At 70.2% G+C, this 54137-nt stretch carries 64 protein-coding genes and 2 other RNA genes (1 of these 66 running past the window's edge); 42 read left to right on the top strand and 24 right to left on the bottom strand.

Going from position 1 to position 54137, the window contains the following annotated elements; translation table 11 throughout:
- The 3 genes in view from ACFE65_RS09820 to ACFE65_RS09810 are tightly spaced (at most 53 nt apart) and all read right to left on the bottom strand, a layout consistent with a single transcriptional unit that may run on beyond the window.
- Positions 1 to 198, bottom strand: the 5' portion of a protein-coding gene (locus ACFE65_RS09820) for a hydrolase 1, exosortase A system-associated (protein ID WP_375382182.1). The gene continues 573 nt to the left of window position 1, outside the view; the window shows 198 of its 771 coding nt (coding positions 1-198); its start codon is at positions 196 to 198; its stop codon lies beyond the left edge, outside the window.
- Positions 183 to 866: a hypothetical protein gene (locus tag ACFE65_RS09815; protein ID WP_375382181.1), complete on the bottom strand. Its 684-nt coding sequence runs from the start codon at positions 864 to 866 to the stop codon at positions 183 to 185. The genes ACFE65_RS09820 and ACFE65_RS09815 overlap by 16 nt, the downstream gene beginning before the upstream one ends.
- Before the next feature lie 53 nt (positions 867 to 919).
- A complete protein-coding gene (locus tag ACFE65_RS09810) occupies positions 920 to 1192 on the bottom strand; it encodes an acyl carrier protein (RefSeq protein WP_375382180.1) in 273 nt (90 codons plus the stop codon).
- A 113-nt stretch (positions 1193 to 1305) separates the two neighbouring features.
- On the opposite strand from ACFE65_RS09810, the gene ACFE65_RS09805 reads away from it, so the two are divergent.
- From ACFE65_RS09805 to ACFE65_RS09750, 12 genes are all read left to right on the top strand, one after another.
- Positions 1306 to 2811 (top strand): AMP-binding protein, encoded by a 1506-nt coding sequence (locus ACFE65_RS09805; RefSeq protein WP_375382179.1) that lies wholly within the window; start codon positions 1306 to 1308, stop codon positions 2809 to 2811.
- 169 nt (positions 2812 to 2980) lie between these two features.
- Complete coding sequence (locus ACFE65_RS09800) at positions 2981 to 4204, top strand: pyridoxal-dependent decarboxylase, exosortase A system-associated (protein WP_375382178.1); 1224 nt, start codon at positions 2981 to 2983, stop codon at positions 4202 to 4204.
- A 135-nt stretch (positions 4205 to 4339) separates the two neighbouring features.
- On the top strand, positions 4340 to 4948 hold the full coding sequence (locus ACFE65_RS09795) for an XrtA/PEP-CTERM system exopolysaccharide export protein (protein WP_375382203.1): 609 nt from the start codon (positions 4340 to 4342) through the stop codon (positions 4946 to 4948).
- Between the two features lie 132 nt (positions 4949 to 5080).
- A complete protein-coding gene (locus tag ACFE65_RS09790; protein WP_375382177.1) occupies positions 5081 to 6604 on the top strand; it encodes an XrtA system polysaccharide chain length determinant in 1524 nt (507 codons plus the stop codon).
- Positions 6601 to 7620, top strand: coding sequence for an AAA family ATPase (locus ACFE65_RS09785; RefSeq protein ID WP_375382176.1), 1020 nt, complete (start codon positions 6601 to 6603; stop codon positions 7618 to 7620). The genes ACFE65_RS09790 and ACFE65_RS09785 overlap by 4 nt, the downstream gene beginning before the upstream one ends.
- 2 nt (positions 7621 to 7622) lie before the next feature.
- Positions 7623 to 9323, top strand: a complete 1701-nt coding sequence (locus tag ACFE65_RS09780) for a hypothetical protein (protein WP_375382175.1) — start codon at positions 7623 to 7625, stop codon at positions 9321 to 9323.
- 14 nt (positions 9324 to 9337) lie between these two features.
- Positions 9338 to 10678: an ExeA family protein gene (locus ACFE65_RS09775; protein ID WP_375382174.1), complete on the top strand. Its 1341-nt coding sequence runs from the start codon at positions 9338 to 9340 to the stop codon at positions 10676 to 10678.
- Positions 10679 to 10686: 8 nt separating this feature from the next.
- Positions 10687 to 11565, top strand: coding sequence for an XrtA system polysaccharide deacetylase (locus ACFE65_RS09770; RefSeq protein ID WP_375382173.1), 879 nt, complete (start codon positions 10687 to 10689; stop codon positions 11563 to 11565).
- Positions 11562 to 12632, top strand: coding sequence for a FemAB family XrtA/PEP-CTERM system-associated protein (locus tag ACFE65_RS09765; RefSeq protein WP_375382172.1), 1071 nt, complete (start codon positions 11562 to 11564; stop codon positions 12630 to 12632). The genes ACFE65_RS09770 and ACFE65_RS09765 overlap by 4 nt, the downstream gene beginning before the upstream one ends.
- Positions 12633 to 12712: 80 nt before the next feature.
- Positions 12713 to 13909 carry a TIGR03087 family PEP-CTERM/XrtA system glycosyltransferase gene (locus ACFE65_RS09760; RefSeq protein WP_375382171.1) on the top strand — a complete coding sequence of 399 codons (1197 nt, stop codon included), beginning with the start codon at positions 12713 to 12715 and terminating at the stop codon, positions 13907 to 13909.
- On the top strand, positions 13906 to 15453 hold the full coding sequence (xrtA, locus tag ACFE65_RS09755) for an exosortase A (RefSeq protein ID WP_375382170.1): 1548 nt from the start codon (positions 13906 to 13908) through the stop codon (positions 15451 to 15453). The genes ACFE65_RS09760 and xrtA overlap by 4 nt, the downstream gene beginning before the upstream one ends.
- Complete coding sequence (locus ACFE65_RS09750) at positions 15453 to 17357, top strand: XrtA/PEP-CTERM system amidotransferase (RefSeq protein WP_375382169.1); 1905 nt, start codon at positions 15453 to 15455, stop codon at positions 17355 to 17357. The genes xrtA and ACFE65_RS09750 overlap by 1 nt, the downstream gene beginning before the upstream one ends.
- Positions 17358 to 17482: 125 nt before the next feature.
- On the opposite strand, the gene ACFE65_RS09745 is transcribed toward ACFE65_RS09750, so the two are convergent.
- From ACFE65_RS09745 to ACFE65_RS09735, 3 genes are all read right to left on the bottom strand, one after another.
- Positions 17483 to 18082, bottom strand: a complete 600-nt coding sequence (locus ACFE65_RS09745; RefSeq protein WP_375382168.1) for a hypothetical protein — start codon at positions 18080 to 18082, stop codon at positions 17483 to 17485.
- 75 nt (positions 18083 to 18157) lie between these two features.
- Positions 18158 to 19240: a deoxyhypusine synthase gene (locus ACFE65_RS09740; RefSeq protein WP_375382167.1), complete on the bottom strand. Its 1083-nt coding sequence runs from the start codon at positions 19238 to 19240 to the stop codon at positions 18158 to 18160.
- Between the two features lie 182 nt (positions 19241 to 19422).
- Positions 19423 to 20673, bottom strand: a complete 1251-nt coding sequence (locus tag ACFE65_RS09735; protein WP_375382166.1) for a type III PLP-dependent enzyme — start codon at positions 20671 to 20673, stop codon at positions 19423 to 19425.
- Positions 20674 to 20811: 138 nt separating this feature from the next.
- Between ACFE65_RS09735 and ACFE65_RS09730 the strand changes: the two genes are divergently transcribed.
- From ACFE65_RS09730 to ACFE65_RS09720, 3 genes are all read left to right on the top strand, one after another.
- A complete protein-coding gene (locus tag ACFE65_RS09730) occupies positions 20812 to 21774 on the top strand; it encodes a threonine/serine dehydratase (RefSeq protein WP_375382165.1) in 963 nt (320 codons plus the stop codon).
- 118 nt (positions 21775 to 21892) lie between these two features.
- Positions 21893 to 22051 carry a hypothetical protein gene (locus ACFE65_RS09725; RefSeq protein WP_375382164.1) on the top strand — a complete coding sequence of 53 codons (159 nt, stop codon included), beginning with the start codon at positions 21893 to 21895 and terminating at the stop codon, positions 22049 to 22051.
- Positions 22048 to 22335, top strand: coding sequence for a hypothetical protein (locus tag ACFE65_RS09720; RefSeq protein WP_375382163.1), 288 nt, complete (start codon positions 22048 to 22050; stop codon positions 22333 to 22335). The genes ACFE65_RS09725 and ACFE65_RS09720 overlap by 4 nt, the downstream gene beginning before the upstream one ends.
- Before the next feature lie 103 nt (positions 22336 to 22438).
- Here ACFE65_RS09720 and ACFE65_RS09715 read toward each other — a convergent pair whose 3' ends face one another.
- Positions 22439 to 23095, bottom strand: coding sequence for an alpha/beta hydrolase (locus tag ACFE65_RS09715; protein ID WP_375382162.1), 657 nt, complete (start codon positions 23093 to 23095; stop codon positions 22439 to 22441).
- 93 nt (positions 23096 to 23188) lie between these two features.
- On the opposite strand from ACFE65_RS09715, the gene ACFE65_RS09710 reads away from it, so the two are divergent.
- The 8 genes from ACFE65_RS09710 (at position 23189) to ACFE65_RS09675 (ending at position 28721) form a co-directional block, all read left to right on the top strand.
- Positions 23189 to 24340, top strand: coding sequence for an aminotransferase class V-fold PLP-dependent enzyme (locus ACFE65_RS09710; protein ID WP_375382161.1), 1152 nt, complete (start codon positions 23189 to 23191; stop codon positions 24338 to 24340).
- The gene (locus tag ACFE65_RS09705) at positions 24337 to 25437 is read left to right on the top strand and encodes a cysteine desulfurase family protein (RefSeq protein WP_375382160.1); all 1101 of its coding nucleotides are present in this window, start codon (positions 24337 to 24339) and stop codon (positions 25435 to 25437) included. Before ACFE65_RS09710 ends, ACFE65_RS09705 begins: the two co-directional genes overlap by 4 nt.
- Positions 25434 to 25736 carry a 2Fe-2S iron-sulfur cluster-binding protein gene (locus ACFE65_RS09700; protein ID WP_375382159.1) on the top strand — a complete coding sequence of 101 codons (303 nt, stop codon included), beginning with the start codon at positions 25434 to 25436 and terminating at the stop codon, positions 25734 to 25736. The genes ACFE65_RS09705 and ACFE65_RS09700 overlap by 4 nt, the downstream gene beginning before the upstream one ends.
- A 105-nt stretch (positions 25737 to 25841) precedes the next feature.
- Positions 25842 to 26135: a hypothetical protein gene (locus tag ACFE65_RS09695; RefSeq protein ID WP_375382158.1), complete on the top strand. Its 294-nt coding sequence runs from the start codon at positions 25842 to 25844 to the stop codon at positions 26133 to 26135.
- A 44-nt stretch (positions 26136 to 26179) separates the two neighbouring features.
- Positions 26180 to 26389 (top strand): hypothetical protein, encoded by a 210-nt coding sequence (locus ACFE65_RS09690; RefSeq protein ID WP_375382157.1) that lies wholly within the window; start codon positions 26180 to 26182, stop codon positions 26387 to 26389.
- 67 nt (positions 26390 to 26456) lie between these two features.
- An RNA gene (gene ffs / locus ACFE65_RS09685) (signal recognition particle sRNA small type) lies at positions 26457 to 26553 on the top strand.
- Between the two features lie 165 nt (positions 26554 to 26718).
- The gene (locus ACFE65_RS09680) at positions 26719 to 28401 is read left to right on the top strand and encodes a DNA polymerase III subunit gamma/tau (protein ID WP_375382156.1); all 1683 of its coding nucleotides are present in this window, start codon (positions 26719 to 26721) and stop codon (positions 28399 to 28401) included.
- Positions 28398 to 28721, top strand: coding sequence for a YbaB/EbfC family nucleoid-associated protein (locus ACFE65_RS09675; RefSeq protein ID WP_375382155.1), 324 nt, complete (start codon positions 28398 to 28400; stop codon positions 28719 to 28721). Before ACFE65_RS09680 ends, ACFE65_RS09675 begins: the two co-directional genes overlap by 4 nt.
- 111 nt (positions 28722 to 28832) lie before the next feature.
- Here ACFE65_RS09675 and mtgA read toward each other — a convergent pair whose 3' ends face one another.
- From mtgA to ACFE65_RS09655, 4 genes are all read right to left on the bottom strand, one after another.
- A complete protein-coding gene (gene mtgA, locus ACFE65_RS09670) occupies positions 28833 to 29510 on the bottom strand; it encodes a monofunctional biosynthetic peptidoglycan transglycosylase (RefSeq protein WP_375382154.1) in 678 nt (225 codons plus the stop codon).
- Between the two features lie 9 nt (positions 29511 to 29519).
- Entirely contained in the window at positions 29520 to 30764 is a 1245-nt protein-coding gene (locus tag ACFE65_RS09665; protein WP_375382153.1) for a flavin monoamine oxidase family protein, read from the bottom strand.
- A 7-nt stretch (positions 30765 to 30771) separates the two neighbouring features.
- On the bottom strand, positions 30772 to 31674 hold the full coding sequence (gene rpoH / locus ACFE65_RS09660; protein WP_375382202.1) for an RNA polymerase sigma factor RpoH: 903 nt from the start codon (positions 31672 to 31674) through the stop codon (positions 30772 to 30774).
- Positions 31675 to 31736: 62 nt separating this feature from the next.
- Positions 31737 to 32684 carry an RluA family pseudouridine synthase gene (locus tag ACFE65_RS09655; RefSeq protein ID WP_375382152.1) on the bottom strand — a complete coding sequence of 316 codons (948 nt, stop codon included), beginning with the start codon at positions 32682 to 32684 and terminating at the stop codon, positions 31737 to 31739.
- A 12-nt stretch (positions 32685 to 32696) separates the two neighbouring features.
- Between ACFE65_RS09655 and ACFE65_RS09650 the strand changes: the two genes are divergently transcribed.
- The 11 genes from ACFE65_RS09650 (at position 32697) to ACFE65_RS09600 (ending at position 41287) form a co-directional block, all read left to right on the top strand.
- Positions 32697 to 33104, top strand: coding sequence for a Mov34/MPN/PAD-1 family protein (locus tag ACFE65_RS09650; RefSeq protein ID WP_375382151.1), 408 nt, complete (start codon positions 32697 to 32699; stop codon positions 33102 to 33104).
- Positions 33105 to 33161: 57 nt separating this feature from the next.
- On the top strand, positions 33162 to 33857 hold the full coding sequence (locus tag ACFE65_RS09645; protein ID WP_375382150.1) for a histidine phosphotransferase family protein: 696 nt from the start codon (positions 33162 to 33164) through the stop codon (positions 33855 to 33857).
- A 36-nt stretch (positions 33858 to 33893) separates the two neighbouring features.
- Positions 33894 to 36239: a chemotaxis protein CheA gene (locus ACFE65_RS09640; protein WP_375382149.1), complete on the top strand. Its 2346-nt coding sequence runs from the start codon at positions 33894 to 33896 to the stop codon at positions 36237 to 36239.
- Positions 36240 to 36677 (top strand): chemotaxis protein CheW, encoded by a 438-nt coding sequence (locus tag ACFE65_RS09635; protein WP_375382148.1) that lies wholly within the window; start codon positions 36240 to 36242, stop codon positions 36675 to 36677.
- An 83-nt stretch (positions 36678 to 36760) separates the two neighbouring features.
- Positions 36761 to 37126 (top strand): response regulator, encoded by a 366-nt coding sequence (locus tag ACFE65_RS09630; RefSeq protein WP_375382147.1) that lies wholly within the window; start codon positions 36761 to 36763, stop codon positions 37124 to 37126.
- A gap of 82 nt (positions 37127 to 37208) precedes the next feature.
- The gene (locus tag ACFE65_RS09625; RefSeq protein ID WP_375382201.1) at positions 37209 to 38234 is read left to right on the top strand and encodes a chemotaxis protein CheB; all 1026 of its coding nucleotides are present in this window, start codon (positions 37209 to 37211) and stop codon (positions 38232 to 38234) included.
- Entirely contained in the window at positions 38231 to 39091 is an 861-nt protein-coding gene (locus ACFE65_RS09620; protein ID WP_375382146.1) for a CheR family methyltransferase, read from the top strand. Before ACFE65_RS09625 ends, ACFE65_RS09620 begins: the two co-directional genes overlap by 4 nt.
- 43 nt (positions 39092 to 39134) lie before the next feature.
- Complete coding sequence (locus tag ACFE65_RS09615) at positions 39135 to 39854, top strand: N-acetylmuramoyl-L-alanine amidase (protein ID WP_375382145.1); 720 nt, start codon at positions 39135 to 39137, stop codon at positions 39852 to 39854.
- An 11-nt stretch (positions 39855 to 39865) separates the two neighbouring features.
- Positions 39866 to 40291: RNase P RNA component class A (gene rnpB, locus ACFE65_RS09610), an RNA gene on the top strand.
- Positions 40292 to 40352: 61 nt separating this feature from the next.
- Complete coding sequence (locus ACFE65_RS09605) at positions 40353 to 40904, top strand: J domain-containing protein (RefSeq protein ID WP_375382144.1); 552 nt, start codon at positions 40353 to 40355, stop codon at positions 40902 to 40904.
- Positions 40901 to 41287, top strand: coding sequence for a hypothetical protein (locus tag ACFE65_RS09600; protein WP_375382143.1), 387 nt, complete (start codon positions 40901 to 40903; stop codon positions 41285 to 41287). Before ACFE65_RS09605 ends, ACFE65_RS09600 begins: the two co-directional genes overlap by 4 nt.
- A 26-nt stretch (positions 41288 to 41313) precedes the next feature.
- On the opposite strand, the gene ACFE65_RS09595 is transcribed toward ACFE65_RS09600, so the two are convergent.
- The 9 genes from ACFE65_RS09595 to ACFE65_RS09555 all read right to left on the bottom strand — a co-directional run bounded on the left by ACFE65_RS09595 (position 41314) and on the right by ACFE65_RS09555 (position 44317).
- Positions 41314 to 41721, bottom strand: coding sequence for a SufE family protein (locus tag ACFE65_RS09595; RefSeq protein WP_375382142.1), 408 nt, complete (start codon positions 41719 to 41721; stop codon positions 41314 to 41316).
- Positions 41722 to 41764: 43 nt separating this feature from the next.
- The gene (locus ACFE65_RS09590; RefSeq protein ID WP_375382141.1) at positions 41765 to 41998 is read right to left on the bottom strand and encodes a hypothetical protein; all 234 of its coding nucleotides are present in this window, start codon (positions 41996 to 41998) and stop codon (positions 41765 to 41767) included.
- A 22-nt stretch (positions 41999 to 42020) separates the two neighbouring features.
- Positions 42021 to 42263: a hypothetical protein gene (locus ACFE65_RS09585; protein ID WP_375382140.1), complete on the bottom strand. Its 243-nt coding sequence runs from the start codon at positions 42261 to 42263 to the stop codon at positions 42021 to 42023.
- Between the two features lie 26 nt (positions 42264 to 42289).
- A complete protein-coding gene (locus ACFE65_RS09580; protein WP_375382139.1) occupies positions 42290 to 42412 on the bottom strand; it encodes a hypothetical protein in 123 nt (40 codons plus the stop codon).
- Positions 42413 to 42448: 36 nt separating this feature from the next.
- Positions 42449 to 42748: a hypothetical protein gene (locus ACFE65_RS09575; RefSeq protein WP_375382138.1), complete on the bottom strand. Its 300-nt coding sequence runs from the start codon at positions 42746 to 42748 to the stop codon at positions 42449 to 42451.
- A gap of 27 nt (positions 42749 to 42775) precedes the next feature.
- Positions 42776 to 43153 (bottom strand): envelope stress response membrane protein PspC, encoded by a 378-nt coding sequence (gene pspC / locus ACFE65_RS09570; protein WP_375382137.1) that lies wholly within the window; start codon positions 43151 to 43153, stop codon positions 42776 to 42778.
- A 1-nt stretch (position 43154) separates the two neighbouring features.
- On the bottom strand, positions 43155 to 43424 hold the full coding sequence (gene pspB / locus ACFE65_RS09565; RefSeq protein ID WP_375382136.1) for an envelope stress response membrane protein PspB: 270 nt from the start codon (positions 43422 to 43424) through the stop codon (positions 43155 to 43157).
- A 3-nt stretch (positions 43425 to 43427) separates the two neighbouring features.
- Positions 43428 to 44093: a phage shock protein PspA gene (pspA, locus tag ACFE65_RS09560; protein WP_375382135.1), complete on the bottom strand. Its 666-nt coding sequence runs from the start codon at positions 44091 to 44093 to the stop codon at positions 43428 to 43430.
- Between the two features lie 68 nt (positions 44094 to 44161).
- Entirely contained in the window at positions 44162 to 44317 is a 156-nt protein-coding gene (locus ACFE65_RS09555) for a hypothetical protein (protein ID WP_375382134.1), read from the bottom strand.
- 185 nt (positions 44318 to 44502) lie between these two features.
- On the opposite strand from ACFE65_RS09555, the gene pspF reads away from it, so the two are divergent.
- Positions 44503 to 45558, top strand: a complete 1056-nt coding sequence (gene pspF / locus ACFE65_RS09550) for a phage shock protein operon transcriptional activator (RefSeq protein WP_375382133.1) — start codon at positions 44503 to 44505, stop codon at positions 45556 to 45558.
- A 218-nt stretch (positions 45559 to 45776) separates the two neighbouring features.
- Positions 45777 to 46388 (top strand): superoxide dismutase, encoded by a 612-nt coding sequence (locus tag ACFE65_RS09545; RefSeq protein ID WP_375382132.1) that lies wholly within the window; start codon positions 45777 to 45779, stop codon positions 46386 to 46388.
- A gap of 74 nt (positions 46389 to 46462) precedes the next feature.
- Here ACFE65_RS09545 and ACFE65_RS09540 read toward each other — a convergent pair whose 3' ends face one another.
- Positions 46463 to 47545 carry an alcohol dehydrogenase catalytic domain-containing protein gene (locus ACFE65_RS09540; RefSeq protein ID WP_375382131.1) on the bottom strand — a complete coding sequence of 361 codons (1083 nt, stop codon included), beginning with the start codon at positions 47543 to 47545 and terminating at the stop codon, positions 46463 to 46465.
- 105 nt (positions 47546 to 47650) lie between these two features.
- On the opposite strand from ACFE65_RS09540, the gene ACFE65_RS09535 reads away from it, so the two are divergent.
- On the top strand, positions 47651 to 47986 hold the full coding sequence (locus tag ACFE65_RS09535) for a winged helix-turn-helix transcriptional regulator (RefSeq protein ID WP_375382130.1): 336 nt from the start codon (positions 47651 to 47653) through the stop codon (positions 47984 to 47986).
- Positions 47987 to 48135: 149 nt separating this feature from the next.
- Here ACFE65_RS09535 and ACFE65_RS09530 read toward each other — a convergent pair whose 3' ends face one another.
- Together ACFE65_RS09530 and ftsY are read right to left on the bottom strand one after the other, a co-directional pair.
- Positions 48136 to 48870: an inner membrane-spanning protein YciB gene (locus ACFE65_RS09530; RefSeq protein ID WP_375382129.1), complete on the bottom strand. Its 735-nt coding sequence runs from the start codon at positions 48868 to 48870 to the stop codon at positions 48136 to 48138.
- Entirely contained in the window at positions 48867 to 49805 is a 939-nt protein-coding gene (ftsY, locus tag ACFE65_RS09525; RefSeq protein ID WP_375382128.1) for a signal recognition particle-docking protein FtsY, read from the bottom strand. The genes ACFE65_RS09530 and ftsY overlap by 4 nt, the downstream gene beginning before the upstream one ends.
- Positions 49806 to 49979: 174 nt before the next feature.
- Here ftsY and ffh point away from each other — a divergent pair, with 174 nt between their 5' ends.
- From ffh to ACFE65_RS09500, 5 genes are all read left to right on the top strand, one after another.
- Positions 49980 to 51482, top strand: a complete 1503-nt coding sequence (gene ffh, locus ACFE65_RS09520) for a signal recognition particle protein (RefSeq protein ID WP_375382127.1) — start codon at positions 49980 to 49982, stop codon at positions 51480 to 51482.
- 124 nt (positions 51483 to 51606) lie between these two features.
- Positions 51607 to 51990, top strand: coding sequence for a 30S ribosomal protein S16 (rpsP, locus tag ACFE65_RS09515; protein WP_375382126.1), 384 nt, complete (start codon positions 51607 to 51609; stop codon positions 51988 to 51990).
- 234 nt (positions 51991 to 52224) lie between these two features.
- Positions 52225 to 52356: a hypothetical protein gene (locus ACFE65_RS09510; protein WP_375382125.1), complete on the top strand. Its 132-nt coding sequence runs from the start codon at positions 52225 to 52227 to the stop codon at positions 52354 to 52356.
- 52 nt (positions 52357 to 52408) lie between these two features.
- Positions 52409 to 52855, top strand: a complete 447-nt coding sequence (rimM, locus tag ACFE65_RS09505) for a ribosome maturation factor RimM (protein ID WP_375382124.1) — start codon at positions 52409 to 52411, stop codon at positions 52853 to 52855.
- Positions 52852 to 53541, top strand: coding sequence for a phytanoyl-CoA dioxygenase family protein (locus tag ACFE65_RS09500; protein ID WP_375382123.1), 690 nt, complete (start codon positions 52852 to 52854; stop codon positions 53539 to 53541). Before rimM ends, ACFE65_RS09500 begins: the two co-directional genes overlap by 4 nt.
- A 220-nt stretch (positions 53542 to 53761) precedes the next feature.
- On the opposite strand, the gene ACFE65_RS09495 is transcribed toward ACFE65_RS09500, so the two are convergent.
- The coding region (locus ACFE65_RS09495; protein ID WP_375382122.1) for an NUDIX domain-containing protein at positions 53762 to 54137 on the bottom strand (376 nt) is incomplete at its 5' end.

The following is a 54137-nucleotide window of genomic DNA, read 5'->3' as shown; positions in this document are numbered from 1 at the left end:
CACGCCGCGCCGGTCGAACCGCAACACCGGCACGCCGTCCCCCGCCAGCCGCGCCGCCAGCAGCGCCATGCCGCGATGCGCTCCGCTACGCACCTCGTTGCCGCCGGAGACGATCAGCAACCCGGTGGTCCCTGACGCCTCGTCAAGCGTGGCGACTAGCGCGTCGCCGTCGCAGGCGACGATCAGCGGGCGGCGCATGTTCGTACCCAGTCGGCGAGATCGGCCGCAAGTATCTGTGCCAGAACGTCATCGTTCCCCGGCTCGGCCCGGCGCCACGGCGGCGTACCGGCGATGTGACGATCGGCCGGGCGCGGGTCGCCATAGAGCCGGAGGATGCGTCGTGGCACGTCGGGCTGATCGAATGGCATGGCGGATGGCAGCTCGTTCAGAAGCTGCGGCGCGATCAAGCTGCCCGCGATCGACACCGGAGACTCGGAAGTCACGTCACCATCCAAGTACCAGCGATCACCCAACCTCCGCTCGCGCCCGATCTCCTGTTGCTTGATCCGGGTCAGCGCGCCCAGCAACTCGGCCCCGTCCTGCGGCGACAGGTGCCAGCGGCCGTGCGCCAGCGCGGATAGGTCAAGCAACGCCCCGCTGCGGATCGCCGCGACATAGGCCGGCCGGCCCTCCGCCCGAACCGCGCCGACCGCCCCCTCGAACGCCTCGCGAATGCCGACGAGCGTGGCGTCTCGCGTCGGCAGCAGGCTCTCCCCCTGGCCCGGCAACTCGGGCAGCGCGCTCGCCATCCCGATGCCGGCCAGCGCGCGCAGCACCGCGACCGCGACGGCTCGCGTCCGGTTGGCTTCCTCGAACAACGGCAGCGCGAGCACCACCACCGGGCCCATGTTGGGCCCGAACCGCATCATCCACTCCTCGCCGCCGCGCCAACCGTAGCGGGCGAAGGCAGGCGTCCGTGTCAGGTGAACGCCTTGCGGCTGGCGAAGTCGACGAGCGCACCGAACGTCGCCATCATGTCGCCGTCGACCTCGTCGTCGTCGATCCTGATGGCGAGGCGATCCTCCAGCTCGGTCAACAGGCCCGCGACCGCCATCGAGTCCAGCTCGGGCACGGTGCCGAACAGCGGCGTGTCGTGGCGGAACGCGGCGACCTGCTGAGGCGGGAGTGCCAGCACGTCCTGCAGCACGCCGCGCACGGTCTTGTCGACGATGGACTGGTCTTCGGGGGTCACGGCACGCTCCGGCAGATGTCGCGCGGCGTTACCGGCTTGCCGGGTGGATGGGAAGACGGCGGATGGGAAGACGGGTGAAACCGGCAACCGTTTCGCGCTAGGACGGGTGCGCCATGCCGCCGCCCGACCCCGCTCCGCGCCCGATCGACACGCTGACGCTGTGCGGCCGGCCGGGCGACGTGGCGCTGATCGAGCGCGGCGCGTCGCTCGACTATGCCGGGCTGGAGCTGGCGGTGGCGCAGCTGGCGGGCTGGGTCGCCGGGTTCGGCTTCGCGAAGGGTGCGCGGGTCGCGAGCTGGCTGCCCAAGACTCGCGCCGCCTGCCTGCTGCCGCTCGCCGCGCCGCGCGCCGGGCTGGTGCATGTGCCGATCAACCCGCTGCTGAAACGCGCGCAGGTGGCGCACATCCTGGCCGACAGCGGGGCGAGCCTGGTGCTGACGCAAACGGCCCGCGCCGCGGCGCTGGCGCCGGGCGACGTGCCCGCCGACTGCCGGGTGGCGGAAGAAGCCGGGGAGGGCGAGCCGCTGCCGCCGTCCTACGCCGCGCCCGACGCGCTGGCGGCGATCCTCTATACCTCGGGCTCGACCGGCCGGCCTAAGGGCGTGATGCTTGCCCATGCGAACCTGTGGCTGGGGGCGGTGTCGGTGGCGCACTATCTGGGTCTCACGGCGGCGGACCGCGTGCTCGGCGTACTACCACTGGCGTTCGATTACGGGCAGAACCAGTTGTTCTCGACCTGGTCGGCCGGAGCGGCGGTGGCGCCGCTGGATTACCTGACCGCGCGCGACGTGGTGAAGGCGGTGGACCGGGTCGGCGCGACGACGCTCGCCGGCGTGCCGCCGTTGTGGGTGCAATTGCTGGAGGCGGACTGGCCGGTGGAGACGGCCGCGCGGCTGACGCGGCTGACGAACTCGGGCGGCGCGCTCGGCACGCGGCTGGTGCGGGCGTTGCGCGAGCGGTTCCCGGGCGCGGACCTCTACCCGATGTATGGCCTCACCGAGGCGTTCCGGTCGACGTACCTCTCGCCGTCGCTGGTCGACGCCAACCCCGAGTCGATCGGCCAGGCGATCCCGTTCGCCGAGGTGATGGTGGTGCGCCCCGACGGCACGCGCGCCGCGCCGGGCGAGGCGGGCGAACTCGTCCACGCCGGGCCGCTGGTCGCGCAAGGCTATTGGCGCGACCCGGCGCGCACCGCCGAGCGCTTCCGCCCGGCGCCCGCCTGGTCCGCCTGCGGCGGCGGCGGCGGCGTCGCGGTGTGGTCGGGCGATACGGTGGTGGAGGGCGCGGACGGCCTGCTGCGCTTCGTCGGGCGGGACGACGCCATGATGAAGGTGTCGGGCAATCGCGTCAGCCCGACCGAAGTCGAGGAAGCGGCGCTGGCGGGCGGCGAGGCGGCGGAGGCGATGGCGTTGGGCGTGCCCGACGATCGGACCGGACAGGCGATCGTGCTGGTCCTGCGCGGCGATCCGGCGGGCGAGGGGGCCTTGCGCGAGCGGCTGCGGCGCGACCTGCCGGGCTTCATGCAGCCGGCGCGGATCGTGTGGCGGGACGATCTGCCCCGTAACGCGAACGGCAAGCTGGACCGGGTGGCGGTGGCGGCGGGGGTGGGGGAGACATGATGACCCGCACCAAACTTCCGTTCACCCTGAGCTTGTCGAAGCCTGTCCTGAGCGACTGCCGCAGGCAGGCAGTCGAAGGGGGCTGTCCTTCTTCCAACGACAAGGGAAGGGCAGTGCTTCGACAAGCTCAGCATGAACGGGGAGAAGATACACGCGGCGGGATGACGTCATGAAGCCGATTGGGCCACTTCCGCCGCCGTTTGATGCGCAGGTCGGCGTACTGACAATCGCGGGACAGCCGTATGCGCACTGGCTGACGAAGGCCGGCGACACGCCGGCCTTCGTCTACGACGTCGACGCCGTCACCGCGCGCATCTCGCGGTTCCGGGCCGCGATGCCGGCGGGCATGGGCCTGCATTATGCGATCAAGGCCAACCCGTTTCCGCCGCTCCTTGCCGCCATGGCGCCGCTGGTCGACGGGCTGGACGTCGCGTCGGGAGGCGAACTCGCGACCGCGCTGCCGCTCGGACGGCCGATCAGCTTCGCCGGACCCGGCAAGCGCGACGACGAACTGGCGGCCGCGATCCGCGCGGGGGTGACGATAAACCTGGAATCGGAAGGCGAGGCGACCCGCGCGCTCGCGATCGGCGATCGGCTCGGGGTGCGGCCGCGCCTCGCCGTGCGGGTCAACCCGGACCTGGAACTGCGCGGGTCAGGCATGAAGATGGGTGGCCGCGCGTCGCCGTTCGGCGTCGATGCCGAGCGCGCGCCGGCGCTGGTGCGGCTGGTGATCGACGGCGGCGCGGACTGGCGCGGGTTGCACATCTTCGCCGGCTCGCAATCGCTGGACACGGCCGCGCTGATCGAGACGCAGGCGGCGACGGTGGCGCTTGCCGCGCGGCTGGCGGACGCCGCGGGCGCGGTGCCGCCGCTCGTCAACCTGGGCGGCGGCTTCGGTATCCCCTATTTCGCGGGCGACCGGCCGGTGGACGTCGAGGCGATCGGCGCGGCGCTGGGCGAGGCGCTCACGGCGCGCGCCGATCTCCTGGCCGACAGCCGCTTCGCGCTCGAACTCGGCCGCTGGCTGGTTGGCGAGGCGGGCGTGTACCTGACGCGCGTCGTCGACCGCAAGGACAGCCGGGGCGAGACGTTCGTGGTGGTCGATGGTGGCCTGCACCACCAGCTCGCCGCGTCGGGCAATTTCGGCACGGTGGTGCGCCGCAACTATCCGGTCGCGGTGGCGGGGCAGATGGGGGAGGCGGCGAACGACCTCGTCAGCGTTGTTGGCTGCCTCTGTACGCCGCTCGACCGGCTGGCGGACCATGGGCTCCTACCACGCGCGGAGGTGGGCGACGTGATCGCCGTGTTCGTCGCCGGCGCCTATGGCCTCACCGCCAGCCCGTCGGCGTTCCTGGGCCATCCCGTTCCGGCGGAGATACTGGCCCGGCGGTGAGCGTACCCGAATCCTAAACGCTATCTTCACCTCTCCCCAGCATAGCCGACGCTGACACGCGCCGCCCGTCTCCGGGTCGCGCCGGTGGAGGCACGCATGCGGATCAGGGCGGGAACTCGGGTGGGGGTCGTCGGCATGGGAACCATGCTGCTCGCCTCCTGCATGGGCGTCGGCGGCGACGGGCGGACGCAGCTGCCCTCGGCGGCGTTCGTCTCGACGCATGACGCGCCGGGCGACGAGTATGTCATCGGCCCGCTCGACCAGCTCTCGATCTTCGTCTGGCGCCAGCCCGAACTGAGCAGCAAGGTGCAGGTGCGCCCCGACGGCCGCATCACCACGCCGCTCGTCAACGACATGACGGCGGTCGGCAAGACGCCGGCGATGCTGGCGGACGACATGAAGCTGGCGCTGGGCGAGTATATCAAGGACCCGATCGTCTCGGTGATCGTGGAGAACTTCTCCGGCACCTATTCGCAGCAGGTGCGGATCGTCGGCGCGACGGCCAAGCCCGCCAGCCTGCCGTACCGCGCCAACATGACGCTGCTCGACGCGATGATCGCGGTCGGCGGCCTGTCCGAATATGCGTCCGGCAACCGCTCGCGCCTCGTCCGCTACGACAAGGCGACCGGCAAGCAGCGCGAATACGATCTCAAGATCGGCAGTCTGCTCAAGAACGGCGACCCGTCCGCCAACGTGCGGCTGCAGCCGGGCGACGTCATCATCATCCCGCAGAGCATGTTTTGATGTTTGCTGATCGGCTGCGCCGAAGCCGCACCGGCCCGCTCCCCCACCCGGCCTCCCAGCTACGGTACTCTGTGGGAGGCCGGGTGGGGGAGCGGGCCGGTGCGGGCCCTCCAGCTTGGCTGGAGCGCTAAAATGTCCGGTGGGATCTATGACGAGGTGCGGATCGCGATCCATGCGATCTGGACGCGGCGCTGGCTCGCGCTCGGCGTCGCGTGGGGCGTGTGCGTGGCCGGCTGGTTCGTCGTGGCGCAGATGCCGAGCCGCTACGAAAGCCGTGCGCGCGTGTTCGTGCAGATGCAGTCGGTGCTGCCCGGCGGCGCGGCGGACGACGCCGGCTCCGCGCGGACGGTCGACTCGATCCGCCAGACGCTGACCAGCGCCGTCGTCCTCCAGAAGGTGGTGCGCGGTACCGATCTTGCGAACTCGGTCGCCAGCGACCGCGACGTGGCGGACCGCGTCGCCGCGCTCCAGTCGGCGATCAAGGTGACGGCGCAGCAGGACAATCTGTTCGAGATCGTCACCACCGGATCGAGCCCCAGGCTCGCCAAGCAGATCACGCAGAAGGTGATCGACATCTTCGTCGAGCAGAACCTGTCTAACGACCGCACCAGCAACACCCAGTCGCTGCGCTTCCTCGATGGCCAGCTCGCCGACCTCCAGAAGAAGCTGGCGGACGCGGAGGCGAAGCGCGCGGACTTCCAGAACCGCTACATGGGGTCGCTGCCCGGCACCGGCACGGTCGCCGACCGGATCGGATCGGCGCGCGAGCAGATGTCGACCGTCGAGGGCGACCTCGCCGCCGCCCAGTCGAGCCTCGCGGCCGTCAACGGCCAGATGGCGGGCACGCAGGCGACCGTGCCGGGCGCGGCCGGGATCGCGGGCGGCATGGGGCCGGCGCGGGCGCGGCTGGCGGCGGTGCAGGGCCAGCTCGCCGATGCGCGCGCGCGCGGCTATACCGACAGCCACCCCGACGTCGTCGCGCTGAAGGCGCAGCTCGCCGCAGCTCAAGGCGCCGCGGCGCACGAGCCGGCCACCGGCGGCAGCGCGGCGGGAACGCAGCCCAACCCGCTGTACCTGTCGCTCAAATCGATGCAGGCGGACAAGGCCTCGCAGGTCGCCGCGCTCCAGATGCGGCGCGCGCAGATCCAGGCGGGGATCGACCAGCTCAACGCCAAGCTCGCCGGCGATCCGCAGGTCGCGGCCGAGCAGGCGTCGATCGATCGCGACTATCAGGTGACGAAGGACCAGTATGACCAGCTGCTTGCCAGCCGCGGCCAGATCGCGCTGAAGGGCCAGGCGCAGACGCAGACCGATGCGGTGAAGTTCTCGATCATCGACCCGCCGACCAGCCCGCGCACGCCGACGGCGCCCAACCGGCCGCTGCTGCTGACGGGCGTGCTGCTCGCCGGCATCGCCGCCGGGATCGGTGCCGCCTTCGCGATGGGCCAGGTGCAGACGACCTTCCCGACCGCGCAGCGGCTGGAGAAGGCCGCCGGCATGACCGTCATCGGCCAGATCGGTGAGATGGTGACGCATATCCAGATGACCGAGCGCCGCCGCAAGCTGCGGCTGTTCGCGGGCGGCGCGGGCGCGCTGGCGGTCGCCTATGTCGCGCTGCTCGGCGTCGAGATGCTCCAGCGCGGGCTTGCCGCATGAGGAACGCCCCCGTGACACCCCACCGCGTACCAGGCGAGTCGCTGATCGAGCGCGCCGCGAAGGTCTATGACTTCGGCGAGCAGTTGCGTGCGCGCCGGCCGATACCCGATCTGCTGCCGGAAGCCGCGCCGGCCGCGCCGCCGCCGCCGGTCGAGGAACGCTATGCCCCTGTGCTGGCGGACGACGCCCCCGCGTTCATGCCGCCGCCGGGGTTTGACCAGGATGCGCCCGTCGCCAGGACCGTTCGCCCCGCCGCCGGTGCGCCCGAGTTCGTCGCGCCGCGTGCCGACGGCAACCGTGTCGAGGCGATCGACCGTGCGCGGCTCGCGCAGATGGGGATGATCGTGCCGGGGGCGCCGATCGGCAGCCTCGCCGAGGAGTTCCGCCTCATCAAGCGGCAGCTGCTGCTCACCGCCGGCAAGATGTCGGGCGTGCGGGCGCGCACCATCCTGGTCGGCTCGGCGCGGCCGGGCGACGGCAAGACGTGGAGCGCGATCAACCTCGCGCTGTCGATCGCGGCCGAGCGCGACACCGAGGTGCTGCTGGTCGACGCCGATTTCGCCAAGCCCGACGTCATGGTGAAGCTCGGGCTGGACGACGGGCCCGGCCTGCTCGACGCGCTTGCGGATCCGGACCTCGATCCCGAGGCGCTGGTGGTGCGCACCGACGTGCCGCACCTGTCGCTGTTGCCGGTCGGCGCCAAGAGCCATGGCGATACCGAGCTGTTGGCCAGCCGGCGCACCGGCGAGGTGCTCGACCGGCTGCTCGCCGCGGACCCGCGCCGGCTGATCCTGTTCGACACGCCGCCCGCGCTCGCCGCCTCACCCGCGTCGGTGCTCGCGCTCCACGTAGGGCAGGTGATGCTGGTGGTCCGCGCCGACCGGACGACGGAGAGCGAGGTGCGCCGCGCGGTGCAATTGCTCGACGGCTGCGACGAGATCCAGCTCGTCCTCAACTCGGTCTCGTTCGTGCCGGGCGGCAACCGCTTCGGCAGCTATTACGGCCAGGGAGAATAGCCGTGCGTCCATCCGCTCTGCTCCTCCTGGGTACGACGCTGCTCGCGCCCGGTTCCGCGTTCGCCCAGAGCACCGGCGCGCAGGACGCCGGCGCCCCGGTCCTTGCCGCGCCCGCAGACGCCGTTCAGGGGGGCGGGGCCGCGGCCACGCACCCGCGGACCAGGGTCGGTGCCTATGTCGAGCTCGACCAGGCCGTGATCGCCGACCTCAACCGCGACGACACCGTCGCCTATGCGCAGGTCGCCGCCGGCGTCGACGCGTCGGTCAGCACCGCGCGCGCGCAGGGCCAGATCAGTGCCCGCTACGAGCGGCAGATCCCCGAGACCGGCGGCTACGGCGGTGCGGACGTGGTCTCCGGCCTCGCCCGCGTCGCCTACCGGGTCGCCCAGCCGTTGACGATCGAGGCGGGCGCGATCGCCACCCGGACCCGCTCCGACATCCGCGGCGCGGCGCCCGCGATCACCGACAACGGCTTCGCCGACAACATCACGCAGGTGTACTCGATCTATGCCGGGCCGACGCTGGCCACCAACGCGGGGCCGGTGGCGATCGGCGCGAGCTATCGCTTCGGCTACACCAAGGCGGAGGCGCCCTACTCGACCGGGATCGCGGGCGCGCCCCGCGTCGACTATTTCGACGATTCGATCGGCAACGAGGTGCAGGCGTCCGCCGGCGTTGCGCCCGGCCGGCTGCTGCCGTTCGGCGTGACGCTGTCGAGCGGCTATGCGCGCGAGACCGCGAGCCAGCTGTCGCAGCGGTACGAGGACACGTACGGGCGCGGCGACGTGCTGGTGCCGATCACGGGCACGCTCGCCGCCACCGCCGGCGTCGGCTGGCAGCATGTCGAGATCAGCCAGAAGGACGCGGTGCTCGACGCCGCCGGCCAGCCGGTGACCGACAGCAACGGCCGCTTCGTGACCGACCAGAGCTCGCCGCGCCGCATCGCCTATGACACCGACGGGCTGATCTACGACGTCGGCGTCGTCTGGCGGCCATCCCAGCGCACCTCGCTGACCGCGACGGTCGCGCACCAATATGACTCGACGAGCTACACCGGCCAGTTCGCGTGGCGGATCGACCGCAGCCTGGCGTTCCAGGCGGCCGTATACGACGCGATCGAGACGTTCGGGCACCAGCTGCGCGTCGGGTTGCAGAGCCTGCCGACCAGCTTCATCGACCAGCAGGACAGCTTTGGTCAGCAGTTCAACGGCTGCACCTTCGGCGGCGGCACCGCATCGGGTGGCGCGGGCGGTTGTCTGAACGACGCGTTCCAGTCGATCACCACCGCCAGCTATCGCGCGCGCGGCATCGACGCGGTGCTGAGCGCCAGCCGCGGCTACAACCGGTTCGGTGTCGGCGCGGGCTGGGCCAACCGGCACCTGTTCAGCCCCCAGACCGCGCCGGGCCTGTCCGTCTACGGCCTCGACGACAACAGCTATTACGTCCAGGGCTTCTACGGACGGCAGCTCGATCGCCGCTCGACGTTCGACGCCAACATCTTCGCCAACTGGTACGACAGCGCGCTGCCGGGCGTGAACGGCGCGTCGGGGGATGTGTTCGGCGCGGGCGCGACCGGCGCCTACACCCGCAGCTTCGGTCGGCTGGGCGCGACGGCGCAGCTCGGCCTCTACTATTTCGACCAGCAGCATTACGACGAACAATGGACGGGTCAGGCGCTGGTCGGCGCCCGGTACCGGTTCTGACGGGGACGCGACGCATGTACGAGGATCATTTCGGCCTGACCGGGCGGCCCTTCCAGCTGACGCCGGACCCGCGTTTCTGGTTCGAGACCGCGACCCACCGCAAGGCGATGGCGTATCTCGGCTATGGCTTGGCGCAAGGCGAGGGCTTCATCGTCGTCACCGGCGACATCGGCGCGGGCAAGACGACGCTCGTCGGGCATCTGATGGAGCGGATCGACGCGACGCGGCTCAACCCGATCCGGATCGTCTCGACGCAGATCGAGGCGGACGATCTGTTGCGCATCGTCGCCGGCGGGCTGGGCATCGATCCGGTCGGCAAGACCAAGTCCGAGCTGCTGGTGCTGGTCGAGCGCGGGCTGCACTCGATCGCGCGCACCGGGCGGCGCACATTGCTGATCGTCGACGAGGTGCAGGCGCTGCCCGTGTCCGCGCTCGAAGAGCTGCGCATGCTCTCCAACTTCCAGGCCGGGGGGCATGCGCTGTTGCAGATCCTGCTACTCGGCCAGCCCGAGTTCCGCGAGCGGCTGCACGGATCGGAGCGGCTGGAACAGTTGCGCCAGCGCGTGATCGCGACTCACCATCTCGATCCGATGGAGCCGGGCGAGGTCGAGGCCTATGTCGCGCACCGGCTTTCGCTGGTCGGCTGGCAGGGCCGGCCCGACTTCGCCGACGACGCCTTCCCGGCGCTGTTCCACGCGTCGGGCGGCGTGCCGCGGCGGCTGAACCAGTTAGCGGGCCGCATCCTGCTGCACTGCGCGGTGGAGGAGATCGCGCTGATCGACGCGGCGGTGGTGGAGCTGGTGGCGGCCGACGGGATGACCGACGTCTGCACGCCCGAGCCGGTGGCGATAGAGGTCGAGGTCGACGCGCCGAAGCCTGTTATTGAGCAGGAGGCGCCGGAAGCTGTGGACGACATGCCAGCGACTCAGCCCGAGCCCGAGCCCGAGCCGACGCCGGAACCCGCTTCGGCGAGCCCGCTCGCCTATCTGGTGCCGCCCGCGCCGCGGCCGATGACGCCGCCCCCCGCCGCCGTCGCGCCTAGGCCGATCAGGCTCGCGGCCGAAACCGCTCACCCTCATCCTTCCGCGCCTGAAGGCGCTTTCTCCCTCTCCCACTGGGAGAGGGAAGTGGCCGGTCCGGCGGAGGTGAGCGGGGAGGATGAGCTTCCTGCCACCTCGGCGGCGCCTCAAGCGGATCACGATACCGACGAGCGGATCGCGGCGCTGGAGGCGCGGCTGGAGGTGCAGGATGCGGCGTTGCGCCGGGTGCTCACTCTGCTGGTCGACTGGGTCGAGGGCGATGGGCCGCGTGACGGCCGGACCGAGGTCGCCGCCCTGCGCGACGCGGCGGCCTGAGCGCGGCGATGTACGATGGTCCGGGCACTCGCACGCCGCATCACGGCATGTCGGTGGATGTGGAAGACTGGTTCCAGGTCGGCGCGTTCGAGCGCGTCATCGATCGCGCGGACTGGGATGGGCTCGCCAGCCGTGTCGAGCGGAACACGGACACGGTGCTGGCGGTGTTCGAGGCGGCGGGGGTCGAGGCGACCTTCTTCACGCTCGGCTGGGTCGCGCACCGCTTTCCCGCGCTGATGCGTCGCATCGTCGCGGGCGGGCATGAGCTCGCCAGCCATGGCTGGGACCACCGGCGCGTCTTCACGATGACCGCGGCCGAGTTCCGCGCCGACCTGACGCGCGCGCGCGCGGCGCTGGAGGATGCGGCCGGCGTCGCCGTCACCGGATATCGCGCGCCCTCCTTCTCGATCGATACGCGGACGCCTTGGGCTCACGCGGAACTGGCGGAAGCGGGCTATGCCTATTCGTCGAGCGTCGCGCCGCTGGTCCACGATCATTATGGCTGGGCGGACAGTCCGCGCTGGCCGTGGAAGCCGCTCGCGGACTCCAGCCTGCTGGAACTGCCGGTGACGGTGGCGACGTTCGGGCCCAGGCGCATGGCGGTGGGCGGCGGCTTCTTCCGGCTGTTCCCGGCCGCGTTGACCGAGCGCGGGATCGCGCAATGCGAGGCGGCGGGGCGGGCCGCGATGTTCTATTTCCACCCCTGGGAGATCGACCCCGGCCAGCCGCGCGTCGCCGGTGCGCCGCTCCGCTCGAGGCTGCGCCATTACAGCCGGCTGAGCGCGATGGCGGGCAAGCTGGAACGGCTGTTGCGCGCACACGACTGGGGCCGCGTCGACGCGATCGCCGCGCATGAGACCGCCCGGCTTGGCCTGGTGCGGCGGTGACCGCGCCGCTGCTCAGCCCGCCGATCGGCATCCGCGTCGCGAACCTGCGCGACGCGCGGGAGCGCGCCCGCATCGACGGCTTCGTCCGCGAGGCGGTCGGTGCGACGCCGTTCCACCTCGCCGGCTGGACCGCCGCGATCGAGCGCGGCACCGGCCAGCGTGGCCATTACCTGCTCGCCGAGCGGGGCGGAGGTGCGCTGGCGGGGGTGCTGCCACTCACCGCGATGCGCTCGCGCCTGTTCGGTCGGGCGCTGGTGTCGGCCGGCTTCGCGGTCGGCGGAGGCATCCTCGCCGAGACGCCGGGCGCGGCCGATGCGCTCTCCGCCGGCGCCTGGGACCTGGCCGAGCGGCTGGGCTGCCCGTCGGTCGAGCTGCGCGGCGGGGCGCTGCCCGAAGGCTGGGCGCGCGACGACACGACCTACCTCGGCTTCGCGCGACCGCTCGCGGCCGACGACGCGGCAGAACTCGCGGCCATCCCCCGCAAGCAGCGCGCCGAGGTCCGCAAGGCGCTCGATCTGCCGCTGGAAGTCGCGACCGGCACCGACGCGCGCGCGCTGGCCGAGCATTACGCCGTCTATGCCGAGTCCGTCCGCAATCTCGGTACGCCAGTGTTCCCGGCGCGGTTGCTGCGCGAGGTCGCCGCGGCGTTCGGGCCGGATGCGGACATGCTGACGATCCGCCACGATGAGCGCGCCGTCGCGAGTGTGCTCAGCCTGTATTTCGGCGGCACCGTCTTCCCCTATTGGGGCGGCGGCACGCAAGCGGCGCGGGGTCTGCGCGCCAACGATCGCTTGTATTTCGCGCTGATGGCGCACGCGCGGGCGCGCGGCTGCACGCGGTTCGACTTCGGCCGGTCCAAGGCGGGCACCGGCGCGGCGGCGTTCAAGAAGAACTGGGGTTTTACGCCCGAGCCACTCGCCTATGCCAAACGTGCGTTCGAGGGCGGCGCGGCCCGCGAGATCAATCCGCTCGACCCCAGATACGCCGCGCGCATCCGCGCCTGGCAGAGACTGCCGTTGCCGCTCGCCAATTTGCTGGGGCCGTGGATCAGCCGCGGGCTGGGATGATGGATGCTTCTGATGTGCAAGCCCGCACCGGCCCGCTCCCCCACCCGGCCTCCCATCCAGAATACGCGGTGGGAGGCGGGGTGGGGGAGCGGGCGGGTGCCGATCCAGCGGAGCTGGCTCCCAGGCCAACCGTCCTGTTCCTCGCGCACCGCGCGCCGTTCCCGCCCGATCGCGGCGACAAGATCCGCGGCTGGCATGTGCTGCACTATTTGGCGGCGCGCGCGCGCGTCCATCTGGTGGCGTTCGCGGACGATCCGCGCGACCTGACGCCGCCGCCGGAGCTGGCGGCACGGCTGGCGAGCTGCACGATCGTGCCGCGCGGGCGGACGCGGCCGCTGGGCGTCCTGCGCGCGCTCGCCACCGGCCGGCCGCTGTCGCTCGTCGCCTTCGCCGACCGGCGGATCGCGGCCGCGGTCGCGCGCATTGGCCCGATGGATGCGGCCTACGTCTTCTCCGGGCAGATGGCGCAATATCTGCCGCTCGCCGCCGACCGCACGATCATGGACTTCGTCGATCGCGACTCGGCGAAGTTCGCCGCCTATGGCGAGAGCGGGCGGCCCCCGCTGCGCTGGGTGTACGCGCGCGAGGGGCGGCGGCTCGCGGCGTTCGAGGCGGCTGTTGCGGCTCGCGTCGACGTCAGCCTGTTCGTCAGCGCCGCGGAGGCCGCGATGCTGCCGGGCGGGCAGGTGCTGGAGAACGGCATCGACTCGGCCTTCTTCGATCCTGCGGGCGTGGTGCCGATCGCCGGGGCCGGGCCGTTGATCGTCTTCACCGGCCAGATGGATTACCGGCCCAATATCGAGGCGGTCCGCTGGTTCGCGGCCGACGTCCTGCCGCTGATCCGCGCCGCGCATCCCGCCGTCCGGTTCGCGATCGTCGGCCGGGCGCCGGTGCCCGCGGTGCGGGCGCTGGCGGGGGAGGGCGTGCTCGTGACCGGCGAGGTCGCCGACGTCCGCCCCTGGCTCGCCGGCGCGGCGGTGGTCGTCGCCCCGCTGCTCACCGCTCGCGGGGTGCAGAACAAGGTGCTGGAGGCGATGGCGATGGCGCGGCCGGTGGTGGCGACGGGCGCGGCGGCGGAGGGCATTGACCACGCCGGCACGATAGACGTCGCCGGCGGCGCGGCGGCGTTCGCGACGGCGGTGGGCAAGGCGATCGCGCGCGGCGGTGATCGGCCGGAGGCGCGCGCGCAGGTGATGCGCCGTTACGGCTGGGACGCCCGGCTCGCGCCGCTGGACGCGCTGGTCGGTCTGCCCGCGCTGGAAGCCGTCGCGGCATGACGCTCGCGCTGCCCGTGGTGCGCGCCGATGCGCCGGCCGAGGACGCGGCCTGGCGCTCGCACTGCGTCACGCTGGCCGCCGTGATCGTGGCGCTGGTGGCGATCTTCCACGCCGATGCGGCGAGCCTCGCGCATATCTGGTGGACCAGCACCACGTTCGGTCATTGCCTGTTCGTGGGGCCGGTGATCGCTTGGCTCGTCTGGAACCGGCGGCGGGAGCTGGCGGCGCTGACGCCGGTCTCCTGGGCGCCCGGTCTGCTGCTGGTCGCGGGCGGCGGCGCATGCTGGCTGGTGGGCGACGCGGGGGGCGTGACGCTGGCGCGGCACCTGGGCCTCGTCGTCATGGTGCAGGGCGCGACGGTGACGCTGCTCGGGCCGCAGATCGCCCGCGGGCTGGCCTTCCCAATCGCTTACGCCGTGTTCCTCGTGCCGTTCGGCGAGGGACTGGAGGAGCCGCTGCAACGCGCGACGGTGGCGATGGCGATGCCGCTGCTCCACCTCGTCGGCGTCCCCGCAAGTGTCGACGGCGTGCTCATCACCATCCCCGGTCGCGGTGTGTTCGAGGTGGCAGAGGCGTGCTCGGGCGCCAAGTTCGTCATCGCGATGATCGCCTATGGCGCGCTGGTCGCGAACGTCTGTTTCATGGCGTTGTGCAGACGGGCGGCGTTCATGGCGGTCGCGCTGATCGTGCCCGTCTTCGCCAACGGTATCCGTGCCTTCGCAACGATCTACGCCGCGTACCTAACATCCGTTGCCCAAGCCACCGGATACGATCACATTGTCTATGGCTGGATCTTTTTCGGCCTCGTGATGGCCGCGACGATGGCGATCGGCTGGCGCTGGTTCGATCGGGCGCCCGACGACGCGGCCTTCGATCCCGCCGCCTTCCCGATCCCGACGCGCGGCCGCTTGCGGCTGCCGGTCGCTGCGATCCTGGCCGTCGCGGTGGCGGGAACGTTCCCGCTGTGGAGCGCGACGCTGTCGGCCCGCCCGGCGCCGCTGCCCGACCATATAGACCTGCCGATCGTGCCGGGCTGGACCCGCGCGCCACTCAGCACCCGCGCGTCCTGGAACCCCTTCTATCCCGGCGCCGACCACCATCTGCTCGGCCGCTATCGCGATGCCGCCGGCGACGAGGTCGACATGGCGATCGCCGTGTTCGGCCATCAGCGCGAGGGTGCGAAGCTGCTCGCGTTCGGCACGGGTGTGCTGCGCGAGGAGGATGTGTGGGTCCGCGTGTCGGACCTCCCCGCCATCGACGGCGGAGCGGCGATGCGGATCGTCACCGCCGGCACCGACCGTCGCCCGGTGGAGCGGGTGGTCGCGTCGTGGTACCGCGTCGGCGACACGGTGACGGCGGATGCGACACGAGTGAAGCTGGAGACGATGAAGGCAAGGCTGGTCGGCGGACCGCAACGCGCGGTCGCGATCCATCTGTCGGCCGAGGCGGAAGCGGGCCATGACCCGGCGCGCGCGATCGACCGCTTCCGCACCGCGCTCGGCCCGCTTGATCGGCTCGCGGATCATGAGGCGGGGCTGAACTGATGTGCGGCATCGCCGGCCTCTATTACCCGGCGTCGCCGCGGCCCGTCGATCCCGCCCGGCTGCGCTCGATGATCGGCGCACTCGCCCACCGGGGCCCTGACGGAGAGGGCGTGTGGACCGCGCCCGGCGTCGGCTTCGCGCACCGCCGGCTGTCGATCATCGACGTCGCCGGCTCGCCGCAGCCGATGCGCAGCGCCGACGAGCGGCTGTGCGTCACCTACAATGGCGAGATCTACAATTTCGCCGAGCTGCGTGCCGAGCTGACCGCGGGTGGCGCGCGGTTCCGTACTCAGGGCGACACGGAGGTGCTGATCGAAGGCTGGCGCGCCTGGGGGCCGGCGATGCTCGACCGGCTGCACGGCATGTTCGCCTTCGCGATCCACGATGCCACGACGCAAAGCCTGTTCCTCGCCCGCGACCGGCTGGGCGTGAAGCCGCTCCACTATGTCGAGCTGTCCGACGGCGGGCTGGCGTTCGCGTCCGAATTGAAGGGGCTCACCGCGCACCCGCTGCTGCGGCGCGTGCCGGACATCCGCGCGGTCGAGGACTTCTTGGCGTTTGGCTATGTGCCTGACGACACCTGCCTGGTCGCCGGCGTCCGCAAATTGGGCGCCGGCGAGTACCTGCTCGTCGAGCGCGGCAAGCCGCTGCCCGCGCCGATCCGCTGGTGGGATGTCGATTTCAGCAACCGCGCGACCGGCTCGCCCGCCGCGCTGGAGGAGGAGCTCGTCGAGCGGCTGCGCGTCGCGGTCCGATCCCGGCTGGTGGCGGACGTGCCGCTTGGCGCGTTTCTGTCGGGCGGCGTCGACAGCTCGGCGGTGGTCGCGCTAATGGCGGAGGCGTCGCCGCTCGCCGTGAAGACCTGCACGATCGGCTTCGACGAGGCGGGGCATGACGAGCGCGGGCCGGCCGGGATCGTCGCGCGCCGCTTCGCGACCGATCACCGCGAGCGGGTGGTGGCGTCGGACGACGCCATAGAAAATGGGGGCTTGGTCGACACGCTGGCCCGCGCCTTCGATGAGCCGTTCGCCGATGCCTCCGCGCTCGCCACCTATCGGGTGTGCGAGCTGGCGCGCGAGGAGGTGACGGTGGCGCTGTCGGGCGACGGCGCGGACGAGGCGTTCGCCGGATACCGCCGCCACCGGTTCCAGGCCGCCGAGGAGCGCGCGCGCGACGTCATGCCGCCTGCGCTGCGCCGCGCGGCGGGTTGGCTGGGGGAACGCTATCCCAAGGCGGACTGGGCGCCGCGGCCGCTACGCGCGAGGACGACGCTGCTGGCGCTTGGCGCCGACGGCGCCGAGGCCTATGCGCGCTCCGTCGGCGTGACGGCGCCCGAGATGCGCGCGAGCCTGTTCTCGCCCGAGGCGCGCCGCGCGCTCGCTGGCCACCGCGCGGAGGATCGCTGGGTCGCGGCCATGCGCGACGCCCCCGCACGCGACCCGCTCGACCGCGCGCAATATGCCGACCTGAAGCTGTGGCTGCCCGGCGACATTCTGGTGAAGGCGGACCGCACCAGCATGGCGGTCGGGCTGGAGGCACGCGAGCCGTTGCTCGACCATCGCCTCGTCCAGTTCGCCGCCACGCTGCCGACCTCGCTCCGGTTGCGAGGAGGCGAGGGCAAGTGGCTGATGAAGAAGGCGCTCGAACGTTATCTACCGCGCGAGATCCTGTACCGGCCGAAGCAAGGCTTCGTGACGCCGGTCAGCGCCTGGCTGCGCGGGCCGCTGGCGGGGCAGGCTGCGGCGCTCGCCCGCTCGCGGACGCTGGCGCAGACCGGCTGGTTCGACCTCGACCGGCTCGCGCGGATCGCCGACGACCATCGTGCCGGTCGCGCCGACCACGGCCGGACGCTGTGGCAGTTCATGATGCTGGAGAAGAGCCTGGTGCGGCTGTTCGGGTCCTGATTCCGTCCGCCCTGAGCGTGTCGAAGCCTGTCCTTAGCGCCACCGCAGGCGGCTGGCCTTCTTCAAACGAAAGGCAGTGCTTCGACAAGCTCAGCATGAACGGGAAGGGGGCACTGACCGGATGATCAAGGCCCGGTGTGGATTTGATGGACGAAGCGCAGGTTCACCGCCGTCTGCCCGCCGGCGCGCTTCGCCGGGTCGATCACATGCTGATCGAACACGAACAGCGAATCCTCGCCGCCGCCGGCCAGCCGGCGCTGCTCGCCGACGGCATGGACGTGCAGGTCGCCGCGATCGGCGTTGTAGGGTGTGACGGGCGCGAAGCTGGGATGGTCGGCCTCGAACCGATCGGCGACGACCCGATAGGCGCCGAGGTCGGGGATGGCGTCGGGAAAGAACCTGCGCACCGAACAGGCGTGGAAGGGCGGCAGCTCGAGGAACACGTAGAGGGTGCGGTCGCCGTCCTCCAGTTCCCACCCTCGGCCGGGATCGTCCACCAGCGTCACTTTCACCTGTTCGGGCGTGAGCGCAGTCGCGCCCTTGGCGGCCATCAGCTTGTCGACGCCGCCGTCGATCGGGAAGGTCTGGAGACAGACCTCGTCGTAGAGCGCCACCATGCGCGCGAGCGCCGCGTCGGGAGACGGGGGCGCTGGTTTCGGTACGACCGGCGTCGGCGTCGCCGCCGCTTGGAGCAGGATGGCCAGCAACGGCCCCGTCATCGTCATGTCTCGTCTCCCCCGATCCGGCAGGAGACTGCGCGAACCGGGGCGCCTCTGTCCAGCGCCCCGGCCCGATCCGGATCAGTCGAAGATTGCGCCCCAGCGGCGCTTGACGCGATCCTTCCACAGCCCGCGGTGATAGGCGTCGGACGCCAGCAGCGGCATCACCGACCCGGCTTCCGCGAACACCATCTGCTCGATGCCGGTGTTCACCTTGCCCCACGATGCCGCCTCCTGCAGCGTGGAGGAAGAACACGCGCCGTCGCGCACGTCGGCGACAGTGATCTGGATCGCATATTTGTGCACCTCGACGTCGTCATGGCCCAGGATCTCGGCGCAGACGACCGTGTCCTGGATGAAGTTCTTGGGCACGCCGCCGCCGATCATCAGCAGCCCGGTGGTGCCGGCCTTGATCTTGATGTCGGTCAGCTCGCGGAAGTCGGCGATCGAGTCGATCATCAGATAGGGCTTGCCCGCCTTCATCGCATCGACCTGATGCTTGACGAGGCCGAAGCCCGCCGACGAGTCGGTGAATGCCGGGCAGAAGATCGGCACGTCATGCTCATAGGCGAGCTTGACGAGGCTGTTCTCCTTCTTCCCGTGCAGGGTCAGATACTTGCCCATCTCCCTGATGAACGCACGCGAGCTATACGGCTTGGCCTCCAACGTCTCGGCGATCTCGAAGATCGTGTGATCGACGTGCTGGAGCTCCTCCTCGTCGATGTAGGTGTCGTAGATGCGATCGATCAGCAGCGAGCGCAGCGTGTCGTCGTCCCGCACCTCCAGCGCCTGATAATGTTTGTGGCCGAGCCCCTCGAAGAAATCCATGTCGACGATCGTCGCGCCGGTCGCGACGATGCCGTCGATCATGTTGTTGCGCAGCAGCTCGGCATAGAGGTCCATGCAGCCGGCCGCCGACGTCGAGCCGGCAACCACCAGGAAGATCGAGCAGTCGGGATCGGCGAGCATCTGGTTGTAGATGCCCGTCGCGCGCGCGAGGTCGCGGCTGGTGAAGCTCATCTTGTCCATCGCGTCGATGATCGGCCGCGCGTCAAACGAGCGGATGTCGACATGCTCGACCTGCTTGGACAGCAGCTCGCGCTTGCGGGTGTCGTTGGGGCGGATCGCGTCGCGCGTGGGGGTTTCGATCGTGGTGTCGGTCATCGGATGCTCCGGTCTACATGGCCGTGTCATCGGGGACGCGGCATACCCAGGCGCGCCATCTGGCACCTGAAATTGTATCGTCACCCCGACCTTGAGCCGGGGTCTCGCTTCCTTTCTCGCCGGTCGAAGAAGCGGGACCCCGGGTCAAGCCCCGGGGTGACGGTGAGCTTGCGGGTCGGACGTTACAGCTTGACGACGTTCGCCGCGATGCGGGCCGGTTCCTCGCCGTACAGCGTCGCCATCGGCTCGTCGGCAGCGACCACCGTCTCGTCCGAGCCGAAGCCGTTGAACGCGGTCCGCATCGCCGCGCCATAGGCGCCGAGCATCCCGATCTCGAGATAGTCGCCCGCCGCCACGTCCGCCGGCAACAGGAACGGCCCCGCCATATGGTCGAGGTCGTCGCACGTCGGCCCGTAGAAGCTGAACGCCACCAGCCTGGCGCGGCTTTCCTCGCCCCGCAGCAGCGTCACGGGAAAGCGCCAGCCGATGTGCGCCGCATCGAACAGCGCACCATACGCACCGTCATTGATGTAAAGCTCGTCCCCGCGCCGCTTCTCGACGCGCACCACGACCGAGCTGTACTCGGCGCACAGCGCGCGGCCCGGCTCGCACCACAGCTCGGACGAATAGGATACGGGCAGACTCTCGAACGCACGGCCGATCGTCTCGAAGTAGAGGTCGAGCGGCGGCGGCTCCATGCCGGGGTAGGTCGACGGGAAGCCGCCGCCCACATCCACAACGTCGACGGTGACGGCCGCTTCCACGATCGCCGCCCGCACGCGCTCCATCGCCTCGGCATAGGCCTGCGGGCTCATCGCCTGCGATCCGACGTGGAAGCAGATGCCGAGCGCGTCGGACGCCTGGCGCGCGGCCATCAGCAACGCCCTGGCCTCGCCCGGCGCGCAGCCGAACTTGGACGCGAGGCTGAGCTTAGCATGTTCGGACGACACGCGGAGCCGGACGCAGAGCGTCAGATCCTCGGCCGCACCCGATTCACTAGCAGTCGCGCGGACGATCTTCTCCAGCTCTTCCAGGCTGTCGAGGCTGAACACACGGACGCCATGGACGCGATACGCTTCCCCGATCGCCTCCTCCGCCTTCACGGGATGCATGAAGCACAAGGTCGCCCCCGGCAGCGTACGCGCGACCAGCCGCACCTCGGCGATTGAGGCCACGTCGTAATGCGTGATCCCGCTGTCCCAAAGCACATGCAGCAGCTCGGGCGACGGGTTCGCCTTCACCGCATACATCGAGCGTCCCGGGAACTTCTCCGCGAAGTACCGGGCCGCCCGCGCCGCGGCGTGGGGGCGTACCAGCGTGACCGGCAGAACCGGACGCTGGATGGCGATGTCGATGCCGCTCTCCACCCGGGGTTCGGGCGGAATGGCGATCGAGAGGGGCGCTAACCCCAACGCGCTAGGATGCTGGTGCAAATCAAGGGACCTCCAAGTGGCTCTCGCCGATCGTCAAAAAGCTGCCTTGCGGTTGGAAGTCCCATGGGGCAGCAAGTGCGGGAGATAGGGTCGCCCGCCCCCCCTGTAAAGCGGCGTTTTGCCCCCGGAGTGTGACCTGTGACGATCGTGCGACAACCCACCCGCGCCGGGGTCCGCGACGCGGCCGCCAAGATCGCGATCATCCTGCCGCCGACGCCGCTTTTCACGAGCGAGATCAATGGCGTGACGGTCGCGTTCAAGGCGGAATCGCTCCAGCCGGTCGGCGCGTTCAAGATCCGCGGCGCGTGGCACCGGCTGACCGCGCTCGACGATGCGGCGCGCCGGCGCGGCGTGGTCGCGTTCTCGAGCGGCAACCACGCGCAGGGCGTCGCCTGGGCGGCGAAGCGGCTGGGCATCCCCGCGACGATCGTGATGCCCGCCGACGCACCGCGTGCAAAGCTGGACGGCACGCTCGCGCTCGGCGCCGAGGTGGTGCGCTACGACCGGGCGACCGAGTCGCGCGAGGCGATCGCCGCCCGGCTGGCGGAGGCGCGGGGGGCCACGCTGGTGCCGAGCTTCGACGATCCCTGGGTGATCGAGGGGCAGGGCTCGACGGGGATCGAGGCGGCCCGGCAGATGGCGGCGGCGGGGCTGGACGCGCCCGCCCATGTCGTCGTGCCGTGCGGCGGCGGCGGATTGGCGGCCGGTATCGCGCTGGGGCTGGGCGACGCGCGGGTGACGGTGGTCGAGCCCGAGGGCTGGGACGACATGCGCCGCAGCCTTGAGGCCGGCTGGATCGAGCCGGTGGGCGACGCGCCGCCGCCGACCGCGTGCGACTCGCTGCAGACGATGCGGGTGTCGCCGCTGACGTTCGACGTGTTGTCGCGCCGGGGCGTCGAGGGCGTGGCGGTGAGCGAGGCGGAGACGGCGGCGGCGCAGCGCTGGGCGGCGGAGCGGCTGCGGCTGGTGGTGGAACCGGGCGGCGCGGTGGCGCTGGCGGCGGTGCTTGCCGGCCGGGTGCGCGCGGAGGCGGGGATGCTGGTGATCCTGTCGGGCGGGAACGTGGACCGGGCGGCGTATGCGCGGGTGCTGGCGGGGTGAGGGGAGTGCGCATTCTCCATCTCTCCCCCTCTCGTCACCCCGGCCTTGAGCCGGGGCCCCGCTTCCCTGGTCGGTGGAGAAGCGGGGCCCCGGGTCAAGCCCGGGGTGACGAGAAGTAATGGACACCCTCGCTCCCGCGCTCGCGATGCTTGCCACCTTCGCGCTCGCCGTCGTCGGCGCGCGGCTGGTGTGGCTCGGCACCGACCGACGCAAGGGCGTGCTGATGCTGGTGATGGCGGCCGTGCTGCTGGGCAATGTGGTGGTGTGGACGTTATGAGCGCCGGAGCGGTTCCAGGACGCAGGCCTCCCGATGAGCTAGTTGGCGTCCGCTTCAGAACGCGTCCCGAAAACCTGCAACAGGCGCTCGCATCTTTTGCCGCGGCCGGCTTCGAGCCGATCTTTATCGACTATACGTCCGAGCTTGGCCCGAGCATTTGGTTCGGGAAAACGAGTGAGGAGGCGCTGGCCCGCTTGATTTCGGCATTCCGGCAGGAATGGTCAGCAATCCACGCGATCCTCGTTGGCGATCGTTTGCCATTCACGACCCGCCATGAGGACTAGCAACCGCCGCGGCGAAGCCGCGTCGTCAGACGGCGCTTGAGCGCCGCTGGCCGGGCTGGCCAAGCTGCACGGATTAGCTGGCGCTAATCCGACGCGGTCTGCCTCACCGTATCGGCGAGTCAGGCGCTAGCCGCATGTCCAAGTACTTATCGACCGACCCCATCAACTGCGGCATCTCGTGCTCGAAGAAGTGGTTGGCCTTCGGGATCGTGTCGTGATGGATGGTGATGTGCTTCTGCGTGCGCAGCTTGTCGACCAGCTTCTGCGTCGCGGCAGGCGTCACCACCTCGTCGTTGGCGCCCTGGATGATGATGCCGCTCGCCGGGCAGGGCGCGAGGAAGGTGAAGTCGAACATGTTGGCGGGCGGCGCGATCGAGATGAAGCCGCGGATCTCCGGCCGGCGCATCAGCAACTGCATCCCGATCCACGCGCCGAAGCCGAAGCCCGCGACCCAGGTCGTCTGCGCCTCGGGGTGGAAGCTCTGCACCCAGTCGAGCGCGCTGGCCGCGTCGGACAGTTCGCCGACGCCGTTGTCGAACACGCCCTGGCTCTTGCCGACGCCGCGGAAGTTGAAGCGCAATGTCGCAAAACCGCGGCGCTGGAACGTCTTGTAGAGCTCCTGCACGATGCGGTTGTTCATCGTGCCGCCCGACGAGGGATGCGGGTGGAGGATCATCGCGACCGGCGCGCGCGGGCGCGGAGCGGGGGCGAAGCGCCCCTCCAGGCGACCTTCGGGGCCGGGGAAGATGACTTCGGGCATGGGGGGTCGCCGATCGTGTGAGGGCGCGGGTGGAGCGCGCGGGATGGCGCGCTATATAGGCGGAGCGCTCCCCCGCGCAATTGGAACGCTGGCGTGACCAATCGTCTCTACCTTGACCATGCCGCCACGACGCCGATGATGGCCGCCGCGCGCTCGGCGGTGGCGGAGGGCATGACGCGCTGGGCCAACCCCTCGTCGCCGCATGCGGAGGGCCGCGCGGCGCGGGCGGCGCTGGAGGCGGCGCGGGCGGCGATCGGGGCGGCTTATGGCTGGCGCGGTGACGTGATCCTGACGAGCGGCGCGAGCGAATCGCTGGCGATCGCGCTCGGTCGGACGGGAGCGAGCCGCCGGCTGGTGAGCGCGGTGGAGCATGACGCGGTGCTGCGGGCGGCGCCGGGGGCGGAGGTGTTGGGGGTCACGACCCAGGGCCTTCTACCCCCCTCTTCCGTTCATGCTGAGCTTGTCGAAGCACCTGCCCCTGGATCATGTCCTTCGACAGGCTCAGGACGAACGGAGGAGGGAACCGATTTTCTGACTGGACGGGAGGGTTGCGCTCTCGTCTGCGTTCAGTGGGCGAACAGCGAGACCGGTGTCCGCCAGCCCATCGCCGCCATCGCCGACGCCGTCCACGCGGCGGGCGCGCTGCTGCTGGTCGACGCGGCGCAGATGCCCGCGGGGGCGGACCCGAACGTCGCCGCTCACGCCGACTTCGTCGCCCTGTCCGCGCACAAGCGCGGTGGCCCGCCCGGCGTCGGCGCGCTGCTGGTGCGCGATCTGGCGACGCTCAGCGCGACCGGCGGGCAGGAGCGCGGCTATCGTCCGGGGACGGAGAACCTGCCCGGCGCACTCGGTTATGCCGCCGCGCTCGCCGAGCCCGAGCCGCTGGAGGGCTGGGCGGCGCTCCGCGCGCGGCTCGACGATGCGTTGACGCGGTCGGGCGGGCTGGTGGTGGCGGGCGGCAGCCCCCGACATCCCGCGATCGGATCGTACCGGATGCCGGGCGTCGCGCAGGCCGCCCAGCTGATCCGCTTCGACCTCGCCGGCATCGCGGTATCGGCGGGCAGCGCCTGTTCGTCGGGCAGCCTCAAGCCCAGCCATGTCCTGTCCGCGATGGGCTGGAGCGAGGGGGCCGCGCGCGAGGTGGTGCGGATCAGCTTCGGCCGCGACACGGGCGAGGCCGACGTCGACCGCGCGATCGCCGCGTGGCGCGACATCGCTCGCGCCGCGCGGCGGATCGCCGCATGACCTACCTCGACTATCAGGCGACGACCCCGCTCGCGCCCGAGGCGCTCGACGCCATGCTGCCGTGGCTGCGCGCCGATCAGCCTTGGAGCCACGCCAACCCGCACTCGGCGCACCGCGAGGGCCGGCGCGCGAAGGCGGCGGTCGAGGTCGCGCGCGAGCAGGTGGCGGCGTTGCTGCCGCCGGGCGGCCGGTTGGTGTTCACCAGCGGTGCGACCGAGGCGCTCAACTGGGCGATCAAGGGCAGCACCGGTCGGGTCGTGACTGTGGCGACCGAACATGCGGCGGTGCTGGACACGGTGGCATCAGAGGCGCGGCGCGGGCGGGCGGTCTCGATCCTGCCGGTCGGAAGCAACGGACTGGTCGACCATCGTCACCAGGCCGACGGGGAGGGAAGGACCGGCCTCGTCGCGGCGATGCTGGTGAACAACGAGATCGGCGTCGTCCAGCCGGTCGCCGCGTTGGCGGAGGCGGCGCATGGCGTCGGCGCGCTGTTCCTGTGCGACGCGGTCCAGGGCTATGGCCGCGTGCCGATCCCGCCGACCGTCGACCTCGTCGCCGTATCGGCCCACAAGATATTCGGGCCTAAGGGCGTCGGCGTGCTTTGGATCAGGCACGGTGTCGCGCTTGAGCCGCTGGTCCACGGTGGCGATCAGGAGGGCGGCCGATCGGGCACCCTCTCCCCGGCATTATGCGCCGGGTTCGGCGCGGCGGCGGGGCTGATGGCGGCGCAGGCCGACTCGGACGCCGTCCACGTCGAGCGGCTGTGGCGGTCGGCGCGCGACACTCTTGGCCCGGACTGGATCGTCAACGGCTCGGACGAGCAGCGCTATCACGGCAACCTCAACGTCCGGCTGCCCGGTCTCGACGTCGCCCGCCTCATGAGCGACCTGCGCGATCTCGCCTTTTCCGCCGGCTCCGCCTGCGCCAGCGGATCGGGGCGGCCGAGCCATGTGCTGCGCGCGATCGGGCTGACCGACGCGGAGGCGCGATCGTCGATCCGGCTTGGCTTCGGGCGCTACACAACGCAGTACGAGCTGGTGGAGGCGATCGGGCGGATCGATGCGGCGGCACGCGCGCAGCGGCGCGTGGCGGCATGAGGCTGTCGTTCGTCAGGCCCGACGGCAGCGTGGTTCCTGCGGAGGGTCGTGTGGGAGAGCGGCTGCTCGACGCCGCCCAGCGCGCCGGCCTGCCGCTGGAGGGGACGTGCAACGGCTTCATGGCGTGCGGTACCTGCCACGTGATGCTGCCCGAGGGCACGCCGGTCCCCCCGCCGACGGGCGAGGAGGAGGACATGGTCGACCTGCTGCCGGATGCCACCCGCCGCAGCCGGCTGTCGTGCCAGATCGTGCTGGATGCGGGGCTGGGCGGCGTGGTCGTGACGGTACCGGCGGCGTGACCTCGACATGACGCTAGGCTGCACGACGGGTTCAGGAACGCGTCAGCGGCCCTGTCTCATCTAGGGGTCAGCCCGGATGGTCCGGGCGATCAGAGGAGCTTTCCCATGAAGATCGCCATCATCGCCGCCGGCCTCGCGCTCGCAGGCGGGCTCGGCGCCGCTGCGCCGGCCGAGGCGCAGTATAACGGCGGCTACGGCCACGACGCCGGCCATAACGGCGGCGGCTACCATGGCGGCGGCTATCACGGCGGCGGCTATGTGCGCGGCGGGTACGGCCATGGCGGCTATGGATACCGTCATTACGGCTATCGCGGCTATGGCCCGCGCTACGGCTACCATCACCGGCGGGTGATCTGCACCTATCACCACGGCTTCCGCCGCTGCTTCCGGCCTTACTGATCCCGTCTTCGATCGATCCAACCATTAGCTCAAAGGAACCTGTAATGAAGATCCTGTCCCTCGCCATTGCCGGCCTCTTCGCGCTGACGGCGCTCGCCCCGATCGCCGCGTCCGCGCAGACCCGCGTCGTCGAGACCCGCACCGTCACCCGCACCCACACGGGCCCGGCGTTCCGGCATCCCAGCCGGACCGTTTGCCACGTCGAGCGCCACGGCCCGCGCCACGTCCGTGTCTGCCGCACGGTGACCTACTGAGGCATGCGGCCCGGGATGGTCCACCGTCCCGGGCTTGACCCGCGCCGCCCGGCTCCGGCATAGAGTGATCGGGAGTCGGGCGGACGTGGTCGTCGCCAACCCGGTCAGGTCCGGAAGGAAGCAGCCGCAACGATTTCGCCGCGGGTCGTCCGGCTCTCACCCAGAAAAGACCAAGCCCTGCGCAGCAAGCTGCCCGGACTTGGTCTTTTCTGTGCGGCTAGCAGCGTTACAGCGCCGACCGACCGCGCAGCTTGCTGCGACGCCCGTTATTCCTTCGCGCTGACCAACGCCTTCGACACGCCGCGCTCCGCCGCCTATATCGGCCTTGGATGTCCGATTTCCTCGCCCTCGACGAACCACCCCAGCCGGCGAAGCCGGAGACGATGACGCTCGCCAAGCCCGAGGCGTATCGCGTCCTCGCGCGCAAGTATCGGCCGCAGACCTTTTCGCAGCTGATCGGCCAGGATGCGATGGTCACCACATTGGGCAACGCGATCAGGCGTGGCCGGCTGGCGCACGCGTTCCTGCTCACCGGCGTGCGCGGCGTCGGCAAAACCAGCACCGCGCGGCTGGTGGCCAAGGCGCTCAACTGCATCGGCCCGGACGGGCAGGGCGGGCCGACGATCGACCCGTGCGGGATGTGCGAGCCGTGCCGCGCGATCGCGGAGGGGCGGCATATCGACGTGATCGAGATCGACGCCGCCAGCCACAACGGCGTCGACGACATCCGCGAGATCACCGACGCCACGCGCTACGCCGCCGTATCGGCGCGCTTCAAGATCTACATCGTGGACGAGGTCCACATGCTGTCCAAGCCCGCGTTCAACGCGCTGCTGAAGACGCTGGAGGAGCCGCCCGCGCATGTGAAGTTCCTGCTGGCGACGACGGAGGTGAACAAGGTGCCGGTGACGGTGCTGTCGCGCTGTCAGCGGTTCGACCTGCGCCGCATCCCCGCCGACAAGCTCGCCGCGCATTTCGCCGACGTGTGCGCGAAGGAAGGCGCAGCCGCCGAGCCCGAGGCGCTGGCGCTGATCGCACGGGCGGCGGAAGGATCGGCGCGCGACGGGCTGTCAATCCTCGACCAGGCGATCGCGCATGCAGGCATCGAAGGCGGGGCTGTCACGGCGGATGCAGTGCGCGACATGCTGGGCCTGTCCGATCGCGGTGCGGTGCGCGAGTTGATGGCGCGGCTGCTGGCGGGCGACACGGTCCCGGCGCTGGCGGCGCTGCGTCGGCAATATGATCTGGGCGTCGATCCGCTCGCGGTGCTGCGCGCGCTGCTGGAGCTGGTGCATGGCGTGACGCTCGCCAAGGTCGGAACGCCCGCCGATCTCGCGCAGCCGGCGGAGGAGCGCGCGGCGCTGGTCGAGTGGTCGGGCGCGCTATCGTTCGCGCAGCTCCACCGGCTGTGGCAGTTGTTCCTCAAGGGCCATGACGAGGTCGCGCGCGCGGCGATGCCGATCGAGGCGGCGGAGATGGCGCTGCTGCGGGCGATCCATGCCTCGTCGTTGCCCGATCCGGGCGAGCTGGCGAAGGCGTTCGCAAACGGTGGCGTGCCTGCGACCGCTCCCGTGGCAGCCCCCGTCCAGGCAACGCCGCCGGTTCCAGCGCCCACCCCGGTAGCGGCCGCATCCAAGGCGCCCGACTACCCCGCCGACTTCGCCGCGCTGGTGGCGGCGTTGGAGGCCGGCGGATCGCTGGGCCTCGCGATCCGGCTGAAGGGCGCGAGCGTCGTGCGCTACGAGCCGCCCGAGCTGGTGATGAGCGGCGCGCGGCCGATGTCGGCGGACACGCTTGCGGAGCTGAATGCCGCGCTCAAGACGCTGTCGGGCCGCGCGTGGAAGCTGTCGTTCGCCGATCAGCCCGGTGCGCCGACGCTGAAGGAACAGGAGGACGCCGGCCGCGACGCGGAACGACAGGCGGTGCTGGACAGTCCCCTCGTCAAGGCGGCATTGGCGGCGTTCCCCGACGCCGAACTCGAAGGCTGGAGCCCGAAAAGGAGCATATCGTGAAGAACCTCGACGAGATCATGGCCATGGCGCAGAACGTCCAGGCCGAACTGGAGAAGGCGCAGGCGAACCTCGACACGATCGAGGTCGAGGGCGCGGCCGGTGGCGGGCTGGTGAAGGTGAAAGCGTCGGCCAAGGGACGCATCGTCTCGGTCGACATCGACCCCTCGCTGCTGCAGCCGTCGGAGAAGCAGATGGTGGAGGACCTCGTCGTCGCCGCGTTCAACGACGCGCGCGCGAAGGCGGACGCGGTGTCGAGCCAGGAGATGGGCAAGATGACCAGCGGCCTGGCGCTGCCGCCGGGATTCCAGCTGCCGTTCTGAGCGCCGGTTCCGATGACCCGACTTTCGTCACCCCGGTCTTGAGCCGGGGTCCGCTACTCCGGCCGTGAGAAGAAGCGGGACCCCGGGTCAAGCCCGGGGTGACGAAGGGGCCTACCGCAGGCACGCGTCCAGCCCGTTGCCGCGCACCACGCCCACATAGCGCGCCAGCACATTGCCGTGGCGGCGCACGAAGCCGTGCGGGTCCACCGCCGCGCGTTTCTTGGGCAGCGGGAGGATCGCGGCGATCCGCGCGGCCTCGGTCGGCGACAATCGTCCGGCGCCATGCCCGAAATAGCGTTCCGACGCCGCCTGCACGCCATAGGTGCCGATACCCGTCTCGGCGAGGTTGAGGTACACCTCCATGATCCGCCGCTTGCCCCAGATCGCCTCGATCAGCACGGTGAACCAGGCCTCCAGCCCCTTGCGAACATAGCCGCCGCCCTGGAACAGGAACGCGTTCTTCGCGGTCTGCTGGCTGATCGTGGAGCCGCCGCGGATGCGACCGCCATGCGCATTCCGCTCCGCCGCCTTCTCGATCGCGCGGATGTCAAAACCGTGGTGCAGGCAGAAGCGCGCGTCCTCCCCCGCGATCGCCGCGCGGGCCATGTTGGGATCGATGCTGTCGAGCGATGCCCAATCCTTGGTGACTGACCGGCCCGCCAGACGATCGCGCAGCATGGTGAAGGTATAGGGCGGCGGCACGACGCGGTAGATGGCGACCCACACGACGCTGACGACGACGAAGCCGAGCAACAGCTTGCAGACGAGGCGGAGCAGCCGGCCGATCATCGCGCGATGCTAGCGCACGGCGGCGGTGGTGGCCAACAGCGTTCGCGCGGCGGCGACGCCGGTCTCGTAGGCGCCATGCGCGGTGGAGAAGTCCGCGCGCGAACAGGCCTCGCCCGCGAAGAACAGCCGTCCGTCGACCGGCTCCGCCAGCACCGCGCGCTGCCCCGCCGCGCCGACGCGCGCGTGGCTGTAGCTGCCGCCGATCAGCGGATCGGCCCGCCAGCGTGTCCGCGCGAGCGGGCTGAAGCGCCAGTCGCGGCCGAGCAACCCCTCCAGCTCGCCGACCGCGAACGCCGCCGCTCCCGCGTCGCTCTCGCGCTCCAGCATCTCCGCGCAGTCGCCGCCCACGAACACCTCGACCAGCGGTGCGCCGAAGGGCGACAGGCGATAGCTGGCGGTGCAGGCGCTGTGCGGGTCGCCGATCAGGTGCGCGTTGGGCGGGAAGGCGGGGCCGTCGACGGCGAGGAATATCTTGTCAGCGAGACCAAGCGGCAACGCATCGGCGGCGGCCTGCTTGTGGGCGAGCGGCGGATCGAAGGCCACATCGCCGCGTGCCAGCACCGAGGTCGGCAGCGCGACGACGACGGCATCGGTCTCGATCGTGCCAGCGTCCGTCTCCACCCGGATCGTGCGTCCGCGATGGTCGATGCGTCGTACGCACGTGTTAAGGCGCACCGGCAGAACTGCGGCATGGCGCGTCACGAGCGTGCCATAGCCTTCGACCACCGCCCAATTGTCGTCGGTCGACGCATCCTCATAGGCCGCCCAGTCATGCAGCGACACGTCGGCAAGCCGCGCGCCGTTCGCATAGCCGGAGATCGCGTCGAGCAACGGCCGCCAAGACCCCGGCGCGACCGCGTCGGCGAGCGGCCGGTCGGGGCCGAGAAGCAGCCGGTGCGCTTCTGCGTCCATCGCGTCCGATGCCGCGCCGAATGCCTTCTGGTCGGCGGCGGAGAAGCCCAGGCCACGCCATTGCTCGCCCCATCCCGGGGGCGTACGATCTACCGTCAGGCTATGTGCCTGCGCCAGCCCGGTCCACGGGTTGCGCTGCGCCGAGTGGAGCCAGCCGCAGCCGCAATCCATCGCGATCGATCGGCCGTGCACGTCCAGCGTCACCGTATGCGCCCGGCCGCCAAGCCGATCCTTCGCCTCCAGCAGCAACACGTCGCGACCCGCGTCGTGCAACATGCGAGCCGCGGCGATGCCGGCCGCGCCGCCGCCGATCACGACGACGTCGCGGCCGCTTCCCGTCATCAGCGCGTCAAGCGGCGAGCAGGCGCTTCTCGCCGGCGATCCGCATCATCGCCTTCTGCAGCTTCTCGAACGCGCGCACCTCGATCTGGCGGACCCGCTCGCGCGACACGCCATAGACCTGGCTCAGCTCCTCCAGCGTCTTGGGGTCGTCGGTCAGCCGCCGCTCGGTCAGGATGTGCTTCTCTCTGTCGTTAAGGTCGTCCATCGCGTTGACGAGCATGCCGTGGCGGACGTCGGCTTCCTGCGTCTCGGCGACCGTCTGGTCCTGGAGCGGCGCGCTGTCCTGGAGCCAGTCCTGCCACTGGCCCTCGCCGTCCTCGTTCATCGAGACGTTGAGGCTGGTGTCGCCGCCCATCGCCATGCGGCGGTTCATCGAGACGACGTCGTTCTCGGTCACGCCGAGATCGGTCGCGATCTTCGCCACATTCTCCGGAGACAAGTCGCCGTCCTCGAACGCGTCGAGCTTGGACTTCATGCGGCGCAGGTTGAAGAACAATTTCTTCTGCGCCGCCGTCGTGCCCATCTTCACCAGCGACCATGACCGCAGGATATACTCCTGGATCGACGCCCTGATCCACCACATAGCATAAGTGGCGAGGCGGAAGCCGCGATCGGGCTCGAACTTCTTCACGCCCTGCATCAGGCCGATGTTGCCTTCGGAGATCAACTCGGACGTCGGCAGGCCATAACCGCGGTAGCCCATCGCGATCTTCGCCACGAGCCGGAGGTGCGAGGTGACGAGCTGCGCCGCCGCATCCGTGTCGCCATGTTCCTGGAACCGCTTGGCGAGCATGAACTCCTGCTCGGGCTGGAGCAGCGGGAACTTGCGGATCTCGGAAAGATAGCGGTTGAGCCCGGCCTCGCTGCCGAGCGTCGGGATCGTCGCGGGGACGTTGCTCTTGGCCATGATCGGAAGACTCCCTTTTCCTGCCGCCGCGCCGGGCCCTGCAAGGGCCGCTCCGCGTCGAGCGCCTATATCGAAAGATGTCTGAACAGCGCCTGCATGTCTGCCGGCAGGTCGCTGTCGAAAGCCACGTCCTCGCCCGTCACCGGATGAGTGAACCCCAGCCTCGCGGCATGCAAGGCCTGTCGTCGGAAACCCAACATCTCCAGCAACGCGTGGTGGTCCGATCGGGTCCGGCCATAGACGGGATCGCCGACCAAAGGATGGCCAAGCGAACCCATGTGTACGCGCACCTGGTGCGTGCGGCCGGTCTCGAGTCGGCACGCGACCAGCGCCGCGCCGCACAGCCGTTCCTTCACGGCATAGTGCGTCACCGCGCGTTTGCCGCTCGGCACGATCGCGACCTTCTTGCGGTCGCGAGGGCTACGGGCGAGCGGGGCGTCGACGCTGCCCGTCGCGGGCACCGGCACGCCCGAAGTGATCGCAAGGTAACGCCGGTCGATGCTGTGATCGTGGAACTGCCGCGCCAGGCCTTCGTGCGCGCGGTCGGTCTTGGCGGCGACCATCAGCCCGGACGTGTCCTTGTCGATCCGGTGGACGATGCCCGGCCGCGCGACCCCGCCGATGCCGCTCAATCGCCCCGCGCAATGGTGGAGCAGCGCGTTGACGAGCGTGCCGTCGAGGTTGCCCGCCGCCGGATGGACGACCAGCCCGGCCTGCTTGTCGATCACCAGCAGATGCTCGTCCTCGAACACGATGGTGAGCGGGATGTCCTGCGCCGCCGCGTCCGCCGGTTCGGGGTCGGGCACCGCGACCTCGAAGACGTCGCCGGCCGCCGCCGCGCGCGCCGGATCGCGAGTGGGGACGCCGTCGCGGGTCACCCGGCCCGACGAGATCAGCGCCTTCAGCCGTTCCCGCGACACCGCCGGCACCGCATCCGCCAGCGCGCGGTCCAGTCGCCAGCCATGGGCGGTGGGTGCGATCGTCGCTTGTATGATCGAGACCCCCCGGTCCATTGCCTCTGCAACATGGGAACCACACTCGAGATCGCAAGCGCGGTCCTCGACGCGATCGTCGCCGAGGCGGCGGGCTCGCCGGTCGAGATCTGCGGGCTGTTGTTCGGCGACGATGCGCGGATCGTGGAGCGGCGACGCTGCCGCAACGTCGCCGCAGAGCCGGCGGTGGCGTTCGAGATCGATCCGGCCGCGCTGCTCGCCGCGCATCGCGCGATGCGTCGTGGCGGCCTGAGGCTGGTCGGCTGCTACCACTCGCACCCGTCGGGCACGCCGGAGCCCTCCGCCCGTGACGCCGCCGCCGCCGCGCCGGACGGATGGTTCTGGCTGATCGCCACGACGCGCGCCGTCGGCGCCTGGCGCGCCGTCGAGCGGGGGCAACAGCATGGCCGTTTCGACCCGGTCGCGATCGAGCGCGTTTAAGCGGTTGTCCGCCCGGCCGCGCATCGCCACAACGGAAGCCCTGTCCGAAAGTTTTCCATGACCACCAGCGCCGTCGATTTCGCAAGCCTGCTCTGCTCGCGCCTGTGCCACGATCTCCTCTCGCCGGTGGGGGCGCTCAACAACGGGCTGGAACTGCTCGCTGACGAGACCGACCCCGCGATGCGCGCGCGCTGCATGGAATTGCTCGCCGAAAGCGCGCGCACCTCGGCGGCGAAGCTCAAGTTCTTCCGGCTGGCGTTCGGTGCCGCCGGCGGGTTCGGCGACACGGTGGACGCGCACGAGGCGCGATCGGCGCTCGAAGGCCTGCTCGCCGGCAACAAGCGGCTGGCGCTCGGCTGGCTGGTGGAGGAGGACACGCTGCCCAAGCCCGCCGCCAAGGTGCTGCTGAACCTCGGGATGATCGCGGGCGATGCGCTGATCCGCGGCGGCCGGCTGGACGTCGGGGCCGAGCAGGGGGACTCGACCGGGCCGGGCAGGGGATCGCTGGAAGTCGTGCTCCGCGCGCAGGGACCGCGACTGGTGCTCGATCCCGCATTGCGCGACGCGCTGACCGGCGGCGAGGCGGCGGCAGAGGTCACCGCGCGCACCGCGGCCGCGCACCTGGTTCACGCGCTGGTGACGGCGGCGGGCGGGCGCGTCCAGGTCGATGCGGGCGAGGAGGGGGTGCTGCTCTTCGGCGCGACCTTCCCGGCGGCGGTCCCGATGGCGGCTCCGGTGGCGGCGCGCACCTAACCACCCGTTAACCGGCCTGCGTCATGGTCGCGCACCATGGACGAATTGCTGCAGGAGTTTATCGCCGAGACGCGCGAGACGCTGGACGCGATCTCGGGCGAGATCGTCGCGTGGGAGGCGGCCCCGGCCGACAAGGCCCGGCTCGATGCGATCTTCCGCTTCGTCCACACGGTGAAGGGAAGCTGCGGCTTCCTCGACCTGCCGCGGCTCGCGCGGCTCAGCCACGCGGCCGAGGACGTGTTGGCGGCGGTGCGCTTGGGCGAGCGATGGCCCGATACCGCGACCGTCGACGCGGTGCTGGCGATCATCGACCGGATCGGCGAGATCGTCGAGGCGATCGACGCGGGCCTGACGCTCGACGACACCGGTGACGACCTGCTGATCGCTGCGCTGGACGGCAAGGGTCCGATGCCCGGGCCCGTCCCCGAAGACGCGCCGCGGCCGGCCGGCAAGCCTGGCGCCGTCGCGCCATCCGCCCGCGCCGTCACGCGCAGCGTGCGGCTGAACGTCGACCTGCTCGACCGGATGATGAGCGGCATGTCCGACATGGTGCTCGCGCGCAACGAGCTGGCGCGCAAGCTGCGCGACGACGCCGATCCGCGGCTGGAGGCGGCGCTGGAGCGGCTGTCCGCGAGCGTCGTCGACATGCGCGAGACGGTGACGCGCACGCGGATGCAGACGATCGACGCGCTGTTCTCGCCACTGCCGCGCATGGTGCGCGACACCGCCGCCAGCCTGGGCAAGACCGTGTCGCTCGCGATCGACGGATCGGACGTCGAGCTCGACCGCGAGATGGTGGAGGTGATGCGAGACCCACTCGTCCACCTGATCCGCAACGCGATCGACCATGGGATCGAATCACCGGCGGAGCGGCGGCTGGCGGGCAAGCCGGACGCCGGCCGCCTCGTCGTGTCGGCGCGCCAGTCGGGCAACCAGATCATCATCGACATCGCCGACGACGGCCGCGGCATCGACACCGATCGGCTGGTCGCCAAGCTGTCGGCGCAGCCCGGCCAGGACGCGGCCGCGCTGCGGCAGCTGACGGAGGCGGCGCGGCTGGAGCTGATCTTCCACCCCGGTCTGTCGAGCAAGGACGAGGCGACCGCCATCTCCGGGCGCGGCGTGGGCATGGACGTGGTCCGCGCCAACGTCGAGCAGGTCGGCGGCCGGATCGAGCTCGCCAACGCGCCGGGCCGCGGGCTGACGGTCGGCATCCACGTGCCGTTGACGCTGTCGATCATCCCGGCGGTGATCGTCGGCATCGCCGGCCAGCGGTTCGCGATCCCGCGCCAGACGATCGGCGAGATCGTGACGACGCAGGGCGAGAAGATCCGTGTCCAGCAGCTCGGCGACGCGCAGGTCGCGACCGTGCGCGATCGGCGCATGCCGCTGATCGACCTGGGCATCACGCTGGGACTGGCGGCGGCCGAGCGGCGGATGCTGGTGGTGCTGGACCTGCGCGGCGGCAGCTATGCGCTCGGCGTCGACACGGTGTTCGATACCGAGGAGCTGGTCGTCAAGCCGTCCGCGCCATCGGTCATGGCGGTCGGCATCTATGCGGGGCAGACGCTCCCCGACAGCGGGCTGCCGATGCTGCTGCTCGACGCGGGCGGGATCGCCGAGAAGGCGGGGCTGGTGTTCGCGCCCGAGGTGCCGCAGCCCGCGACCATCGAGGCCGAACAGGCCCGCGGCGTCGAGGCGCTGCTGTTCGTCGACCTGAACGGGGAGCGCCGCGCCATCCCGCTCGCGATGGTGGACCGCATCCAGCAGGTGCCGACCGAGACCATCCGCCGCAGCGGCGGCCGGCTGCGCATGACGGTGGACGGGGGCACCGTGCCGATCGTCGCGACCGGCGCGATCGGCGATCGCGCGCTGGTCGCGGTGCTGCGGCTGCACGACGATCGATCGGGCCTGGGTTATGCGATCGGCGAGGCGCTCGACATCGTGACGCTGCCGCCGGTGCTCGCGCCCGCCGCGGCGCCGGGCATCGTCGCCGGCGTGGCGGTGATCGACGGCGACCAGATCGAGGTGGTGGACCCGTTCTGGATCTTCGCCGACGCCGCCGCCGGCGCGGCCGCCATCCCATCGCCGGCGGACGCCGCGCCGCTGTGCCTGCTGCAACCCGATGCCGGCGGTTGGCTCGAAGGCTTCCTGCGGCCGATGCTGGAGGGCGCGGGCTATCGCGTCGCGACGCAAGGCGCGGCGGGCGAGGTCGCGGACATCGCGCTCGTCCTGGATGGAGAGCCGGCCTGGGCCGCGGCCGCCGGCGCGCCGCTGCTGACGCTCGCGCGCGATCCCGGCGGGAGCGGCGGCGCCGTCTATCGCTACGATCGCGCGGGTGTGCTGGCGGCGATCGCGCAACGGCTGGGGAGGGCCGCCTGAATGCTTTACCTGCTCGCCCGCATGGCGGACCGCGCCGTCGCCATCTCCGCCGACCAGGTCGAATCCGTCGTCGACATCGGGCCGCTCGTCCCGGTGCCGGGCGCCCCGTGCGAGGTCGAGGGGCTGGCCGCGTTGCGCAGCCGGGTGATGACCGTGATCGGCTCGCGCGCCGCGCTCGGCGCCGTCGACCGCGCCGCGCGCGCGCCGCGTGCCGTCGTCTCGCTGATCGACGGCCACCGCTATGCGATCCTGGTCGATTCGCTGGAGGACGTCGCCGCCTTCGAGTGCCGGCCGCTACCGCCCGGACTAGCGCTGGGCGGGCGCTGGGCCGCCGTCGCGCGCGGGCTGGTGGAGGTCGACGGGGAGGCGGTGGTGGCCGTCGATCTGCGTGCGCTGGTGCCGGGCCTGTCGCCCTCGACGGTCGCCGCGGTCGGCTGATCGCGTTCTTTTCCCCGATTAACCCGGTGCTTACGCCTGCTGCCGCAGGACGGGGCATCACAGCAAGCCGGATCACCGCCACCATGAAAACCTGCCTCGTCGTCGACGACTCCAAGGTGATCCGCAAGGTCGCCCGGCACATCCTCGAAACGCTCGACTATACGGTCCGCGAGGCGTGCGACGGCCGCGAGGCGATGGACAGCTGCCTCGTCGACGTGCCGGACGTGATCCTGCTCGACTGGAACATGCCGGTGATGAGCGGCATGGATTTCCTGCGCGCACTGCGCGAGACGTCGCTCGCCACGCGCCCCAAGGTCGTGTTCTGCACGACGGAGAACGGGATCGCGCACATCCGCGCGGCGATCGAGGCGGGCGCCGACGAATATGTCATGAAGCCGTTCGATCGCGACACGCTGGAAAGCAAGCTCCAGATCGTCGGCGCGGCCTGAGCCTCCGCCCGTGTCGGCCGAGCCAGCGATCGCGGCGGCGCCTGCCGGGCCGCCCTGCATCTTGCCCAGCATATTGCCGCGCATCCTGATCGTCGACGATTCGGCGGTGGCGCGCGCGGTGATCGCCCGCGCGATCGCGGAGGCGGGATGTTTCGAGCTTGCCGGCGCGGTGCCGCACGCCGCCGCCGCGCGCGCGCTGCTGGCACGCGAGCGGGTCGATGCGATCCTGCTCGACATCGAGATGCCGGGCGTCGACGGGCTGACCGCGCTGCCCGACCTCGTGCTCGCCTCGCACGGGGCGCGGGTGATCGTGGTGTCCTCCGTCTGCGCGGAGGGCGGGGCGGCGACGATCCAGGCGCTCGCGCTGGGCGCGGCCGACACGCTGGCGAAACCGCAACCGGGCATCTCCCACGCTCGCTTCGCTGCGATGCTGGTCGAGAAGCTGGTCCGCCTGACCGCGCATGACGACGCGCCGACCGCGCCGCCGCCGCCGATCCCAAGGCCGGTCGCCCCCGCGAGCGAGGCGCGACGGTACGACCTCATCGCGATCGGCGCGTCGACCGGCGGCATCCACGCGCTCGGGCAATTGCTGCGCGCGGTGCCGGCGAGTTTCACGACGCCGATCCTCATCACCCAGCATCTGCCGACCACCTTCATGCCCTTCTTCGCCGCGCAGGTGGCGGTGCTCGCCAGCCGGCCGTGCGACGTCGCGACGGAGCGGATGCGGCTGCGGCCATCGCGGATCGTCGTCGCGCCCGGCGACGCGCATGTGCGCTGCGTGGCGCTGGGCGACGGCGGCGTCGCGGTGCGGCTGTCGACCGACCCCGCGCCGAGCGGCTGCCTCCCGTCGGTGGACGTGATGTTCGACTCGATCGCCACGGCCTGCGGGCCGCGGGCGCTGGCGGTGGTGCTGAGCGGCATGGGCCGCGACGGCGCGATCGGTGCGCGCGCGCTCGTCGAGGCGGGCGGCGACCTCGTGGTGCAGGACCGCGAGTCGTCCGTCATCTGGGGAATGCCCGGCGCGGTCGCGACCGCGGGGCTCGCCCACGCCATCCTGGCCCCCGACGCGATCGGGCAGTTGATCGCCAGCCGTCGGAGCCCGCGATGACCGAGCCTGCTTCCGTCCCCACCGGCGGTGTCGTGCCCAGCGGCGCGCATGCGGTGTTCGCCGCGTTGCTGGAGGCGCGCACCGGCCAGTCGCTCGGGCATAATCGCGCCTGGCGGCTGGAGACGGCGCTGTGCCCGATGATGCGGGAGCATGATTGCGACACGCTGGATGCGCTCGCGCTCCTGCTGCTCTCTGGCCGGCATCCCGGCATCGCCGACCGCGCGGTCGAGGTGCTGCTCAATGGGGAGACGTCGTTCTTCCGCGATCCCGGCGTCTTCGCGATGGTGGCGGACGCGATCGCCGCGTCGGCAGCGGGGCGCCCGCGCCTGTGGTGCGCCGGCTGTTCCACCGGCCAGGAGCCGCTGTCGCTCGCGATGCTGTTCGCCGAGCGCGGCGGCGACATGCCGGAGATCGTCGCGACCGACTGGTCCGACCCGGCGATCGCCCGCGCGCGGGCGGGCCGCTTCAATCAGTTCGAGATCCAGCGCGGGCTGTCGGCGGCCCGCATGATCCGCTGGTTCGACGAGGCGGGCGGCGCGCATGCCGGGGACTGGATCGCGAAGCCCGAGCTGCTGCGGCCGATCCAGTTCCGGCGCGCGAACCTCGTCTTCGACGGGCCGCCGGCGGGACAGTTCGACGCGATCTTCTGCCGCAACGTCCTCCTCTATTTCGCGGCGCCGGCACGACGCACGGTGCTGACGCGGCTGGCCGGCGCGCTGAAGCCGGGCGGCGTGCTGGTGCTGGGCGCCGGCGAGACGGTGATCGGCCAGTCCGACGCCTTCCAGCCCAGCGGCCGCTATCGCGGGCTCTACGAGCCGGTACCCCGCCCCTGGGCACCCCGCGCCGCGGCAGGCTGACACACGGTTTACAAGCGCGCCGGGGCGCGGCAAGCCTGCCGGGGTGAGCGACGACATCCCCGCCGACGGTTCCTCCGCGATCACCGACGCGCCGTCTCCCAATCACGACGCGCGCACGGCGCCGGTCAGCATGATCGTGCTGCATTATACCGGGATGGAGAGCGCGGGCGCGGCGCTCGCACGGTTGCGCGACCCGGAAGCCAAGGTGTCCGCGCATTATCTGGTCGACGAGGATGGCGCGGTCGTGCGGCTGGTCGACGAGGATCGCCGTGCCTGGCATGCCGGCCGCTCGCACTGGCGCGGCATCACCGACGTCAACTCGGCGTCGGTGGGCATCGAGATCGTCAACCCGGGCCACGAGTTCGGCTATCGCCCGTTCCCGGACGTGCAGGTGGAGGCGGTGATCCGGCTGGTCCACGCGATCAAGGACCGGCACGCGATCACGCGCGGCAACATCGTCGGCCATTCGGACGTCGCGCCGGCGCGCAAGCGCGATCCGGGCGAGCTGTTCCCGTGGAGCCGGCTCGCCCGCCTACGCCTCGCGTTGCCGCGGCCCACGCGCAGCCTGATGGACCCGCACTGGACGGAGGCGGGGTTCCTGCTGGCGCTCGAGCGGTTCGGCTACGACGTCACGGAGAGGATGGCCGCGATCATGGCCTTCCAGCGCCGCTTCCGCCCCGAACTGATCGACGGTGAGGTCGACGCCGAATGCCGCATGATCCTGCTCGCGCTGCTGTTGCCAAGGCCGCAGGGGGACGAGTAGGGCTTTCTACGTCAGAGGGTCGGGCGGCCGCGTCGTGGGTTCGCCCGCGCCGAGGAAAGTCCGGGCTCCGCGGAACGACGGTGCCGGGTAACGCCCGGCGGCTCGCGCTTCGGCACGGGTCAGGGACAGTGCCACAGAGAGCAGACAACCACGGCTGAGGCCCAGGGCTTTGGCCCGAAGCCTTCGCCAGGTGAAGAGTGAAAGGGTGCGGCAAGAGCGCACCGCGCGACCGGCAACGGAAGCGGCATGGCAAACCCCACCGGGAGCAAGACCGAATAGGGGCGACATGAAGCCTTCGGGCTTCGGGGCGTGTTCCCGCCTGTCGCCCGGGTTGGTCGCTTGAGCGCGTCAGCAATGGCGCGCCTAGAGGAATGGTCGCCCATCCGGCCGCGCGAGCGGGCGGTGGACAGAACCCGGCTTACAGACCCTCTGGCAGTTAACGCAGGTTTGGCGCGCGGGCGTGGCTTTCCCGCGGGCCACGCCCTAGCTAGGCACGACATGGCGCGCACTCCGACCCGATCGAACGACTGGGGCTTTCCCCGCTGGCGAAGCTATGGCGCGGCGAGCGAGGCGGTGCAGGTGCGGCTGTGCGACCGCCATGGCTGCACCGAACCCGGCACCTGCCCGGCGCCCAAGTCTCCCAACAGTCCCGAACGCTGGTATTTCTGCCAGGTGCACGCGGGCGAGTACAACCGCGGCTGGAATTACTTCGACGGTCTGTCCGCCGAGGAGGCCGCGGCGCGCGAGGCGGACGAGACGCGCACCGCCAACGGCTACGCCGACTCGCACCATTACCGCTGGGCGGGATCGGGCGACGGCAGCCGCTCGCGTGACGAGATGCGCGCGCTCGACGTGCTTGAGCTGGAACCCGACGCCGACCTGGCGGCGATCCGCGCGGCGTGGCGGCGGCTGGCGAAGGCGAGCCATCCCGATGTCCGCCCCGGCGACGCCGCCGCCGCCGACCGCTTCCGCGCGATCCAGGCGGCGTGGGACGTGCTGCGCACGGCCGAGGAGGCGCGGGCGGCGGCGGGAGTGGGCCGGCCGTCTTGAAAGCGGACGTTGCGTCCGACTGGGCGCGCGTGCTGCTGGTGTGCGGCAAATGCTCGAAGAAGGTCGGCCGCGCGTTCGGCGAGGACGGCGACCGGACGCTGGCGAAGGCGTTGCGGGCGGAACTGGGCGTCGGCAAGGGCCGCAAGGCAGCGGCGGGCGTGGTGGAGGTGAAATGCCTCGGGCTGTGTCCGAAGGGCGCGGTGGTGGTGATGGACGGCGCCGCGCCGGGGCGCTGGGTTTTGGTTAAGCCGGGTACGCCCAAGGCTAAAATGTTGGCGGCGTTGGGTGAAGAACCAGCCTCGCCTACTTCCGTCTACCCTGAGCTTGTCGAAGGGCTGCCTTTCCTTTCGAGCAAGGGCAGGGCTTCGACAAGCTCAGCCTGAACGGAAAAAGATGAAGCGAGGTGCAGCTACCCCGCGTATCGCGCCGCCGTGTCGCGGATCAGCGCGATCATGTTGGGGATGCCCTGCGTCCGGTTGGAGCTGAGCTGCTTGCTCAGGTCGAACGGGGCGAGCTGCGCAGGCACGTCGGTTGTCAGGATCGCGTCGGCCGGCCGGTCCTGCACCGCCGCCAGCACCAGCGCGATGATACCCTTGGTGATCGCGGCGTTCGAGTCGGCCAGGAAATGCAGCACGCCGTCGTCGCGCCGCTGCGGATAGACCCATACGGAGGCCGAGCAGCCGCGGACCAGCGTCGCATCGGTCTTGAGCGCGCCCGGCATCGGCTCCAGCGTGCGGCCCAGGTCGATCAGCATGCGGTAGCGGTCGTCCGCATCCAGGAACTCATATTCGTCGTGCAGATCGGCGAGCGTCGTCATGCCGCCAAAATAGAAGGTGCGGGCAGAGGGGACAAGCAGGCGCCTACAGGTCCACTCCCGCCGCGATCGCCTCCAGCTTGCGGATCCGCTCCTTCAGGTCGGCGATCTCGATCCGGGCGGTGGTGCCGGCGCCGTGCCCGCGCGGCTCGGTCGCGGCGAGTTCGCGGTGCTTCAACTGCAGCCAGCCGCGCCAGCCCTGCAGCCCGGCGAAGACCAGCATGGCCAGGCCCGCGAGCGCGGCGGCGGCCAGTGCGAGGGTGGTGTCGTGGTCGAACATGGCGGTCACTCCTCCTGTCTGCTCAACGGTCGCGCAGCCGGTCGATCCGCGACGCGAGATCGTGGCCCGAGTGGTCGTCGGTGATGACGCGCTCCAGCACCTGCACCCGCTCGCGTAGCCGGGCGAGCTCCTCGGCCATCCGGCGCATGTCCTCGTTGGGTGCGAGGGGCGGCGGCATCATGGCCTGGGCGCGGTATCGGTCGCGCAGCACGCGGGCGATCATCACCACGATCACGATCACTGCGACCATTTCGAAGGGGTTCATCGAGGCTACTCCGGGGGTTGGGTGGATCAGGCCTTGGACGCAGCCTCTTGGGCGAGGCGCTCGGCGCGGCGGCGGGGGCGGTCGATCCGCTCGGTCATGAAGACGCCGAAAGCGGTGGCCGCGGCGAGGACGGCAAGGAAGACGATCATGGTGGTGGTCCTAGTCTACGGGGTACGGGCGACGCGTCAGCGCAGCGCGTCGATGGCGCGGGCCGTGCGCTCGGCGGGATCGGTGGCGATGCGCTCCAGAACCGCGATCCGCTCCTCCAGCCGCGAAACCTGGCCGGTCAGCTTCTCGTTCTCGTTGGACAGCAGCATCACCTCGCGATCCGCGTCCGGCGAGCCGCCATCGCGCCCGCGCTGCCGCCGATTGCGCCATGCTTCGGGCTCGTAGCCGTGGCGGACGCGGATCCAGTTGTTGAACGCGTAACTGATCGGCCCGACGGTGAAGATCGCGATCGGGATCAGGATGCCCAGGTTGCTCATGGTCGTAACTCCCCTTTTGCGTGAGGCTCAGCGCAGCTTCTCGATCTCGCTGGAGAGCTGCGTGTTGCGGCTGGTGTAGAAGGTTTCCATGTCGGCCAGCCGGCGGTCGATGTCGCGGAACTTGGAGCGGACCTCGGTGGTCGACCGCTTGGTGTTCGAGCGGACGCCCTGCCAGAACCGCTCGTCGTCGGCGGTCCGGTAAAGCCCGGCCGGCTTCTCCGGTGCTACCCAGGCCGCGATGAAGTAGGCGGCAAGAATGAACAGATGGGTCAGCGGCAGGAGGATGACGGCCCCGGCCCGGACCCATCTCACGTCGATGCCGGTATAGTCGGCGACCCCTGCGCAAACGCCCTTTACCTTCCCGTTGGGCGTGTCGAGGTAGAATTGCGTGCGGCTGGCGGACATGTCAGTTCCTCCGATCGATTGAGTAGTTGGGTTGGCTGCTGGTCAGGCCGGGGCGGAAGTCGGGATGATCGGCGGCGACGATGCGCTCCACCGTCTGTACCCGGTCCTCGAGCCGGCGCGCGAGATTGTACATCTCGTCCAGCAGGTTCTCGTCTTCCGGCGTGATCTTCGCCGCGTGCTTCCACTTGGTGACATAGTGGAGGACGATCCACGGCAGGCCGATGAACAGCGCCAGGATGGCGAGCACTCCCATGATGTCGAAATCCTCCATGGCTCAGCCCTCCTTCTTCATGCGCGCCTTGAGCGCCGCCAGGTCGGCCTCGACCTGGTCGCCCGCGCGCAGATCGGCGATCTCGTCCTCCAGCGACTTCGGCCCGGTCAGCCCCATCGCCTCGGCGCGACCCTCGGCATGATCGACCTGCCGCTCCAGCGTGTCGAACCGGCCGAACGCCTCGTGCGTCTTGGGGCCGTTCCACATCTCGCGCAGGCGGGCGCGGTTGTTGGCGCTCTCCAGCCGCGTGTTGATGCTGTTCTGCTTCGAGCGCGCGTCGCCCAGCTTCTTCTGGAGCTTGGCGATATCCTCCTCGCTGGCGCGCAGCGCATCGTCGAGCACGGCCACCTCGGCGCGGAGCTGCTCGGCCATGTCGGCGGCCTTGCGCTTCTCGATCAGCGCCGCCTTGGCCAGGTCCTCGCGATCCTTCGATAGCGCGAGTTCCGCCTTCTCGGTCCAGCTCTCGCCCAGCGCGTCGAGTTTCGCGATGTGGCGGCGCATCTCCTTCTGGTCGGCGATGGTGCGCGCGGCGGATGCGCGGACCTCAACCAGCGTCTCCTCCATCTCGAGGATGATCATCCGGATCATCTTGGCCGGGTCTTCCGCCTTGTCGAGCAGGTCGGCGAAATTGGCGGCGACGATGTCGCGGGTGCGGGAGAAGATGCTCATGATGGCGGCTCCTAGATAAAGGGGGGCGTCGTCGGCAAAGGGCGGCGCCGAAATCCTGACCAGCGCGCTCATGCCATGAAGCGAGCGCTGTGCGCCACCGGCGTGCCGGCGTGGGTCGGCGTGCGGACCGGCGTGTGAACGGGGCCGACCGCGGCGACCAGCAGCAGCGCGCTGGTGACGGTGGTGAAGGCGAGGGCGGCGATGCGGCGGGCGAAGTTGGTCATGATGGGCTCCTGTTCGGTGGGTGGTTGGTCCGGGGTCGCCTTCGATCGGCGGCTCGCAACAGCCAATGCAGATCGCGTGCCAAGTGCTGAGATCACGTGTTTACAATGACTTGCGCGGATAGCCGGTCCACCTCGCGCTTTTCGGCTTGCGAACGGTTGGGAACCCGCGCCAACTCTTGGCCGCCATGCAGCACTCCAGCCACGCCATCGGCCAATCGGGCGCCTTTCTCGACGCGCTGGAGCGGGCGAGCCGCGCCGCCGCGCTCGACCGGCCGGTGCTGGTGATCGGCGAGCGCGGGACGGGCAAGGAACTGGTGGCCGAGCGGCTGCACCGGTTGAGCCCGCGCTGGGAGCATCCGCTGGTGGTGATGAACTGCGCCGCGCTGCCCGAGACGCTGATCGAGGCGGAGCTGTTCGGACACGAGGCGGGCGCCTTCACCGGCGCGACCAAGGCGCGTGTGGGCCGGTTCGAGGAGGCGCATGGCGGCACGCTGTTCCTCGACGAGCTCGGCACGCTGTCGATGGGTGCGCAGGAGCGGCTGCTGCGCGCGGTGGAATATGGCGAGGTGACGCGCATCGGCTCGTCGCGCCCGATCCGCGTCGACGTCCGGATCGTCGCCGCCACCAACGAGCACCTGCCCGACAAGGTGGACGCGCACACGTTCCGCGCCGACCTGCTCGACCGGCTGAGCTTCGAGGTGGTGACGCTGCCGCCGCTGCGCGCGCGGGTGGGCGACGTGGCGGTGCTGGCGGAGCATTTCGGCCGGCGCATGGCGTCGGAGCTGGGACGCGAGGCCTGGGAAGGGTTCGGCCCGGCGGCGATGGCCGCGCTGGTCGGCTATCGCTGGCCCGGCAACGTGCGCGAGCTGCGCAACGTGGTGGAGCGGGCGGTGTATCGCTGGGAAAGGCCCGGGCCGATCGACGCGATCGAGTTCGATCCCTTCGCGTCGCCGTTCCGGCCGGGAGCGGGGGAACGTAGAGCAGAAGCTTCCCAAGCTTACGACGAGGCACCGACGGAGCCGCCACCGGCGCCGCCGCCCGACCCGCATGACGACGTGGTCGCCGCGTGCGAGGCGGGGCCGTCCGACTTTAAGAGCCGCGTCGCCCGCTTCGAACGCGAGCTGCTGGCGCGCAGCCTGTCCGAGCATCGCTTCAACCAGCGCGCGTCTGCGCAGGCACTGGGGCTGAGCTACGACCAGCTTCGCCATGCGCTGCGGCGGCATGATCTGATCGGGGGATAGCTCACCGAAGCATTCGCATCTTCGACCGTCTACCCTGAGCTTGTCGAAGGGCTGCCTTCTCCCCGCCGAAGAAGAACAGGGCAGGGCTTCGACAAGCTCAGCCTGAACGGTTTTGGGGTGGCTGCCGGTGATAACAGCGGTCCGCTCCTCCGAAGAACCGGCCGGAGCCAAGCCACGCCCGACGCGTTCACCGCCCGACCACCAACAGGAGACGCCCGATGGCCTTCGAACTCCCCCCGCTGCCCTATGCCTATGACGCGCTGGAGCCGACGATCTCGAAGGAGACGATGACGTTCCACCACGACAAGCATCACGCGGCCTATACCGCCAAGCTGAACGAGGGCGTCGCCGCCGATCCGACGCTGGCGGACAAGTCGATCGAGGACATCCTTGCCGGCATCTCGTCGCTGCCTCCGCTCGTGCGCAACAACGGCGGCGGTTTCTGGAACCACGACTTCTTCTGGAAGATCATGGGCCCGGCCGGCAGCGGCGGTCCGAGCGGCAAGCTCGCCGCGGCGATCGACACCTATGGCGGCCTCGACAAGCTGAAGGAGGACTTCAACACCAAGGGCGCGGGCCAGTTCGGCTCGGGCTGGGCCTGGGTGATCGCGGATGCCTCGGGCGCGCTGAAGGTCACCTCGACGCCCAACCAGGACAACCCGCTGATGGACGTCGTCGCCGACAAGGGCACGCCGATCCTGGGCAACGACGTGTGGGAGCACGCGTACTATCTGACGTACCAGAACGACCGGCCGGGCTATCTGAAGGCGTGGTGGACCGTCGTGAACTGGGACGAGGCCGGGCGTCGGTATGAGGCGGCGGTGGGATGATACTTCTCCCTCTCCGCTGGAGAGGGAGGGAGCGCCGCCGGTGCGGACGGGTGAGGGGGCTAGCCTCAGCGGCGCTACCTTAACGGTTTGAGCCCTTGTAAGCCGGCGGTCGGCAGCCGCCCGTCCGACCGGTCGCGATTGCACGCTCCCGCTCGCCGTTTCGAGCCGGAAAGTGACGGCTCGATGATAGCCTTCGATCCGGCGATCCCGCTAAAGGCCATTGCCGCTTCGATCTGTTCGATGCGAAAACGCGAACCTACGCGGGTCCGCAGCAACGGATGATCCCCGAGGTGTTCCAAAGCGAGGAAAGCGGCGGCCAGCCGATCGCGGTCGCGCACGGTCGCCGAGCCGAAGTTGCTGAACGGCCGCAACGTCAGGTTCCGGCCGTTCAGTAAACTGCTTGGGAAGGAGACCGGCTCCGGCCCTCCTAGAAAGCCATAGGCGTATACAGTGGACCCCAGAGGCAAGTGCGGTAGCAGTCTGCCCAGAGCCGCCCCCCCTACTCCGTCGAACACGGTCGAGGCTCCACAAGCTTCCGCCGCGCGGCTTGCCGCCTCCAAGCCGTCCTCGCCATCGACCAGGTAAACGTCGGTAATGCCGTGCTGTTCAAGCTCCGCCTTTGCTTGCATCGAGCGAACCAGCAGCAAGGCGCGGATGCCGCGCGCACGGGCAAGCACCGCCAGCGCGCGGCCCGTCGCCGAGCTGCCCGCGGTAGCTAGCACCGCACTGTCACCCCGCGCCGAGACGTCCTCCAAAAAAGCGTAGGCGGTAATCAGGTTGACTAGTGAGCCACTATAGTCGGCCGGATCGACGTCGTCCGGCAGGCGAAGGCAGCTGGTAAAAGGAACTTGCGCTGTCTCGCACCACAGGCCGATCGTATCCGGCCCGCGGCCGAGCGACCGGTAGATCGCAACCTTCCGTCCCACATAGCCTTCCGTCACGTCTGGGCCCGACGCGACCACCTCTCCTGCTGCCGATGCACCCCAGATGTCGAACGCAATGTCCCCAAGCGACAGCGCGCCGCCGGCCGGACGCTTCAAAAAACTCTTGTCGCCGCTGTTGATCGCGGCCGCCAGGATCCGAACCGTCAGGTGCCCTGACGGAGGGTTCTGCGGCTCTGGCACGTTGCGCAACTCCAGCCCGCGTTCGGGGGTCACACAGATAGCCTTCATCTTTTGGGACCTCGTTTCTTCTGTAGACGGCCGAAGTCGGACAACCGGCGCCTGTTCGCAATCACGGATAATTTTGTTAGCGGTCCGATCATGATCGAGATGCCCGCCGCTTGCCCCGTCGCGACCACTACCCGTTTGATCGGCGGTCGGTGGAAGGCGCGACTGATCTGGGCGCTGTTTCGAAAGGAGCCTCGTCGCTTCTCTGATTTACGCCGGGCCTGCCCTCCGATCAGCGATCGCATCCTGTCGAAGGAGCTCCGAGAGATGGAGGCCGCCGGGCTCATAAGCCGTCGCGAGCAGCCCGGTTCGACGGCGCATACGGACTATTGCCTGACACAGGACGGCCGTACGCTCGAACCGGTCATGGCCGCTATGGCCGGATGGGGTCGGGCGCGATCTGAGGAGGAAGGCCAAGGACCGGTGTGAGGACGGTATGCCTTCCGGTCGATCCGGCAAGGACCTACCCGATCTGAGAGAGGCGGGCCGTACCGATGATTGCAGTCAACCGGACACCCGCCCTCACCCTTCCCACTCGCTGCGCAAGCGGGCCGCTCTCTCTCGGTGGGAGAGGGAGATTACTCCGGCGGCAGCTGGCCCGTTGCCGCCCGCCCTTCCTTTCCTGGGCCATCCTCAAGGGTCAGCCCGTGCCTCAGCAGCATGGGCACGTTGGCGATCGCGAACACGATCGTCGCCGGGATCGCGACCCACACCTTGTACAGCACCCAGATCGCCGGATCGTCGCCCGGCCGCGGCGCGGTGAGGCGCCAGACGGCTTCGTTGGCGATCGCCATCCCTACGAAGAAGAACGCCCAGTTCACCGTCAGCCGCCGCCACCCGGTCGCCGACAGCCCGGGATAGGCGTCACCCAGCAGTTGCTGGAGCAGCGATCGCCCGGTCGCCAGGCCGAAGAAGAGCACCGCCGCCAGCGTGACATAGACGATCGTCGGCTTGACCTTGATGAAATTGGGATTCTGGAAATAGATCGTCAGCCCGCCGAAGATCACTACCAGCCCGCCCGATATCCACAGCATCGGCGAGATCGTGCGCAGCTTGACGAGGCTGAACAGCATCGCGGCGACGGTCGCCAGGACGAAGGCGGCGGTCGCGACGATCATTTTGGCGATCACCAGCGCCTCCATCCGGCCAAGCCCCGACAGCGATCCGGTCGTCGCCACCACCAGCCGCCGGGCAAGATCGCCGGGCATCAGGAAGTTGGCGAGGAAGAACACCACAAGCGGCCCATAGTCGATCGCGACGCGCCAGCCGGGCGACGCGGCAGGCCGGGCGGCGGCGGTCGCCGACCCGCTCACCGCTTCACCCCCGCGTCCACCCCGGCGATGATCCGCGCGACCTCGTTGGGGTCGAACGGGCGGAGGTCGCCCAGTCCCTCGCCGACGCCGATCGCGTGGATCGGCAGCCCGAACCGCTCCGCCGCCGCGACCAGTACGCCGCCGCGCGCGGTGCCGTCGAGCTTGGTCATCACCAGCCCCGTCACGTCCGCCACGTCGCGGAACACCTCGATCTGGTTGAGCGCGTTCTGCCCCGTCGTGGCGTCCAGCACCAGCACCACGTCATGCGGGCTGGCTGGGTTGAGGCGCCCCAGCACCCGGCGCACCTTGGCAAGCTCGTCCATTAGCTCGCGCTTGTTCTGCAGGCGCCCGGCGGTGTCGACGATCAGCACGTCGGTGCCGATCTCGGTCGCCTTCTTGACCGCGTCCCACACCACGCCCGCCGCGTCGCCGCCCTCCGGCCCGGTCACGATCGGCACGCCGACCCGCTCGGCCCAGGTGCGCAACTGCCCGATCGCGGCCGCGCGGAACGTGTCGCCCGCCGCCAGCATCACGGCATAGTCCTGTTCCAGGAACAGATGCGCCATCTTGGCGATCGTGGTCGTCTTGCCCGATCCGTTGACGCCGATCACCAGGATCACCTGCGGGCGTGGAAAGGCGTCGATCTCCAGCGGGCGCGCGACCTTGGCCAGCGTCTTCTCCACCTCGTCAGCCACCACCAGCCGCACGCCCAGCTCCTCCATGTTGCGCTCGACGCCCGTGTCGGCGAGCCGGGCACGGACGTGGCCGGCCGTCTCCGGGCCTAGGTCCGACGCGATCAGCGCCTCCTCGATCTGGTCGAGCTGATCGTCATCGAGCCGGCCCGCCGAGATGCCGGCCAGGTTGCCGAGCAGACGGTCGGACGTGCGCCGGAAGCCGCCGAGCAGCTTGTCGTGCCAATTGGGAGAGGATGCCATCGCCGGCCATCTAGGGCCGGGGCGCTGCTAAGTCACGATGCTTGCCCGGATGCACGGTTTCGCGTAATGGCCGTCCACGTTTTCGCGAGGCCTGCCCTTCGCACACGCTGGCCGGCGAGGTTTCGCCCGCCGGCGGTTTTGCGTTGGGCATGGCCGTTGGAGGAGTCGAGGCCCATGTTCGAGAGCTTGAGCGACCGGCTGGGTGGCGTCTTCGATCGGCTGCGCGGGCGCGGCGCGCTGACGGAGGCGGACGTGCGCGCGGCGATGCGCGAGGTTCGCGTGGCGCTGCTGGAGGCGGACGTGGCGCTGCCCGTCGCGCGCGAGTTCGTCGACAAGGCGACCGAGCAGGCGATCGGCCAGAACGTACTGCGCTCGATCACGCCGGGGCAGCAGGTCGTCAAGATCGTCCACGACGCGTTGATCGAGATGCTGGGCGGCGCCGGTCATGCGGGTGAGGAGGAGCTGAACCTCAACGTTGCGCCGCCCGCGATCGTGATGATGGTTGGCCTCCAGGGCTCCGGCAAGACGACCACCACCGCCAAGATCGCGCGCCGGCTGAAGGAGCGTGGCGCCAAGAAGGTGCTGATGGCGTCGCTCGACGTCAATCGCCCCAACGCGCAGGAGCAGCTGGCGACGCTCGGCACGCAGGTCGACGTCGCGACGCTGCCGATCGTCGCGGGCCAGCAGCCGGTGGAGATCGCGCGGCGCGCGGTGCAGGCGGCGAAGCTGCAGGGCTTCGACGTCCTGATGCTCGACACCGCCGGGCGGCTGCACGTCGACCAGGCGCTGATGGACGAGATGCGCGCGGTGGCGGACGTGTCGCGGCCGCAGGAGATCCTGCTCGTCGTCGACTCGCTGACCGGGCAGGACGCGGTCAACGTCGCCAAGAACTTCTCCGATCAGGTGCCGCTGACGGGCGTCGTGCTGACGCGGATGGACGGCGATGCGCGCGGCGGCGCGGCGCTGTCGATGCGCGCGGTCACCGGCAAGCCGATCAAGTTCGCCGGCACGGGCGAGAAGCTCGACGCGCTGGAGGCGTTCCATCCCGAGCGCGTCGCCGGCCGCATCCTGGGCATGGGCGACGTCGTCAGCCTCGTGGAGCGCGCGGCCGAGACGATTCAGGCCGAAGACGCCGAGCGCATGGCGGCACGGATGGCGAAAGGCCAGTTCGACCTGAACGACCTGCGCTCGCAGCTCGCGCAGATGCGGCGGATGGGCGGCCTCGGCGCGCTCGCCGGCATGTTGCCCGGCCTGAAGAAGGCACAGGGCGCGATGCAGCAGGCGGGTGGGGACAAGATACTGATCCACATGGACGCGATGATCACGTCGATGACCGCCAAGGAACGCACCAAGCCCGAGCTCATCAACGCGAAACGCAAGATCCGCATCGCAAAGGGCAGCGGCACGACGGTGCAGGACATCAACAAGTTGTTGAAGATGCACCAGGAAATGGCCGGCGCCATGAAGAAGCTGCGCAAGATGGGCGGCCTCAAGGGCATGATGGCGATGCTGGGCAAGGGCGGTCCCGGTGGCGGCATGGCCGGGCTCGGCAACGCGCTGGGCGGCGCCGACCTGGGCGAGTTGATGGGCAAGGCCGGCGGCGGATTGCCCGGGCTGCCGGGTGGCGGTGGCGGCGGCCTGCCGGCGAACCTGCGCGGGGGATTTGGCCGCAAGTAAGTACAACCATCCCTAACCCGTCACCCCAGCGAACGCTGGGGTCGCTTGGCGGCGGGGCAAGACCTCATCCACAATCCGATCCCAGCGTTCGCTGGGATGACAATTAAACCAAGGAAGAATACCAATGGCACTCAGCATTCGTCTGTCGCGTGGCGGCTCCAAGAAGCGCCCTTACTACCGGATCGTGGTGGCGGACGCCCGGTCCCCGCGCGACGGCAAGTATCTCGAGAAGATCGGCACCTACAACCCGCTGCTCGCCAAGGATTCGGACCAGCGCATCCAGCTCGACGCCGAGCGCGCCAAGCACTGGCTGGGCGTCGGCGCGCAGCCGACCGACCGCGTCGCCCGTTTCCTCGACGTGGCCGGCGTCAAGGAGCGCGCGCCGCGTAACAATCCGACCAAGGGCAAGCCCGGCGAGAAGGCGACCGAGCGCGCCGAGGAGCGCGCCGAGAAGCTGGCCGCCGCCAACCCGGCGCCCGAGCCGGTCGCGGAGACGGCCGAGGCTTGAGTTGTACCAACCAACCGTTCGTCCTGAGCTTGTCGAAGCCTGTCCTGAGCGACGCCGCAGGCGGCGTCGAAGGGGATTGTCCTTCTACTTCGACGGAAGAAGGGCAGTGCTTCGACAGGCTCAGCATGAGCGGGGTTGGGGTCAGGCTCAGCATGAGCGGGGTTGGGGAGGGGCGCGATGATCGGTTTCGAACGGTCGTGCGTTGGGGGCGTCTCATGAGAGGAGCACCACGCCATGACCGACCCCGATCCGCGCACGGACGCCGATGACGGCGAGGACGCCATCAACGAAGGGCAGTCGGCCGAAGCGCCCGCCGAGGGCGCCGACGACACGCCGGCCCAACAGCCCGGCTCCCCGCAAGGCTGAGCCGGCCGCACCGTCGCGGTCTGCCGCCCGCACGATCGTCGATCCGTCGACGGTGGTGCTGGCCGCCGTGACGGGCGCGCACGGCATCGGCGGCGAGGTGAAGGTGAAGCTCTTCACCGACGACCTCGCCGCCTATCGCTCGTTCAACAATGGCGCGCTGACGCTCGTGTCGGCTCGCGGCCTCGTCGCCCGGTTCGAGGAGGTGCGTGATCGCGAGGACGCCGAGCGGTTGCGCGGCACGCTGCTGACCGTCCCGCGCGCCTCGCTGCCGCCGCTGGGCGAGGGCGAATATTACCATGCCGACCTGGTCGGCCTGCCCGTCCACGACGAGGCGGGCACGCTGCTCGGCCACGTCGCGGCGGTGGAGGATTTCGGCGCGGGCGACCTGCTCGACGTGGAGCGGGAGGACGGGCGACGCTTCATGGTGCCGGTCGGGGCGGCGGCGGGGGTGTTGGCGCTGGGCGGGCGGGTGACGGTGGCGGCGGACTGGGCGGCATGAGCGGAATGGTAAACCACGAAGGATCCTTAGACTTCGCCGACCATGGAGCAGAGTGGCGTTCAAATGCTGTTGCGCCGGTATTGGACGACATCCGCGCGACCCTGAGCAAATTGCCGGAGGATCACGCCGGTATCAGAATCAGTGGTATCATGGAGCTTGAGCCGTTTCTTGTCGGTGGCGGTGCAGTCGGTGCAATAGCTGTGGGTTTCCTTGGATCGGCAAGCCGCCCTGTCCGGGCCATACTGTTCGACAAGACAGCGGAAACTAATTGGTCGCTCGGTTGGCATCAGGACCGCACAATTTGTGTCCGGCGGAGACTGGACGTCGACGGCTTTGGCCCTTGGACGATTAAGTCCGGGATGCATCATGTGGCGCCACCCTTCGACTTGCTAACTCGGATGGTGACGCTCAGAGTTCATCTTGATGATGTATCGCTTACCAATGCTCCGCTGCTGATCGCCCCCGGCTCTCATCGGTATGGGCGCATTCCGACTGATCGCGTTGACGAGGTTGTCCGTCGATGTGGTAAGCTAGCCTGCACGGCCATAGCCGGCGATGTTTGGGTTTATGCCACTCCGATCCTGCACGCATCCGAGAGCGCCAGCTTTCCGATGCGTCGCCGCGTCTTGCAGGTCGACTATGCGGCCGAGGACTTGCCGGGCGGCCCTGAGTGGCTCGGTGCGTAGACTTCTTAGAGCAAGGCGCTGAGTTTCGCCGCCAAGCCTCGCAGTGATGACCATTGGCAGCTTTACCGCGCCAGCACGGGCATTTTTCGCTAGATCGTTCCGGATCGTCGTTCCGGCCACGCCCGCCTCGCCCGTCGCATGTCTGATCTGTCCAGCTCGCGCGCCAAGTCGCCCGCCTCGGCGGACTGGACTGCGTGGCGTTGGATCGAGCAGGCTCTCGTTACCAAGCACCGCTTCCCGTCACGCCTTGCACATATTCGGTCAGTCTGCGGACGGTGGCGGCAGACGTAGAGGCTGGGAGCTGATCGAGCGAGAACCACTCTGCCCGTTCGATCTCGATGAGATCGGCGCGGCGCAGACTTGCACCGACGTCCGCCCTAGTCCGTACCGCGAAGATGACGATATGGTCGTCCTTGCCCTCGCGGCGACTATGATAGACTCCCACGATACGTTCGATGACCGGGTTGGTGACCGCCACTTCTTCCTCAAGCTCCCGAAACAGGGCGGCTTCGGTGCTTTCGCCTTTCTTGACGCCGCCTCCCGGTAACTGCTCACGGGGTTGGCGGGAGAGGGTTGCGGTGGGCGCGAGTATCTGA

The organism is uncultured Sphingomonas sp. (assembly GCF_964237335.1).
Lineage (GTDB): Bacteria > Pseudomonadota > Alphaproteobacteria > Sphingomonadales > Sphingomonadaceae > Sphingomonas.
This window is presented reverse-complemented; position numbering and strand designations above follow the sequence as displayed.

Coding starts and splice junctions, on each gene's coding strand:
- ACFE65_RS09555 (WP_375382134.1), bottom strand. CDS start 44,317: ATGACCAACTTCGCCCGCCGCATCGCCGCCCTCGCCTTCACCACCGTC.
- ftsY (WP_375382128.1), bottom strand. CDS start 49,805: ATGGCATCCTCTCCCAATTGGCACGACAAGCTGCTCGGCGGCTTCCGG.
- ACFE65_RS09645 (WP_375382150.1), top strand. CDS start 33,162: ATGACCACCAGCGCCGTCGATTTCGCAAGCCTGCTCTGCTCGCGCCTG.
- ACFE65_RS09575 (WP_375382138.1), bottom strand. CDS start 42,748: ATGAGCAACCTGGGCATCCTGATCCCGATCGCGATCTTCACCGTCGGG.
- ACFE65_RS09605 (WP_375382144.1), top strand. CDS start 40,353: ATGGCGCGCACTCCGACCCGATCGAACGACTGGGGCTTTCCCCGCTGG.
- ACFE65_RS09510 (WP_375382125.1), top strand. CDS start 52,225: ATGACCGACCCCGATCCGCGCACGGACGCCGATGACGGCGAGGACGCC.
- ACFE65_RS09680 (WP_375382156.1), top strand. CDS start 26,719: ATGTCCGATTTCCTCGCCCTCGACGAACCACCCCAGCCGGCGAAGCCG.
- ACFE65_RS09585 (WP_375382140.1), bottom strand. CDS start 42,263: ATGAACCCCTTCGAAATGGTCGCAGTGATCGTGATCGTGGTGATGATC.
- ACFE65_RS09665 (WP_375382153.1), bottom strand. CDS start 30,764: ATGACGGGAAGCGGCCGCGACGTCGTCGTGATCGGCGGCGGCGCGGCC.
- ACFE65_RS09800 (WP_375382178.1), top strand. CDS start 2,981: ATGAAGCCGATTGGGCCACTTCCGCCGCCGTTTGATGCGCAGGTCGGC.
- ACFE65_RS09595 (WP_375382142.1), bottom strand. CDS start 41,721: ATGACGACGCTCGCCGATCTGCACGACGAATATGAGTTCCTGGATGCG.
- ACFE65_RS09545 (WP_375382132.1), top strand. CDS start 45,777: ATGGCCTTCGAACTCCCCCCGCTGCCCTATGCCTATGACGCGCTGGAG.
- ACFE65_RS09590 (WP_375382141.1), bottom strand. CDS start 41,998: ATGTTCGACCACGACACCACCCTCGCACTGGCCGCCGCCGCGCTCGCG.
- ACFE65_RS09690 (WP_375382157.1), top strand. CDS start 26,180: ATGAAGATCCTGTCCCTCGCCATTGCCGGCCTCTTCGCGCTGACGGCG.
- ACFE65_RS09650 (WP_375382151.1), top strand. CDS start 32,697: ATGGGAACCACACTCGAGATCGCAAGCGCGGTCCTCGACGCGATCGTC.
- ACFE65_RS09500 (WP_375382123.1), top strand. CDS start 52,852: ATGAGCGGAATGGTAAACCACGAAGGATCCTTAGACTTCGCCGACCAT.
- ACFE65_RS09750 (WP_375382169.1), top strand. CDS start 15,453: ATGTGCGGCATCGCCGGCCTCTATTACCCGGCGTCGCCGCGGCCCGTC.
- ACFE65_RS09795 (WP_375382203.1), top strand. CDS start 4,340: ATGGGAACCATGCTGCTCGCCTCCTGCATGGGCGTCGGCGGCGACGGG.
- ACFE65_RS09705 (WP_375382160.1), top strand. CDS start 24,337: ATGACCTACCTCGACTATCAGGCGACGACCCCGCTCGCGCCCGAGGCG.
- pspF (WP_375382133.1), top strand. CDS start 44,503: ATGCAGCACTCCAGCCACGCCATCGGCCAATCGGGCGCCTTTCTCGAC.
- ACFE65_RS09785 (WP_375382176.1), top strand. CDS start 6,601: ATGAGGAACGCCCCCGTGACACCCCACCGCGTACCAGGCGAGTCGCTG.
- ACFE65_RS09655 (WP_375382152.1), bottom strand. CDS start 32,684: ATGGACCGGGGGGTCTCGATCATACAAGCGACGATCGCACCCACCGCC.
- pspB (WP_375382136.1), bottom strand. CDS start 43,424: ATGGAGGATTTCGACATCATGGGAGTGCTCGCCATCCTGGCGCTGTTC.
- ACFE65_RS09720 (WP_375382163.1), top strand. CDS start 22,048: ATGAGCGCCGGAGCGGTTCCAGGACGCAGGCCTCCCGATGAGCTAGTT.
- ACFE65_RS09715 (WP_375382162.1), bottom strand. CDS start 23,095: ATGCCCGAAGTCATCTTCCCCGGCCCCGAAGGTCGCCTGGAGGGGCGC.
- ACFE65_RS09740 (WP_375382167.1), bottom strand. CDS start 19,240: ATGACCGACACCACGATCGAAACCCCCACGCGCGACGCGATCCGCCCC.
- ACFE65_RS09620 (WP_375382146.1), top strand. CDS start 38,231: ATGACCGAGCCTGCTTCCGTCCCCACCGGCGGTGTCGTGCCCAGCGGC.
- ACFE65_RS09640 (WP_375382149.1), top strand. CDS start 33,894: ATGGACGAATTGCTGCAGGAGTTTATCGCCGAGACGCGCGAGACGCTG.
- ACFE65_RS09580 (WP_375382139.1), bottom strand. CDS start 42,412: ATGATCGTCTTCCTTGCCGTCCTCGCCGCGGCCACCGCTTTCGGCGTC.
- ACFE65_RS09700 (WP_375382159.1), top strand. CDS start 25,434: ATGAGGCTGTCGTTCGTCAGGCCCGACGGCAGCGTGGTTCCTGCGGAG.
- ACFE65_RS09695 (WP_375382158.1), top strand. CDS start 25,842: ATGAAGATCGCCATCATCGCCGCCGGCCTCGCGCTCGCAGGCGGGCTC.
- ACFE65_RS09635 (WP_375382148.1), top strand. CDS start 36,240: ATGCTTTACCTGCTCGCCCGCATGGCGGACCGCGCCGTCGCCATCTCC.
- xrtA (WP_375382170.1), top strand. CDS start 13,906: ATGACGCTCGCGCTGCCCGTGGTGCGCGCCGATGCGCCGGCCGAGGAC.
- mtgA (WP_375382154.1), bottom strand. CDS start 29,510: ATGATCGGCCGGCTGCTCCGCCTCGTCTGCAAGCTGTTGCTCGGCTTC.
- pspC (WP_375382137.1), bottom strand. CDS start 43,153: ATGTCCGCCAGCCGCACGCAATTCTACCTCGACACGCCCAACGGGAAG.
- ACFE65_RS09745 (WP_375382168.1), bottom strand. CDS start 18,082: ATGACGATGACGGGGCCGTTGCTGGCCATCCTGCTCCAAGCGGCGGCG.
- pspA (WP_375382135.1), bottom strand. CDS start 44,093: ATGAGCATCTTCTCCCGCACCCGCGACATCGTCGCCGCCAATTTCGCC.
- ACFE65_RS09535 (WP_375382130.1), top strand. CDS start 47,651: ATGATCGAGATGCCCGCCGCTTGCCCCGTCGCGACCACTACCCGTTTG.
- ACFE65_RS09805 (WP_375382179.1), top strand. CDS start 1,306: ATGCCGCCGCCCGACCCCGCTCCGCGCCCGATCGACACGCTGACGCTG.
- rpsP (WP_375382126.1), top strand. CDS start 51,607: ATGGCACTCAGCATTCGTCTGTCGCGTGGCGGCTCCAAGAAGCGCCCT.
- ACFE65_RS09790 (WP_375382177.1), top strand. CDS start 5,081: ATGTCCGGTGGGATCTATGACGAGGTGCGGATCGCGATCCATGCGATC.
- ACFE65_RS09725 (WP_375382164.1), top strand. CDS start 21,893: ATGGACACCCTCGCTCCCGCGCTCGCGATGCTTGCCACCTTCGCGCTC.
- ACFE65_RS09770 (WP_375382173.1), top strand. CDS start 10,687: ATGTACGATGGTCCGGGCACTCGCACGCCGCATCACGGCATGTCGGTG.
- ACFE65_RS09815 (WP_375382181.1), bottom strand. CDS start 866: ATGCGGTTCGGGCCCAACATGGGCCCGGTGGTGGTGCTCGCGCTGCCG.
- ACFE65_RS09630 (WP_375382147.1), top strand. CDS start 36,761: ATGAAAACCTGCCTCGTCGTCGACGACTCCAAGGTGATCCGCAAGGTC.
- ffh (WP_375382127.1), top strand. CDS start 49,980: ATGTTCGAGAGCTTGAGCGACCGGCTGGGTGGCGTCTTCGATCGGCTG.
- ACFE65_RS09775 (WP_375382174.1), top strand. CDS start 9,338: ATGTACGAGGATCATTTCGGCCTGACCGGGCGGCCCTTCCAGCTGACG.